This is a genomic window from Flavobacterium sp. CFBP9031 (assembly GCF_034044945.1).
Classification (GTDB): Bacteria; Bacteroidota; Bacteroidia; order Flavobacteriales; family Flavobacteriaceae; genus Flavobacterium.
The window spans coordinates 343,862-401,532 of sequence record NZ_JAXCWF010000002.1; the positions used below are offsets into that span (position 1 = coordinate 343,862).

The window sequence follows — 57,671 nt, forward strand, 5'->3', positions numbered from 1 at the left end:
AGTTTTTTGGCAACACAAACAATAGATAGAAAAGAGTGGGAAGAGCTTAAGGTCAATAAGCCAGAAGTTGCTGAACAGGAACTTGATGTTTTTTCAGATTTGATTTGGGAAGGTGTATTAGGTAGAGCAGAATATTTGGAACATTTTTCTAAAAGCCATATTTTTCTATTTCATTGTTTTGATACTTATATTAAGTCAATTGTTTTGAAAACTTTTTCTCCAGAGGTAGACTTTTTGACTAAAGAAGGGCTTCAATGGTTAAGCGATAATATGTTTACAGACAATATTGAAATGAAAGTTGGAAAGAAAGTGTTTACAGAGGAACGTAATTCTTCGATTTTTGAATTGATTAAACAAGGCGCTTTTTTAAGTGATGGACAGTTGTTTAATCAAATTAATACAATTATAGAATCTTAAAATAATTTTTATAAGGTTTTTGAATAAGGCAGACAGTTGTTAGCAATTGTCTGCTTTTTTTGTTTTTTAACTTTTGTTTAATCTTTTTAAAAGTTTTGACCCCGTATTTCTACTTGTTTTTTTTAAAGTCTTCATTTTTTTTGGATTTTTAGTTTTCGTGAAACAGTTTTGTGGCTATTGGTCTTTAATACGGATAGCTTTGTCGATAAAATTATTTAAAACGTAAGATTATTCTTTGTTAAATCGATTTAACATATTTTGTTTAATATTTTGTTTAATGTGAAATTTATAAGCTAATTATGTTAAAAGTAGCTGTTTTCTTGATGTTTTGATGTGTTTATAATTTTGAAATTAAAGTTTTATGAATAAATTATAAGAATTTTATGTTTGTTTTATGTTTTTGTTTTTCCTAATTTTAGGTAACAAAAGTTAAACAAAATTTTTCTTTTGGTTTTCAAGACATACTGGTTAGAAAATTATATGCCATGTTGTTAAGATTGAAAATTGAGAAATTATACCACAACCTAATAAGTCTGCGTATGGAATTGACAATTACTTTCTTTATCAAATTTACCTTAATCGTACATTTTGTTTTAGTTTTATTTTTTAACCTATTTCGCTTACTTCGTTTCAACGATAAATTTGATCGTTACCTAATACTTAATTTTTTTTCAAAAGGCTTACATTTTAGTTTGCTGTCTTTTAATTACCCCATTTGGCGGGCTAATGATAAGGGAGAATAATTTTATTGGATATAAATAGATTCGAACTAGTTTTTTACAGCTAGTTAATTTTAGAAAAGACTAATCAACTTTCTGAAAAAATGAATCAACATATATAAAGAACCCCAGTTCTACTTTCAACTAAAATTTTCATTATGAAAATTAGGCCTGCAACAAATCACTCCTCTTGGAAAATTGATTACAATCATTTTTCCTCTAAAAATGCAGAACTTATTTTGTCTCACAGAGATAGAATTTGTTCTACGGTATACTTTGATATACCGAATTCAACATAATTTTTTTATTAAAACAGAATTTAGCAGCTTTTTTTATAGGCTACTATTGTTTGTTTTAACTATTTGATTTTTAACTGATTGTTTAATTGCGTAGGTGCTTGCACTTACTGCAAGAGGTGTTTTATTGTCCATTTTCTAATCTTCCAAATTATGAAAAAAAAAATTACTTTTTGTAGTCTCAATCCTCAAATGAGATTATTAGGACTTTTAACGTTATTCTTTATATGCAGCAATGCATTCTCTCAGACTATTTGTAGACCTGTGTCTCAGACAAATAGTGCAGGAGGAGGGCTTTTGTGTTTAGGAGTAGATGTTAATAGTCCTGCCAATGCTTATGATAGCGCTGGCTTATCCACTTATGCAACCTTAACAAATGGTGTTGCAGTACTTGGATGTTTTGCAGAAGAAACATTGACCTTAAATCAAACGGCTCGAGCCGGTGACCAAGTTGCGATATACTTTGGTACAGGCAACGGATTGCTTGATTTAACCTTGTTATCAAATGCAACAGTTCAAGCTAAAAATTCTGGAGCCAATGTAGGTTCAAGTGTGGCTTTAAATAATCCGCTTTTAAATTTGAATTTGCTAAGCGGCAATACGGTTGCTGTTGCAAAATTCCCTATTACGGGTGACACCAACCAAATTCAAATTCAAGTTGGTGGAGGCCTTTTAAGTCTTTTGGTAAGCTTAAGAGTCTATGATGTTAGGTTAGAATTTGCACAACCAACTGTATCTGGAGGTTTATCCCAGACAGTTTGTGCGGGAGTTCCAACCACTCTTACAGCAACACCTGCAACGGGTACTTCGCTGGCATGGTATAGTTCTGAATTTTCTACAACAGCTTTGGCAGTAGGAAATACGTATACAACTCCTGCTTTAGCAGCAAATACAACATATTATATAGGAATAACTAGAGCGGCAGGCTGCGAAGGAAATGTTCGTGTACCTGTGGTCTTGAATGTTTCTAATCCATTGATTCCGGGAATTAGTAATGTTGGAACAACAGTTTGTTCTACAGGTGCAACTCAGCAAACAACTTTATCGGTTGTAAATGTGGCGCCAGGAACAACTTACAACTGGTACTCTTCGGCAACTGGTGGTCCTGTCTTAGCTAGTGGAACTACTTATTCGCCAACAGTACCATTAGGAACTACTCAATTTTTTGTGGAGGCTGCTATTGGCAGCTGTGTTAGTTCTCGTACGCCAGTTAGTGTTGTTTCTACAGCCGTTCCAATAACACCGACAGTTTTAACACAAAGTGTGACTATTCAATCTGGTCAGAACGCAACGTTAAATGCATCGACTACAGAGGTTGGAGCGCAATTAAACTGGTATGAAACTTCAACTGGAGGAACAGCTGTTGCAACAAATACAGCCACCTTTACAACACCAATTTTAACAGCTACTAAAACGTATTACGTTGAAGCGCAAAGCCCAAACGGAAATTGTGTCAGTGCAACGAGAGTACCGGTTACTGTAACGGTTCAGCCAGCAGCTTTAGGCGGATGTCTTGAAGCCAGCAGTCAGGTAACTTCTCAAGTTGGTGTATGTTTATTGTGTAATGCTACAAATCCGAATTTTTCTGTAGACGGAAATCCTGCAACAGCAACAAGACTTACTCTTCCTGCCAATGTATTAGGATCTATGCAGCAAACATTACAATTTACAAATCCAGGAAAAGCTGGTGATATTGTTGATGTTGACTTAGAATTGCCAGGAGGTTTGGCAGATGTTCAGTTGTTAAGTGCGATTAGTTTAGCAACTTATAATGGTGCGACTTATAATAATGATAGAGTTACGATTAATAATCCTCTTATTACTTTACAGTTATTAAGTGGTACTAGATATAGAGCAAGCGTTACGGCTGGTGCAAATTTTGACCGTGTTGAAGTTCGTTTAGGAGGTGTGCTTGGTCTTTTAACTAATTTGGATATTTACCAAGCGGCCTATAGATATAAAGCTCCAGTTGTTTCTGGAAATACTACAATTTGTAGTGGACAAACAGCAACTTTAAATGCTAATCTTGCTTTAGGCGAAACTATTAGATGGTATGATGCTTTAACTGGCGGAAATTTATTAAGCAGTACAGCTTCGTTTACAACTCCAGCCTTGACAGCTAATGCAACTTATTATGTTGAATTAACTCGTAATGGTTGCATTAATAGTGTAAGAAATCCTTTTACTGTTACAGTCGATAGTCCAGTGGCGCCAACGGCGATTTCTACTGTTCCTGCAAATTTATGTAGTGGAGAAACGACAACAATAACAATTCAATCTCCAGTTTCAGGCACAACGTATAATTGGTATGATGCTGCTACAGGAGGAACTTTGGTATTTACAGGAACTTCTTTTACAACTCCAAATCTAACTGTTCCAACTACTTATTATGTTGAAGCAGTAATTGGAACTTGTTTAAGTTCTCGTACAGCGGTAAATGTAAATGTAAATCCGAGACCAGCGACACCAGTCCCTGTATCTTCTAGCGTTATTATTCAGTCAGGTCAGAATGTACAGCTGTCTGTTGTAAGTAGCCCTGGAGTTTCTTATTTATGGTATGATGCGCCGACAGCAGGAAATCTTTTGCAAGGTTCTGGTAGTAATACTTATATACCTAATCCGGTTTTAACGGCAAATAAAACATTTTATGTTGAAGCTGTAAATACGGCATCAGATTGTAGAAGTACTTCAAGAGCTGCTATTAATGTGATCGTAACCAATACAGTTAGTACTTGTTTGCAACCAAGTACACAAGCCATAACGGTTGACCCTGGTTTATTATGTGTTCTATGTAATGGTGTGAACGGACCTAACGCTGTTGACGGAAATCCAAATACATTTTCTTCTTTGACAATAACTGCGGGAGTACTTAATTCATACATACAACAACAACTAAATTTTCTAACACCTGGTCAGGCGGGGGATATTATTGATGTTGAATTAGAATTACCAGGCGGTCTTGCTGATATTGCATTGCTGGGATCTGTAAGCATTGGAACTTCTTTAGCAGGAGTTGAAAACCCAGGCAGACTTGCAGTAAACAATAGTTTATTGAACTTACAGGTATTATCAGGAAACAAATTCAAAGTTAGTTACCCAACAACTGCTGCATTTGATAGAGTGGATATTAGATTGGGAGCATTGGTTGGTTTATTGACAACTGTAAACATTTATGGAGCTTCTTATAGATTTCCAAATGCCACAATAACTGGAGCAGCGGTACCAATTTGTGCTGGTCAAACAGCTAATTTATCTGCAACTTCAACAGGAGGAGAAACCTTTCAATGGTATGATTCTCCAACTTTAGGAAATGTTGTAAGCGTAGCTCCAACAGCTCCATTAACAACTACAACTACATACTACTTAGAAGCAACACGAGGAGGTTGTGTTAACAGCTTACGCCAAGCGGTTACTGTTAATGTTTTACCAATTCCGACTGCGGCAAATATTTTAATTACAAGTCCAGTTGAAGCTACTTGTTCTGGAGAGGCAGTTTTAACTCCATCTTCTGATATTGCTGGTGTTCAGTTTAAGTATTATAGAGATCAAAATAAAGTAACAGAAATTGTAGATGGAAGTGTAGATGGAAGCATAACATTTGCAAAAGATCCTATTACTGGTGTTCTTTCATTAACTGGTTTAACAACTTTAAATTCTCCTTACAATTTATATATATCTGCAGTTAATGGAGGTACTTGTGAGAATGTGAATGGAGATTTAAAACTAGTAACGGTTAATTTCCCTTCAACAACGCCTTTAACGGTTATCACTACTCCATTAGTAGCCTGTGGTAGCGCCAATTTGGCTAATGCAATCACTAATTTTGATTCAGCAGCTACTTATACTTTTTATGATCCTTTAAATAATGTAATGACCGCCGATGCTGCTGCAAATGTAACAGTAAGTGGTATTTATTCTATACAAGCACAGGGCGCGACAAGCACTTGCCCGTCAGCTAGACAATCTGTGACCGTAACAATTAATGCGGTACCAACTTTAGTGGTGACTAATCCGCAAGAATCTGTAAATGTTGGAGCTGATGTTGCGTTAAATGCTACTTCTACAGGAACTGTAACATGGTTTAATCCACAAGGTGTTGCGCTTGCAGGTCCTCCATTTACAACAGGTTCTTTAAATGTTCCGGGAGTTTACACCTACACGGCTGTTGCAACTTTAGGAACTTGTAGTGTTACTGCAACTAAGGTAATCAATGTGATAGATCTTACTAGCTGTCAAAACTTGACAGAACGAGTTTATGCATCAGGAGAAAGTGAAGGCTTTATACTTACTGGGAGTGTTTCAAACAATGCAAATGCAATTGATGGAAATCCTCAGACATTCTCAACAATTACTACAGGTTTAGGACTTTTAGGAATTGGCACAACATGGCAGAATTTAACTTGGTCAGCTCCTATTACTAAAGGTACTCCTGTTACAGTTAAATTAGGATCTGAATATAGTTTGTTGGCTGTTGGAGAGAACTTATCGGTAGTAGGAACTATTGGAGGTAATCTTATTGGAGCAATGCAGCCTGTGTCGGGATCGCTATTAAAACTAATTTCAGGAGACAATACTTATGAGTTTACTTTTGTTCCTTCAGATGCATCAGGTCCGCAAGATTATGATGGTATTCGTATTGTATCTTCTTCAATTTTAAGTCTTGCTCAAAATACAAAAGTATTTGAAGCTCATTATAATAAACCAGTTACTGCTGTAACTTGTACTCCAGGAGATATTCAGGATATTTTTTATGGCGCTACAGATATAAACCTTCCTATAGGCGCGGCAACTGCTTTAATAGGTGTAAGTGATGCTTGGAATGTTGCTGATAATGACGTAACAACTTTTGCTACAATGTATAGTGGAGTTGGAGTTGCGGCAGCAGCAGATTTAACGGTGCAATTTAAAACACCTTCTGTTCTTAGTGATACTTTAAGAATTGTGGTTTCAAAACCAGGCAGTCTTTTAAGCGTGAATCTGCTTACAGGATTCTCAATTCAGCGTTATTTAGGAAATGTGGCAGTTGGTGCTCCAATTCAAAATACAAGTACATTATTGAGTATAAAATTATTGCCAGGAAATTCTTTGGCAATGGTATTAGTGTCTTCTCCAACAGAAATTTATGATAGAGTTAGAATTCGTTTAGGAGGTGTTGCTGGAGTATTAGATTTCTTAAGAGTTCATACTGTAGAAAGAACAGCTAACACCACCGTTATTGGAGCAGATCCGCAGAATAAAATTACGGTCTGTCCGGGCAGCGAAATTGAACTCCAGATTCCTGAAGTCGCCTGTTCAACCTATCGATGGTATGATGCCGAGACAGGAGGAAACTTGGTGGCTAGCGGACCAACTTTTACATTGCCAGACAACTTAACTGCAGGTATTTACAAGTATTATGTACAACCAGTACGTTACGGTTGTGAAAGTTATGCAAGAGGAGAAGTTACTGTTGAAGTAAAAGCTTCTGCCCCAGTAAATGCTTTAACAGATATTACGTTAAACGGAGGAACAGCAACATCAATTTGTTCTGCTTCTGGAACTGTAATTTTAGCAACAGGTTTAAGCGGAACTCCTGTTTTAACAAATCCTGTATACCATTGGTATAGTTTTAATGGAACAACAAGTCAGTTAATTCCTGGTGAACTAACTGCACAGTTGATAGTAAACGGATTGGCTCCGGGAACTTATACTTATTTCGTTGGAGTGAGTTCAGATGAATTGTGTGAAACTGCAGCAGCAGATAGAAAACAAATCACATTCACAATTTTGCCTCCTTCAATAGGAAGTGATATTTTGGTTGATGATGTAACGGTTTGCCCAGGCTTATCAGCATCATTAACTCCGACTGCACCAGCATTAACTAGCTCAGTATTTACTTGGTATTTAGACGCTGCTAAAACGCAACCAATTACAAATGGCGCTGTAATAGCAGGGGTTACTTATGCAATAGATGGGGCTGGTATTTTAACTGCTACAGGTTTAACAAAAGCAGTAAGTCCGATAACCTATTATGTAGCGGTTTCAAGCACTAATACGTGTGAAAATTTAGCAGGAACATTACAAGATGCAGTAATTATAGTTAGCGATCCAAATACGCCAACAACTACAAACGATACTCAGAATTTCTGTTTATCTTCTGCGTCTACAGTTGCAAATATTCAAGTAAACGAGAGCAATGTTATTTGGTATGATGCAGCGATAGGTGGAAATGTAATTGCCTCAACAACTCCTTTAGTAAGCAGAATTTACTACGGAGCAGCTACAGATGCACTTACAGGCTGTGAAAGTTCAGTGAGATTGGAAGTAACAGTAAATGTAAACGATCCAGGAACACCTACATTAGTAACAGCAGGAGTACAAAATTTCTGTCAGGTAGATCAGCCTACATTTGCCAGCATTCAGACTAATGAAACTAATATTGTCTGGTATACGGCTTTAACAGGTGGAACATTGATTCCATCTACTACAGCTTTAACCACAGGACAGTATTTTGCAGCGATCTCAGATCCAGCAACAGGTTGCGAAAGCGCTTCAAGATTAACAGTCGATGTAATTGTAAGCGATCCAGGAACTCCAACGTTGGTGACAGCAGGAACACAAACTTTCTGTAAAGAAGATCTTCCTACATTTGCCAGCATTCAGACGAATGAAACTAACATTGTGTGGTATACAGCTATAACAGGCGGAACATTAATTCCATCTACTACGGCTCTAACTACAGGACAGTATTTTGCAGCAATCTCAGACCCAACAACAGGTTGTGAAAGCGCTACAAGATTAACAGTTGATGTAATTGTAAATGACCCAGGAACTCCAACATTAGTAACAGCAGGTACGCAAAACTTCTGTTTGGCAAATGCTCCTACGTTTGCAAGCATCCAGACGAATGAAACTAACATTGTTTGGTATACGGCTTTAACAGGCGGAACATTGATTCCAGCTACTACGGCTCTGACAACTGGCCAGTATTTTGCATCAATCTCAGATCCATTAACAGGCTGTGAAAGCGCTTCAAGATTAACAGTTGATGTAATTGTAAACGATCCAGGAACACCGATTTTAGTAACAGCAGGAACACAAAACTTCTGTTTGGCTAATGCGCCGACTTTTGCAAGTGTTCAGTTTAATCAAACAAATATCGTTTGGTATACAGCTTTAACAGGCGGAACATTGATTCCATCTACTACAGCTCTGACAACTGGCCAATATTTTGCGGCGATTAGCGATCCGACAACAGGATGTGAAAGTGCTGCAAGATTAACAGTTGATGTAATTGTAAGCGATCCAGGAACTCCAACGTTGGTAACAGTAGGAACACAAACTTTCTGTAAAGAAGACCTTCCAACATTTGCAAGCGTTCAGTTTAATCAAGCGAATATTGTTTGGTATACGGCTTTAACTGGCGGAACATTGATTCCATCAACAACAGCTTTAACAACAGGCCAGTATTTTGCAGCAATTTCAGATCCTGCAACAGGATGCGAAAGCGCTACAAGATTAACAGTTGATGTGATTGTAAACGATCCGGGGACACCGACATTAGTAACAGCAGGAACACAAAACTTCTGTTTGGCTAATTCTCCGACATTTGCAAGCATTCAGACAAACGAAACTAACATTGTTTGGTACACAGCTTTAACAGGCGGGACAGTAATTGCACCGACAACAGCTTTGACAACAGGACAATATTTTGCGTCAATTTCAGATCCAACAACAGGTTGCGAGAGTGCTACAAGATTAACAGTTGATGTAATTGTAAACGATCCAGGAACACCGACTTTAGTAACAGCAGGAACGCAAAACTTCTGTTTGGCTAATGCTCCGACATTTGCAAGCGTTCAGTTTAATCAAGCAAATATTGTTTGGTATACAGCTTTAACAGGCGGAACATTGATCGCTCCAACAACAGCTTTAACAACAGGCCAATATTTTGCTGCAATTTCAGACCCGACAACAGGCTGTGAAAGTGCTGCGAGATTAACAGTTGATGTGATTGTAAGTGATCCGGGAACTCCGACTTTAGTAACAGCAGGAACACAAACCTTCTGTTTGGCTAATGCTCCAACATTTGCAAGCATCCAAACTAATGAAACTAATATTGTCTGGTACACAGCTTTAATAGGCGGGACAGTAATTGCGTCTACAACAGCTTTAACAACAGGCCAATATTTTGCTGCAATTTCAGACCCAGCAACAGGCTGCGAAAGTGCTGCGAGATTAACAGTTGATGTGATTGTAAATGATCCGGGAACACCAACATTAGTAACAGCAGGCACGCAAAACTTCTGTTTGGTTAATGCTCCGACATTTGCAAGCATCCAAACTAATGAAACTAATATTGTTTGGTACACAGCTTTAACAGGTGGGACAGTAATTGCTCCAACTACAGCTTTAACAACAGGACAGTATTTTGCAGCGATCTTAGATCCAGCAACAGGTTGCGAAAGCGCTTCAAGATTAACAGTTGATGTAATTGTAAACGATCCAGGAACACCGACTTTAGTAACAGCAGGAACACAAAACTTCTGTTTGGTTAATGCACCGACTTTTGCAAGTGTTCAGTTTAATCAAACAAATATTGTTTGGTATACAGCTTTAACAGGCGGAACAATAATTCCATCAGCAACGGCTTTAACGACAGGCCAGTATTTTGCAGCAATTTTAGATCCTGTAACAGGATGCGAAAGCGCTTCAAGATTAACAGTTGATATAAATGTGACTGACCCTGCAACACCAACAACAACTGCTGCTACACAAACTTTCTGCACAGGTACAAATCCTACAGTTGCTAATATTCAAGTGAATGAGAGTAATGTAGTTTGGTACACAACTCAAACAGGAGGAACTGCTTTGGCTGCGACAACTGCGCTAACTACAACAACTTATTTCGGAGCAATTAAAGATCCAGTAACAGGTTGCGAAAGCAGTGTCAGATTGCAAGTGGCTGTAACAGTTGGTAATACATTGAATCCAACGACAAATAGTACAGCACAGACTTTCTGTTCTGCAAATGCTCCAACTATTGCCAATATTCAGGTAAACGAAAGCAATGTAACATGGTTTACAGCAGCGACAGGAGGAACAGTAATTCCAGCAGGAACAGCGCTTACTTCAGGAATTTATTTCGGAAATATAGTTGATCCATCAGGATGTGAAAGTTCAACTCGTCTTCAGGTGACTGTTACCTTAGTTAATCCAAGTCCAACACCTACTACAGCTAACACAACACAAAACTTCTGTACTTTAAATTCGCCAACAGTGGCAAATATTCAAGTAAACGAAGCAAATGTTGTTTGGTATAGCACAGCTACAGGTGGAACAGCAATTGCGCCAACAACAGCTCTTGTAACAGGTACATATTATGGTGCAGTTTCAAGTGCGATTGGATGCGAAAACCCAGCTAGATTAGCTGTTATGGTAAATGTTAATTCGCCAAGCGTAATTACAACACCAAGAACTACACAAACATTCTGTTTATCAGCTTTGCCAACATTGGCTAGTATTTTTGTAAACGAAACAAATGTAGTTTGGTACGCATCTGCAACTGGCGGAATAGCACTAGCAAATACAACTCCGCTTACAGCAACGACTTATTATGCAGGAGCATTGACCAACACATTTAACGGTTGTGATAACGGACCAAGATTAGGAGTTACAATTGCATTCGAAAATGATGCTGCCGTTCAGCTTGCTACTACAGATGATACTCCTTGTGTATTCAAAGGTGTAACGTATTCAATTGCAAATGGTAAATCTAATTATGTATGGACTATTAATGGAGGTACAATTGTTTCAGGCGGTGGTACAAACGATGGTTCTGTAACAGTTTCTTGGTCAGATATTGGTCCAGGAAAAGTAACTGTAGCTTATGTTAATAATTGCGACGAAAGAACAATTAAAACATTAGATGTTACTGTTGCAAGCTGTTCAGATTTAACTATTACGCATACTGTAGATAATCCAACACCGAACTTTGGAGATAAAGTAACGTTTACGATTACAGTAAATAATGTAGGTGAAGGCGATTTCATTAACACACTTGTTAGTGATTTACTTCCTAGTGGTTTACAATTAGTGAGTTCATCTGCTACATCAGGAACATATGATCCAGCAACACAGCTTTGGACAATACCAACGCTAAATGCAGGTCAGAGTGTAGTATTGACAATTGTTGCAGAAGTATTGCCAAATGGTAATTATACAAGTGTAGCAACTGTAGAAACTTCGACTCCTTTAGATGTTGATGCATCAAATAATTCAGCTTCGGTTACAATAGAGCCAATTTGTCTAACTGTTTACAATGAGTTTACTCCAAACAATGATGGTAAAAACGATTTGTTCAGAATTGACTGTATTGAGTCTTATCCAAACAACGAACTGAAAGTATTTAACAGATACGGAGCATTAGTGTATAGTAAAACACGTTATGAAAATGATTGGAACGGTACAGCAAATGTATCCGGTGTAGTTAATAGAGGAGATATGCTGCCAACAGGTACTTATTTTTATGTGATTACCATTGGAGATGGAACGGTTAAAAAAGGCTGGTTATCTATTATGAGATAATCCACTTCTATTAATCATCTAATTAATTAAACTAAATAAGTATCGTTATGAAACTATATATAAAATCATTAGAAACATATTTCATTTTAATATGTTCTTTTATTACGGTTTGCGCTTCGGCACAACAAGATCCCGAATATACCCAGTATATGTATAACACTATGGCGGTAAATCCAGCGTATGCTGGATCTACCGGAACCATAGAAGCAGCACTTTTGTATCGTTCTCAATGGGTCGGAATGCCTGGAGCTCCAGAAACACAATCTTTCTCTATTCATGCTCCTCTTAGAAATGAAAAATTGGGAGTAGGTCTAAGTATTGTAAATGATAAAATCGGACCTTCAAATGAGCTATATCTTGATGGGAACTTCTCTTATTCATTACCTCTCGGATATGAAAAAAGATTAGCTTTTGGTATAAAAGCCGGTACGAGAATGTTAAACATCGATTGGTCTAAAGGAAGATACTACGATGATGATGATGTTTTGTTAAATCAGAACATTAACAATCAGATGAAACTAGCTGTAGGAGCGGGTATTTACTACTATACAGAAAAATGGTATGTAGGATTCTCTATTCCAAGTTTTATTCAGAATGATTACTATGACGATGTAAAAGAATCTATAGACTATGATCGTTTGCACTACTATTTAATGGGGGGATATGTTTTTGATTTGAATCCAAATTTGAAATTTAAACCAGCATTTTTAGTAAAAGCAGTAAGTGGAGCACCGCTTACCGCAGATATATCAGCAAATTTCATGATTCAAGAAAAGTTTGTTATAGGAGGAGCGTATCGAACAGATGATTCGATAAGCATACTGGCAGGTTTTCAAATATCACCAAGTTTCTATCTTGGATATGCTTTTGATTATACTGTAAGCCAATTGAATAAATACAATGATGGCTCACACGAGATCATCTTGCGTTATCAATTTGTGAAAAACCAAAGCAAAATTAAATCTCCTCGATTCTTCTAAAACCAAAACTTATGAGAAAACTATATATCCTATGTTTAATTTTGAGCGTTACGTTTAGTTTCGCTCAAAAAACTAACTTAAAGAAAGCTGATGCTTTGTTTAAAAACTTCTCTTATTTGGATGCTTCCAAAGCTTACGAAGAATGTTTGCAAAACATAAAAGATCCGTCAGCACAGACTTTGAAGAACGCGGCAGATTCCTACTATTTTATTTCAGATTCTAGAAATGCTCTAAAATGGTATAGAAAATTGTATGAAGTGCAAGGAAATAATCTGACTGATATTTACTACCTGCGTTATATTCAATCTATGAAAGCAGTTATGGATTATGATGAGGCAGATAAAATCACAAAAGAATATCTAGATAAAAAAGGTGATAAAGCAGAGATTAATAAATATGTTGCCCAGAAAAAATATATGGACAGCGTTGCAAAAGCAAAACCGCTTTACACTATTAAAAATTTGGATATCAATACCAGCAAATCAGATTTTGGAGCCACATTTTTTAAAGATAATGTAGTATTTACGTCAGCTCGTGATACAACAAAGTTTAGTGAAAAATTGTATACCTGGAACAATCAGCCTTTTCTTAATTTGTACATTGCAGAAAGAAATCCGGCAGACGGAAGTTTATTCAACGAGACGGTTTTTCTTCCAAACGTAATGACCAAATATCATGAAGCTACGGCAAGTTTTGATAGTAAAGGAAGTACTATTTATTATTCGACCAATATTGTAAAGAAAAATAAATTGGTTGTTGATGAGGCCAGAGTAAACAATTTCCAGATTGTCAAAGGATCAATTGTCAATAATAAATTAGAAAATCCTCAGAAAGTATTTTTTGATAGCGACGATTATTCTGTTGGACATCCATCATTAAGCGAAGACGGACAATTGCTTTTCTTTGCTTCAGACATGCCTGGAGGTCAAGGCGAAACAGATTTGTACATGGTGAAAATTGCGGCCGACGGAACCATGAGTTCTCCTAAAAATCTAGGGCCAAATATTAATACGATTGGCAACGAAGTGTTTCCATTTTACCAAAACGGAGTTTTATATTTTTCGTCTGATGGACATTATGGCTGGGGTGATTTAGATGTCTATGAAAGTAAACTTTTACCCGATGGAACATTTTCTATCCCAAGAAATCTTGGAGCTCCTATCAATAGTAACAAAGATGATTTTTCTTTTATAATTGATAGAACAGATGCTTATGGCTATTTTTCTTCCAACAGAGCAGGAGGAAAGGGCGATGATGATATTTACTCTTTTGTAAAAGGAAAACCAGTTTGCAACCAAAGTATTTCTGGAATGGCTATCGATCATAAAACAAAAAAGCCTTTAACAGATGTTACGATAATGGCGTATAACTCTTTTAGTGAAGTTCTGGGCGAAACCAAAACAAACTTTGACGGAAAATATGCTATTGAAGTTCCTTGCAACAAAGTGGTAAAAATGATTGCCGCAAAACAAAATTACAGTAGTGATGATAAAACAGTAGAAACAACTGGTGAAAATGGTGGCGAAATAAAAGATGTAAATTTTGAATTGAGCAATTATGATGACTTAGTTGTTAAAAAACAAGGAGTTGAAAAAGTGGATGTAAATCCAATTTACTTCGATTATGACAAGTATGACATTACACCAAAAGCTGTAGAAGAATTGTCTAAAGTGGTCTTCATCATGCAGAAGTTTCCAAACATCAGAATCAAAATTGAATCGCATACCGATTCACGCGGAAAGGATTCGTACAACTTGAAACTTTCAGATAATAGAGCAAAATCAACTCGAGATTATATCCTTTCTCAAGGCATAGATGCTTCTAGAATTGAAAGTGCAATTGGTTACGGAGAAACCCGATTAATCAACAGATGTAAAAATGGTGTAAAATGTTCTGAAGAGGAGCATGTGCTAAATAGACGTTCAGATTTTATCATTATTCAAAAATAGTTCTATATTTGTACTGTAAAGTATTGATTTTCAGTTAAAAATATAAAACGTCGAAACCATTTGGAAGTTGGTTTTTTTAATTCTTTTTTAAGAATAATGGACAAGGAGGAAATCAGACTGCATGGATTTGCAGTCTGATTTTTGATTTTTTAAAACTTTTATTTTTTCTGCATTGGAACAAAAATAAATTCTAATTTTGATATTCAGTTTTACATTATTATAATCTGCAATATTTTACTATTTATGAGCATTCAAGAGACCATTCAAGCATTACGAAATGAACTTAATCAACACAACTATAATTACTATGTGTTAGACAATGCTACAATTTCAGATTATGATTTTGATATTAAGCTAAAAGAGCTTCAGGATTTAGAAAATAAACACCCAGAGTTTTTTGACGAAAATTCGCCAACTCAGCGAGTAGGAGGAACAGTAACCAAAAATTTCAAAACCATACCGCATCAATACAGAATGTATTCTTTGGATAATTCTTATTCTAAAGAAGATCTTTTAGATTGGGAAAACCGCATTCAGAAAGTTTTAGGAAACGTAAACTTGCAATATACCTGCGAATTAAAATACGATGGAGCCTCAATAAGTATTACGTACGAAAACGGAAAATTAGTTCAGGCCTTAACGCGTGGAGATGGTTTTCAAGGAGATGAGGTAACGAGCAACATAAAAACCATAAAATCAGTTCCGTTGCATTTAAAAGGAAATTATCCTGATAAGTTTGACATTCGTGGAGAAATTATTCTTCCGTTTGCTGGTTTTGAAAAAATGAATCAAGAATTAATAGAAATTGGCGAAACTCCATATTCAAACCCAAGAAATACCGCTTCGGGAAGTTTAAAATTACAAGACAGTGCTGAGGTAGCCAAACGCCCGCTAGAATGCTTGCTTTATTTTGTAACAGGAAACAATCTGCCTTTTAAAACACAATATGAAGGACTAGAATTAGCCAGAAGCTGGGGCTTTAAAGTTCCAAAAGAAGCAAAACTAGTTAATAGTATGCAAGAAGTTTTTGACTTCATTGATTATTGGGATGTTCACCGTCATAATTTGCCTTATGAAACAGATGGAGTTGTTGTAAAAGTCAACAGCATTCAGCATCAGGAAGAATTGGGGTATACAGCAAAATCGCCACGTTGGGCAATTGCTTACAAATTTAAATCAGAACAAGTTTCAACTAAATTAAAATCAATTTCGTATCAAGTTGGAAGAACTGGAGCTATTACACCAGTTGCTAATTTAGAACCTGTTCAGCTAGCTGGAACTATTGTAAAAAGAGCTTCTCTTCATAACGCCGATCAAATTGAAAAATTAGATATTAGAATAAATGATACTGTTTTTGTTGAAAAAGGAGGAGAAATTATCCCGAAAATCATTGCAGTAGATTTAGAGAAACGACCGGAAGATTCAGAAAAAACGCATTATATTACGCATTGCCCTGAATGTGAGACAGAATTGGTGAGAAATGAAGGAGAAGCAAATCATTATTGTCCTAATTTTTACGGATGTCCTCCGCAGATTATTGGAAGAATTCAGCATTACATTTCTAGAAAAGCAATGGATATTGAAGGACTTGGAGGAGAAACAGTGGCGCTGCTTTTCAAAAATAACCTAGTGCACAATTATGCCGATCTGTATGAATTGAAAGTTGAAGACATTCTGCATTTGGAAAGAATGGCTCAAAAATCTGCTGAAAATCTGGTTAACGGAGTTCAGAAATCAAAAGAAATTCCGTTCGAAAGCGTATTGTTTGCACTTGGAATTCGTTTTGTTGGAGAAACAGTTGCCAAAAAACTAGCCAAACATTACAAAAACATAGATGCTTTAGCACAGGCTTCTTTAATGGATTTAATTTTGGTTGATGAAATTGGAGAAAGAATTGCTAAAAGTGTTATCGAATTCTTCGAAAATGAAGAAAATAGAAAAATTATTGAACGATTAAAAAGTTATGGAATTCAATTTGAAATTGAAGAAAAAATAAACCCAAATGCTACTGATAAATTTGTTGGAAAAACTTTTGTGGTTTCTGGCGTCTTTAGTCAATTTTCTAGAGATGAATTAAAGAAGGCTATCGAAGATAACGGAGGAAAAGTAGGAAGCTCAATTTCTGCAAAAACAGATTTTGTAGTCGCGGGAGATAATATGGGACCAGCAAAACTAGAGAAAGCAACAAAGTTGAACATCACTATATTATCAGAAGAAGACTTTATAAACAAATTGAATGAAGCCTAATAAACCATCATTAATTTTGTTCTTTTTCGGCTTGTTTTGTACCATCATTTTTGATTGGAGAGAACAAGATGTTTTTGCGACATATGCAAAAGCCATTGTTCTCCCTGCTATTTTTATTTATTATTTAATTAGCAGTGAGTTTCAAATGGGGAAAACAGAAGGATTGATTTTTTTATTCTGTTTTGTTGGACAAGTTTATGATTTAATGGATGTTGAGAGCTCTGAATTAGGAGGAGTACTCAGTTTTCTAGTTGTTTATAGTTTAATCGTCACTATATTTATTCGACAGCACGAAAGAATCAGATTAACCAAACGCGATATTCTGCCAATTTCTATTGTAGTTGTTTTTATCGTCTATTTGTTAATCTCTGTTTTGAGCCTGCAGCTCGACAGTATGAGAAAATTTATTGTAATATACACCGTGTACGGAATAGTTCTGAGTATATTGAGCTATTTCTGTTTTGTAAGTTACATCACAAAAGGAACACATATAGCGCTACTGATGTCGCTCATGGCTATAAGTTACATTTTCTCAGATATTTTTTATATTTTTAATGAATATTTCTCGTATTCTATTGTTTTAGTTTTAATACGAGATACAACTCAAATTCTAGCTTATTTCTTTATGGTAGAATACTTTTTAGAAAAAGCTAGAATTCAAAAAAAGACTATACAATAATAGTTGCACTTTGGTTTGTATGCGCTTTGTTTTTATCAAAATAGAAATCGATACGGCCTAAATTAATTCCGTAACACCCAACTTGATTAACAAGAACCTCTTTTCCAGCCTTATTCTTTACAATTGTAGGTTTGTCTAAGAAAGTATGCGTATGTCCTCCAATAATTAAATCAATGTCTTGCGTTTGTTCTGCAAATGTCAAATCACTAATTTTTGTTGCATCATCTTTGTATTTATAACCCAAATGCGAAAGACAAATTACCAAATCGCATTTTTGTTCTTGCTTTAAAAGTTTTGTCATATCCTGAGCAACTTCAACTGGATTATTGTAAACCGTTTCAAGGTATAGTTTTTTGTCTACTAAACCTTGCAATTCAATTCCGACACCAAAAACACCAACCTTAATTCCATTTTTATTAAAGATTTTGTACGGTTTCACATGTCCGTCCATAACCGTATTTTTAAAATCGTAGTTAGAGTTGATAAAGTCAAAAGTTGCGTGCGGAAGCTGAGCATATAATCCGTCAAGACCATTATCAAAATCGTGATTTCCAATTGTAGAAGCATCATATTTCATCATACTCATCAATTTGAATTCTAATTCACCTCCGTAATAATTGAAATATGGCGTTCCTTGAAAAATATCACCAGCATCCAATAAAAGCACATTAGGGTTTTCTTTACGAATAGTTTCAATCAACGTTGCACGACGAGAAACACCACCTTTGTTAGGATTACGCGGATCATCAGCAGGAAAAGGGTCAATGTGGCTATGCACATCATTAGTATGTAGAATGGTTAAATGCTTAATCTCGTTACTTTCAAAACTGCTCAAAGACAATCCTAAACTTAGTAGGGCAGTACTCGCTGCTGTTTTTTCGATAAACTCTCTTCTTTTCATTTTATATATTTTTTGCAGAAATGCTTTGCTTGTTTTTTATAATTTTTATTCCTCTGTGATTCTGATATTTTTTGGAGCAACAACAGTGTCAACTTCTTTAAAATAATCAATCAATACATCTCTAAGCTTGTAGTTTAAGTCAAACTTTTGAGTGCTTTTTGCAAAGAAAGTCATGCTGTCTCCGCCATTTGCCAAGTAATCGTTTGTAGCAACATAGTACGTTTTGTTTAAATCAAGCGGTTTGCCTTGCACCATGATGTTTTTTGCCTTATTGTCTTTTGTAATTGTAAAAGTCATTCCAGACAATGGCTGAGGTTTTTTCTCCTTAATAATATAAGCAGCAATTTCTGAGATTTGCTCACCTTTTAAAGCGAGAACAACCAAGCTGTTTTCGAAAGGCATAATTTCAAAAGCCGATCTTGTCGTAACATTTCCTTTTGGAAGAATAGCACGAATACCGCCATGATTTAAAAGACATAAATCGATATCTTTCTTTTCGCGAGCGTTAAAAACAATGTTTCCTCTTAGTACACAAACATCTGCCATCAAGCTTCCAATGCCAGTTTGCCATTTTCCAGTGCTTTTGTCAAGAGTTTCTGGGCAATAAGCCAATACATTATCCAAATCTTTATTGATGTGATCGCGATAAGGCTTAATAAAGTTTTCAATTTCAGGAGTTTCTGCAGCTTTTTCAGTAACTGGGAGTTGTTTTCCTTCAATTTTAGTTAAATTGTAGTTATTCTTACTACAGGAAGAGATTAAAAAAAGTGTTAAGAATATAACAAAAAGTTTTAAAAATCCGTTATACTTTTTTAGTTTTACCATTTTAAATGCAACTTAAATAATTAATTTTGTAATCTAGTAAAAGTACTATGTTTTTGAATTATATAAAGGAATTTTTTGTAAAAAAATCATTAAATAATAATTTAAATAAAGAAAAAAGCGAAGTATTTACTAAAAACGTCCAATCGATTGGTTTATTGATAGATGAGAGCGATTTTGAATATTCGAAAGCACTAATAAAGGAGTTAACGCTACACGGAATTGCTTTAGAAAACATAAAAGTTCTGGCGTACAAAGGAAAATTTAAGGAAAAAGAAGCCTATCCTCGCCCAACTTTTGGTAAAAAACACATCAGTTGGAACGGAGAAATTACAGAAGGTTTCTTGAATGATTTTGTGAATTCAGAATTTGATCTTTTGTTGAGTTATTATAATGTCGAGAATAGTATTTTGATGTTAATCACGAGTAAGTCAAAAGCTAAATTTAAAGTCGGATTTTCTGCTGTAGACCAGAGGCTAAATCGTTGGATGATTAGTACAGAATTAGGAAGCTATAAACTATTCGTTTCAGAGTTGTTTAGGTATTTAAAAAATATAAAATAAATTAATAATAATATGCAATCATTGATAGGAACTGGTGTTGCGCTTGTGACGCCATTTAAAAAAGATTTTTCAGTTGACATTGAGGCTTTACAGCGAGTTGTAAACTTCTCTATAGATGGCGGAGTGGAGTATCTTGTTGTGATGGGAACAACAGCAGAAAATGCAACCCTTACAGCAGATGAGAAAGAGTTGGTTATAAAGACTGTAATCGATGTGAATAAGGGAAGATTGCCTCTAGTTTTAGGAGTTGGAGGAAATAATACTATGCAGATTGTTGAGGAGTTAAAAACAAGAGATTTTTCTGCTTTTGAAGCGATACTATCGGTTTCTCCATATTATAATAAACCAACTCAGGAAGGAATTTATCAGCATTTTAAAGCAATTGCTGAAGCTTCTCCAATTCCGGTAATCCTATATAATGTTCCGGGAAGAACGGCAAGTAACATGCTTCCTTCGACAGTTGTGCGTTTGGCTAACGATTTTAAAAATGTTGTAGCTATTAAAGAAGCGGCTGGAGATATGGCTCAAGCAATGCAGATTATTAAAAATGCTCCAAAAGATTTCTTAGTGATTTCTGGAGACGATATGTTGGCTTTGCCGATCGTTTTGGCGGGAGGAGCAGGTGTTATTTCTGTAATTGGACAAGGTTTTCCTAAAGAATTTTCAGAAATGATCCGTTTAGGACTAAATAAAAAAGCGGCTGACGCTTACAAAACACATTACTTTTTGTCAGACAGTATTGATATGATTTTTGAGCAGGGAAATCCAGCTGGAATCAAACAAATCTTCCAAGCCCTTGGAATTGCTGAGAATACTGTTCGTCTACCATTAGTTTCTGTTGATGAATCTCTAGCAACAAGACTAAATGACTTTGTGAAAAACAGCATTAAATAATTGTTAAAGTGTTAGTATTTTAAGATACTAAAAAATTATTTTGCAGTAGCTAAATTAATAACTAAATTTGCCACCGAAACTTCGGTGCGATTTCACTTTGGCATAATTAATTGTCTGAGAGATTGTAATAACAGTAAGAAAATGAAAAAAATAGTATCGCTATTAATTGTTGTAACTCTTTTTTATTCTTGTGGAGAATATCAAAAAGCGTTGAAAAATGATGATGTTGCAGCAAAATTTGAAGTGGCAACAAAAATGTATGATGCTGGTAAATACACAAAGGCGATTCGTCTTTTTGAGCAACTAGCCACTTCATACAGAGGAAAACCACAAGCAGAAAAACTGTTTTACATGTTTTCGCAATCATATTATAAAACAAAACAATATTATTTAGCTGGTTATCAGTTTGAAGCTTTTGTTTCGGGGTATCCAAGAAGTGAAAAAGTGCAGGAAGCTGCGTTTTTAGGAGCTTATAGTTATTCTAAGTTGTCGCCAGTTTATAGTTTAGATCAAGCAGATACGGTAAAGGCATTAGAGAAATTACAGACTTTTATTGAAAATTATCCAAATTCTGAATATATTCCTCAGGCAAATGAGACGGTACAGAAGCTAAATGGTAAATTGGAGAAAAAAGCTTACGAGAATGCTAAAGGATATAATACAATATCAGATTACAAATCGGCTTTAATAGCTTTTGATAACTTTATTGCTGATTTTCCTGGAACACCATTTAAAGAAGATGCGCTTTTCTATAAATACGATTCTGCATATAAATTGGCAATTAACAGTGTTCCTTCAAAAATGGAAGATCGTTTACATGTTGCACAAACATGTTATGCTAACTTATTGAAGTTTAAAAGCGATACGAAATATAAAAAAGAGGCAGAAGAAATGAATGCCAGAGTTGAAACAGATTTACAAAAATTTACTAAATAAAATAAAGTCATGGATTTAAAAAAGACGAATGCTCCTGTAAACACAATAACTTACAATAAAACAGTTATTGAAGAGCCAACAGGAAATGTGTATGAGGCAATTACCATTATGGCTAAAAGAGCAAATCAAATTAATTCAGAGATTAAAAAAGAATTGACTGAAAAATTAGAAGAGTTTGCTACTTACAATGATAGTCTAGAAGAAGTTTTTGAAAATAAAGAACAAATTGAAGTTTCTAAATTTTATGAAAAATTACCAAAACCACACGCTTTAGCTGTTCAAGAATGGCTAGACGGTAAAACTTACCACAGAAGTTCAAACAAATAATAGTACAATGTCAGTTTTAAACGGGAAAAAGATTTTACTGGGTGTTTCTGGTGGAATCGCAGCGTATAAAACAGCCACTTTAGTACGACTTTTTATAAAAGCAGGTGCACATGTCCAAGTGATCATGACACCTGCTTCTAAGGATTTTGTAACCCCACTTACATTATCTACATTATCAAAAAATCCAGTACATTCCAATTTCTTTAATCAGGATGATGAAGATGCGGTATGGAATAATCACGTAGAATTGGCTCTTTGGGCAGATTTGATGTTGATTGCGCCTGCTACTGCAAATACTTTGTCTAAAATGGCGACAGGAAATTGTGATAACCTTTTAATTGCGACCTACTTATCGGCAAAATGTCCAGTTTATTTTGCACCAGCAATGGACTTGGATATGTACAAGCACCCTTCGACTTTATCGAGCTTTGCAGCATTAAAACAGTACGGAAATAGTATGATTCCTGCTGAAAGTGGAGAATTGGCAAGTGGTTTGTCAGGCGAGGGCCGAATGGCTGAACCTGAGAACATTGTAGCTTTTCTAGAAGCTGATTTAGAAAGTAAATTGCCTTTAAAAGGAAAAAAAATACTAGTTACAGCAGGACCGACATACGAAGCGATAGACCCTGTACGTTTTATAGGGAATCATTCGTCAGGAAAAATGGGATTTGATATTGCTAATGAAGCGGCAAACTTAGGAGCAGAAGTGTTCTTGATTGCGGGACCAACTCATTTAAAAGCAAAAAATAGTCTGATAAAAGTGGTAGATGTTGTTTCGGCTCAAGAAATGTACGATGCTTGTCATTTGTATTTTAATGAAGTTGATGCGGCAATCGCTGCTGCTGCTGTTGCAGATTACAGACCTAAATTTGTTGCAGATCAAAAGATTAAAAAGAATACTGTAGAATTTTCGATAGATTTAGAGAAAACAAAAGATATCTTGTCTTCTTTAGGTGCTATCAAAAAAAATCAGTTTTTAATCGGGTTTGCATTAGAGACTGAAAATGAAATTGAAAATGCTAAGCTGAAAATTCAGAAAAAAAACTTAGATTTGATTGTTTTAAATTCCTTACAAGATAAAGGTGCCGGTTTTAAAAAAGAGACCAATAAAGTTACTTTTATTGATAAAAATTTTGAAATCGAACCTATGGAATTAAAATCAAAAGAATCTGTTGCGGCTGATATTTTGAATAAAGTTATTCTGCATTTTTCAAAATCATAAATTTAGAATATACGCCGAAAGCATAACTTGGAAACAACTTATGTTATAAAATTAAATATCTAGACGATTATGAAGAAGATAGTTACGCTATTAGTATTTTTAAGCTTTGGTTTTGTACAAGCTCAGCAGTTAAATTGTACAGTGACTATTAATACAGAACGATTAACAAACCCAAATAATCAGGTTTTTAAAACGCTTCAGACTTCTTTGGCTGAGTTTGTGAATAAAACAGACTGGACAGGTTCTGTTTTAAAACAAAATGAGAGAATAAACTGTTCAATGTATATTACTTTATCATCTAACAGTTCAGATCAATTCACGGGAACCATTCAAGTTCAGTCTTCGAGATTGATTTTTAATTCAACCTATTCTTCTCCAGTTTTAAATTACAACGATAAAGATTTTAATTTTAGATATACAGAGTATGAACCATTGTTGTTTAACCCAAGTACTTACGAGTCAAACTTGGTTTCTGTAATATCTTTCTACTGTTATGTGATTTTAGGAATGGATGCTGATACCTTTCAGATGGGAGCAGGAAATCCATATCTTCAAACCGCGCAAAATATTGCCAATGTTGCACAACAAGGAGGTTTTAAAGGATGGAACCAATCTGACGGACTTCAAAATCGATACTATTTAATTAATGATATGATTGCTCCAACCTATAGCGATTTGCGTCAGACTACTTATGCATATCATACAGGATTGGATGCAATGACATTGGATACAAAAGCTGCTAAGGAAAAAATCAAAAATGCATTAATGCTTATTGGTAAATTAAACTCTGTTAAACCAAATGCTTTTATAACCCGAGTTTTCTTTGATGCAAAATCAGATGAAATTGTTTCTATTTTTTCTGGAGGCCCAAGTATCACAATTACAGATTTAACCGATGTCTTAAATAGAGTTTCGCCGTTAAATTCTACAAAATGGTCACAGATTAAATACTAATCTCGTTTTTCATTTTTATCTTCGCTACTTTTTAACCTTATATTTTACAAATCGACCTATGATTACATCACTGTCAATTAAAAATTATGCTCTTATCGAAAAACTAGCTATAGATTTTTCTAAAGGTTTTTCTATAATTACAGGTGAGACAGGTGCGGGAAAGTCAATTATTTTAGGGGCTATTGGTCTTGTTTTGGGTAAAAGAGCAGATCTGACTTCATTAAAAAATAAAGAAGAAAAATGTGTTATTGAGGCACAATTTGAAATTGGAAAATATAATTTAAAGGAGTTTTTTGAAGCTAATGATTTGGATTATGAAGATGAAACGATCATTAGGAGGGAAATTTTACCTTCTGGAAAATCTCGTGCATTTATAAATGATAGTCCGGTAAATCTTCAAGAATTGCAAGATTTGAGTTTGTATTTGATTGATATTCATTCACAGCAGCAAACTCAAGAATTGTCAGATGAAAATGTTCAGTTTAAAATTATTGATGCCATTGCAAACAATAATGACATAATTGCTGAGTATCAGAAGTTGCTTAAATCTTATAAGTCAGATAAATCGAAGTTAAATGCTTTGCTTAAAAAACAAAGTGATGCTGGGAAAGAGCAGGAATATCATACATTTTTATTGAATGAACTGGTTGCGGCTCAATTGAAATCTGGAGAGCAGGAAGAGTTAGAAGCAGACTACGAAAAACTGAATAACGTCGAAATAATTAAAGAATCTCTAGATAAATCTTTGACAATTGCCAATGAAGAGCAATTTGGTGTTTTTCATAGTTTAAATGAAATGAAAAATGCCTTGCAAAAAGTGGCTCCTTTCTCTGTAGAATACCAAAATTTGTTTGAAAGAATAACAAGTTTGACTATAGAGTTTGATGATGTTTCTAAAGAATTGGAAAATTGCTCAGAAAAATTATTAAACGATCCTGCACAATTAGAATTGATCAACCAAAAATTGCAGTCGATTTATAATTTACAGAAAAAACATCAGGCAAATACTGTAGACGAATTATTGCAAATTCAGTCCGATTTAGGAAATTCTTTGCTTGAACTTGATAATATGGATGAAGAAATAGCTTCACTGACTAAAATTATCGAGGAAAAAGCAACAGAGCTTGATATTTACGCATCAAAAATACATCAAAATAGATTAGATGCAATTCCAACGCTATCAGCGCAATTGGTTTCAATCCTTGAGACTTTAGGAATGCCTAATGCACGTTTTAATATGGAATTACAGCCTTCTGAAACGTATTTTCAAAACGGAAAAGACGAATTGCAATTCTTGTTCTCAGCAAATAAAGGAACCGATTTTGGCTTGCTTAAAAAAGTAGCATCAGGTGGAGAGATGTCTCGTATTATGTTGGCTGTGAAAGCGATTTTAGCGAAATATTCAAAACTTCCAACTTTAATTTTTGATGAAATCGATACAGGAGTTTCTGGAGAAATTGCGATCAGAATGGGAGAAATCATGAAAGAAATGAGTGCCACAATGCAGATATTTGCCATTACGCATTTACCTCAAATTGCGGCAAAAGGAGATTCTCATTTTAAAGTTTCTAAGTCTACAGTTGGCGACGACACACAATCGGAATTGAAACTTTTATCGCAAGAAGACCGAATTATAGAAATAGCTCAAATGTTATCAGGAGCAAACATCTCTGACTCAGCATTAAATCACGCAAAAGAATTATTGAATTAAAATAAGGAATGGAAAGTTTGAGTTTTTACGAAAATCAATTTATTAAGGCAGACGCTTTAATTTCTGAAGGAAATTCAGCAGATGCAAAAGAGCTGCTGGAAGAAATTTTATCTCAGTATCCTGATTTTGGTAAAGCTCACAATCATTTGGGATGGATTTATTATAATAAATTAAGTGACTTCGAAAGAGGGATCTATCATTATAAATTGGCCATGAAGTTTGACTCTAAATATCCAGCTCCATATTTAAATTATACCTATCTGCTCATTGATATAGGGAGATATGCAGAAGCAAAAGAGCATATTAATTTTACATTGGCTAATTTAGAAAATGCAGATAACTCTACGTATAACAGTGAATTAGGGAGAATGGCGGAGTATGAAAGCCAATATACTAAAGCATTTAATTTTTATAAAGAAGCAAAGAGGAATGCATTAAACCCAAATTTTATTGACAATATGAAGGCTAATATGAAAAGGGTTAAGGATAAAATGTCTATTTTTGAAAAATTAAAACTGAAATTGAAATAATACAAAAAAAATAATTGCAAGATGATTATAGAACCTAGAATGAGAGGATTTATTTGTTTGACTGCCCACCCAACGGGAGCTGAACAAAATGTAAAAAATCAAATCGAATACGTAAAATCTAAAGGAGAAATCGCTGGTGCTAAAAAAGTTTTAGTAATCGGTGCTTCTACAGGTTTCGGATTGGCTTCAAGAATTACTAGTGCTTTTGGTTCTGGTGCATCAACAATTGGAGTGTTTTTTGAAAAACCACCAGTTGAAGGAAAAACAGCTTCTCCAGGATGGTATAATTCTGCAGCATTCGAAAAAGAAGCTCATAAAGCAGGTTTGTATGCAAAAAGTATCAATGGTGATGCGTTTTCAAACGAAATCAAAAGAGAAACTTTAGATTTGATTAAAGCAGATTTAGGACAAGTAGATCTTATAATTTATAGTTTAGCGTCTCCAGTACGTACAAATCCAAATACAGGAGTTACGCATCGTTCAGTTTTAAAACCAATAGGACAAACTTTTACGAATAAAACTGTTGATTTTCACACAGGAAAAGTTTCAGATGTTTCTATTAATCCTGCAAATGAGGAAGATATTGAAAATACTGTAGCGGTAATGGGAGGTGAAGATTGGGCAATGTGGATTGATGCTTTGAAAGCTGAAAATTTATTAGCTGAAGGAGCTACAACAGTTGCTTATTCTTATATCGGGCCAGCTTTAACTGAAGCGGTTTACAGAAAAGGAACAATAGGTCGTGCAAAAGATCACTTAGAGGCTACGGCATTTACTATCGAAGATTCTTTAAAATCTATTGGAGGAAGAGCGTATGTTTCTGTAAATAAAGCTTTAGTTACTCAAGCAAGTTCTGCAATTCCAGTAATTCCATTGTATATTTCTCTTTTGTATAAAATCATGAAAGAAGAAGGGATTCACGAAGGTTGTATTGAGCAAATTCAACGTTTATTCCAAGACAGATTGTATAATGGTTCTGAAGTTCCTGTTGATGAAAAAGGAAGAATCAGAATTGATGACTGGGAAATGCGTGAAGATGTTCAGGAAAAAGTGGCTAAACTTTGGTTGGAAGCAACAACTGAAACATTACCAGAAATTGGTGATTTAGCTGGTTACAGAAGTGATTTCTTAAATTTATTCGGATTCGAGGTTCCTGGTGTTGATTACAACGCAGACACTAACGAAGTTGTTGAGATTGAAAGTATCAAATAATATATTTTTACTTAGTAAAACGAAAAACCATCAGCCAAAAGTTGATGGTTTTTTTGTGAATATACCATATCTTTGTTAAAATTTTACAACAATAAAAATATACCCTTTAATAACGCACATTCTGCTATGATTTTTTCTTTAATTATACCCGTGTATAATCGTCCTGATGAAGTTGATGAGCTTTTGGAAAGTCTCTCAAAATCTGATTATAATGAAGCTTTTGAAATTGTTCTTGTCGAAGATGGATCTTCTATTCCATGTCGGGATGTAGTGATGAATTATCAAGGAAAATTAAATATATCATACTATTTTAAAGAAAACTCTGGTCCTGGAGATTCTAGAAATTTTGGGATGCAGAGAGCTAGAGGTGATTATTTTATCATTTTTGATTCAGATTGCATTATTCCATCACAATATTTAACTGAAGTTCGTAAAGAATTAGATGCAAATTATGTAGACTGTTTTGGAGGGCCAGATAAAGCATTAGATAGTTTTTCTGATATTCAAAAAGCCATCAATTTTGCTATGACTTCTTTTTTGACCACAGGCGGAATTAGAGGTGGTTCGGAGAAGATAAACAAGTTTCAGCCACGCAGTTTTAATATGGGGATTTCTAAGAAGGCTTTTGAGGCATCAAAAGGATTTGGAAACATTCATCCGGGTGAAGATCCAGATTTATCAATTCGTTTATGGAATTTAGGCTTCGAGACAAGGCTTTTCAAAGAGGCTTATGTGTATCATAAAAGAAGAATCGATTGGGAAAAATTCTCAATTCAGGTAAATAAATTTGGTATTGCTCGACCGATTTTAAATAGCTGGTATCCAGAACATAATAAGTTAGCTTTTTTCTTTCCGACTTTCTTTATACTCGGATTATTATTAGCTTTTTTATTGTTAATTTTCAATATCGATATTTTATTACAATTATATTTCGTATATTTCGTTGTAATTTTTCTTACAGCTAGTATTCAAAATAAAAGTGTCAAAATTGGATATCTGTCTGTAATTGCAGTATGGAAACAGTTTTTTGGTTACGGAACAGGATTTTTAAAATCCTACATTAAAGTAATTTTATTAAAGAAAAAACCACAAGAGGCTTTTCCGCGTATGTTTTTTAAATTATAAGAATGACAAAAGTTATTGGTCTTACAGGAGGAATTGGCAGTGGGAAAACGACTGTTGCAAACTATTTTCAAGAAATGGGCGTTCCTGTTTATATTGCCGATGACGGTGCTAAAAGAGTAATGCAGTCAAAAAACATTCTGGCAGAAGTAAAAGCTGCATTTGGTGGCAATATTTTTGATAATGATATTTTAAATCGTGCTAAACTAGCTCAAATTGTTTTTAATGATAAAGAACAATTGGCAAAATTAAATGCGATTGTGCATCCAGCGGTAAAACTAGATTTTGATGATTGGGTAAAAGAGCACACAAATAATGATTATGTAATGTACGAAGCTGCTATTTTGTTTGAAAGCGGCCGATATAAAGATTGCGACGTAATTATAACCGTAACAGCTCCCGAAGAAGTGAGGATTGACAGGGTTATAAAACGAGATAAAACAACCCGCGAAGAAGTTTTAAGTAGAATGAAAATGCAGTGGAATGATGAAAAACGAATTTCTAAGAGCAATTTCGTGATTAATAACAATAATCTTAAAAATGCTAAAGAAGAAGTTGTTAAAATTCTTAATATTTTAAATATAAAACAAAAACAGTCTTAAATGTTAATATTTGGTTAATGTATTATTTAGTATATTGTTAAAATATTAATTTTGTTTCGATGAATAAATTATTTTTTAGAATACTTGTTTTATTGATGAGTTTGTCCTTGATAGGGATAATTCTGGTGCAAGTGTTTTGGTTCAATTCTTCGTTCAAAAATAATGAAGAGCAATTTAAATACCACGTTACTCAAGTAATTGGAAATGTTGCAGATAAGCTGGAACAACAAGAAGAGTACAGTTTCTACGACAAATACAACCGTATTAAAGACAGTACGGGTAAAATTCCAAAAAAAGAAGATTTACTAGAAGTACTTTATGTACAAAGAAACACAAAAACGAATAAAACAATCGTTTATTCAAGCACATTGACATCGGAAGATTACGATATTAATGGCTCAGTTTTTAACAAAAAATTCAGTAGCGAACGTTTTAAAAATTTTAGTTCAAAAAGAGTAACAGAAGTTTATAATAACAACAGCGGAATTGATAATAATGGTTTAGGACAAAGTATTATACCTGATCTTAAAATTGAAAAATCGGGAAGTTTAGATATTTTAAATAAAGTTCAGCAGCAGATTCAATACAAAGATATAGCATCTTTGACTCCAATTGAAGGAAGAATATCAAAGGAGAAGCTTTATAAATTATTAAAAAAAGAGCTTGAAGAATATGGCGTAAAAACCAAATTTGAATTCGGAATATATAGTAGTGGTGTTCCAACAAAGATTAAATCCGATGGATTTCATTTTGATAAAGAATCTACATACGATATTCCAATTTATACAGATAATGAAGGGAATAGCAAATATGAGTTATCAGTTACTTTTCCCCACAAAAAGAAATTCTTATTATCTGAATTATTAAGTATTACTATTTTATCGATAGTTTTTACATTAATTATAATAGTTGCATATACAAGTGCGTTAAATCAATTATTGCGTCAGAAGCATATTTCTGAAATCAAGACAGATTTTATTAATAACATGACGCATGAGTTTAAAACTCCAATTGCAACTATAAATCTAGCATTAGATGCTATTAGAAGTCCGAAAGTTATTGAAGATAAAGAAAAAGTGTATCGTTATCTTCAAATGATTCGAGATGAAAACAAAAGAATGCACGCTCAAGTTGAGAATGTTCTTCGTATTTCAAAATTAGAAAAAAGAGAACTTGACATAACGAAAGAGCCAACTGTAGTTACAGATATAATTGACGATGCTATTGAGCATGTGAATCTTATTTTAGAAGACAGAAACGGTTCTGTAGTAAAGCATTATAACGCAGCAAGAACAACTTGTTTGATAAACGAAGTTCACTTTACAAACGTGCTGGTTAATATTTTGGAAAACGCCATTAAATATTCTCCAGATGCACCAGAGATCGAAATCTTTACTGAAAATATTAAAGATATGATTTTGATAAAAGTGAGAGATCATGGGTTGGGAATGAGTAAGATAGCTCAAAAGCGAGTGTTTGAGAAATTTTACAGAGAACACACTGGAGATCTTCATAATGTAAAAGGACACGGTTTAGGACTTGCTTACGTGAAAAGAATAGTAGAGGATCACAATGGTCAAGTATATGTAGAAAGCGAAAAAGGAAAAGGTAGCACCTTTATAATAAAAATACCATTAATAAATTAAAATATGGAAAATACTAACAAAAGAATACTTTTAGTAGAAGATGACCTAAATTTTGGGGCGGTTCTTAAAGATTATCTAATGTTAAATGACTTTGAAGTTACTTTAGCTAAAAACGGTATGGAAGGTTTCGAGAAGTTCAAGAAAGATGTGTACGATTTATGTATTCTTGACGTAATGATGCCTTATAAAGATGGTTATACTTTGGCCAAAGAAATTAGAGAGAAGAACAGTGAAGTGCCAATTATCTTTTTAACAGCAAAATCTATGAAAGAAGATGTGTTAAAAGGTTATAAAGCTGGTGCAGACGACTATTTAAATAAACCTTTTGATTCAGAAGTGCTTTTGATGAAGATTAAAGCAATCATTCAGAGAAAATCAGCTGATACAAAAGCAGAACAAGTACAGTTTGAGTTTAATATTGGAAAATTCCACTTAAATTCAAAACTAAGATTCTTGACTTTCCAAGATGAAGAGCCAATTAAATTGTCTCCAAAAGAAAATGAATTGTTAAAAATGCTTATTCTTCATGAAAATGATTTAATGCCAAGAGAATTAGCTTTAACAAAAATCTGGAGAGATGATAACTACTTTACATCAAGAAGTATGGACGTTTACATCGCTAAATTGAGAAAATATCTAAAAGCAGATGAGGATGTTGAAATCTTAAACATTCACGGTGAAGGTTTCAGATTGGTAATAAAAAGCAAAGTTTCTGAATAATCATTCAGCAAAAAAAAATAGATAAGCTCTGAGAAATCAGGGCTTTTTTTATGCATTAAATTAAAATATTTTGATTTATTTTTTGTGATATAGATTTGCTTTTAATTGTTTGATTCTAAAAACAATAGTGTTGGTTTTAAAAGCTCAAAATATATTGGTGAAATTTATTTTGAAGAATTTTCTTTAAATAAATTTGGAAAATCAAAAAAGTATTATGAATATTTGCACAAGAAAAAAATAATAACCCTTTAAAAACGAAGAAAAAATGTTTGTACTTACATTGACATCTCAGAGCTTTACACCAAACGTATTTGGTGAAGCAATTCTTCGTGGCTTATTTCAATCCTAGAAATATATTTTTAGATATATAAAAAAGCCCGAAGACAATAAGTTTCGGGCTTTTTTTTATTCTAGACTCTTCAAAATTTTCCCGAAAATCGATTTTTAGAATTTATCCGTCAGGATAAATAGTTTGGCCTTTTGGGGCTATTAATTTAATGCACGATAATTTTTTTATGGAAAATTATACGGTAGACGAGTATTCATTATGTACTCGTTTTAAAAGTAAAAGAAAAAAGAAAAGATTAGTAAAAGAAGATTTTGAAAAACAATTAATCCAGTTAAGAAAACTTGAAATCGACCTTTGGAAAAAGCGTAAAGACTTACCATTGGTTCCTTTGGAAATTCCGTATCAAAAAGGCTGGCAACGTAATTTTAAATTAAGAGATGATATTGCTAGATCAAGTGAAGCTCCGTTTTACAGAGAATTATTGGAAAAAATAAACACATGGCAGTTTTCTTCTGAAAAATCTTTTAAAAGAAAGAAAAAGAGAAAAAGAAAACATCTGTATGTTGAAAAACTCCAGACTGTAAAAGAATTTTCGGAATGGGAATGGAGAAGTTCAAAATTAGAATTGACCGAAAAAGAAAAAGCACATTTTTATAAAAGGGAACGTTGGTGCAGCAATTTTAAACGATACAGAATTCATTATGTATTTAACGAACCTTGGCGATATGTTCTTCGCGTAAGCCCTTATATGATAACACATACTAAGATGGTCGATTCGGATTTGGAAAGTGAAATTCAGCTTCTTGACAATTATATTGTTAATCATAATCTGAGAGATAAAATAAATAGATTAATACACGGCAGTTCTCATAAATGGAGTTACTATGAAAAGGAGAATCCAAAAGAGATAAGCCCAATTAAAAATAAAAGTCTGCATGCTTTATATCAGCAATATGCAGATGAAATGATAGAAAATCATGGGAAATAAATTATCTGGAAAAGACCTGATTAAATTAGGTTTTCCAAAAAACAATTCAATAAATATCGCCTTAGGGCAGATAAACAGATATAGAAAAAGAGAAAAAAAGGAATCTATTCTAACAGAAGCAAAAGATGTATTGTTAAATCCTGAAAAATATGAAGGAAATGGAACTTGGGGTAAAGTAGCCGAAGGTTTAATCAAACCTGTTCAGGTAAGAATGCATCAACTTAAAAATACAAGAGCGCCTTTTAAAATTTTTGGTGAGAATGAAATAGACGAACAGGCTAAATTTCAATTGTACGATTCGCTGAAACTCCCAGTATCAGTTGCTGGAGCTTTAATGCCAGATGCGCATTCAGGCTACGGATTGCCAATTGGAGGCGTTTTAGCAACGGACAATGCTGTGATTCCGTACGGAGTTGGTGTTGATATTGGATGCAGAATGAGTCTTTCCATTTTTGATTTGCCAGCTTCTCATTTCAAAGGAAAAGAACATCAATTAGAAGCTATTTTGAAAGACAATACAAAGTTTGGAATGTACGAGACGCATGCTTCAAGAGTAGATCATGAAGTATTTTATAAAAGTGAATTCAAGGATATTCCGTTGTTAAAGAATCTTTTACCAAAAGCTTACAAACAATTGGGAACTTCAGGCGGAGGAAATCATTTTGTAGAATTTGGAATTGTAAAAATCGATAATCCAAAAAATGAATGGAAATTGGAAAAAGGAGAATATTTTGCTGTTTTATCACACAGTGGTTCCCGCGGATTAGGTGCTAATATTGCGAAACATTACACTTATTTGGCCACAAAACAATGTCCGTTGCCTAAAAATGTGCAACATTTAGCTTGGCTAGACTTGAATACACATGATGGTCAGGAATATTGGCTGGCTATGAATTTAGCTGGAGAATATGCAAAGGCTTGTCATGATGATATTCATAGAAGAATTGCCAAAGCGATTGGAAAAAGAGTAGTGGTAACAATAGAAAATCACCACAATTTTGCTTGGAAAGAAATGGTAAATGGTCAGGAATGTATTGTACATAGAAAAGGAGCTACACCTGCAGGTGAAGGACAATTGGGAATTATTCCAGGTTCTATGACAGCGCCAGGTTTTATTGTAAAAGGAAAAGGAAATGCTGAAAGTTTAAACTCTGCTTCGCATGGTGCTGGACGTTTGTTTTCGAGAGCCAAATGCAAAAGTACTTTTACGCAAAGTGAAATAAAAAAGGTTTTGAAAGCCAACGATGTAACCTTAATTGGCGGTAATATTGACGAAGCTCCAATGGCATATAAAGACATTACAAAAGTGATGGCTAACCAAACAGAATTAGTTGAAGTTTTAGGAACATTTACGCCTAAAATTGTTAGGATGGATCGCTAAAAATTAAAAATTATGGAAAGATTTCAAGACGAAAATAAATGGTTGGGAAATTTTTATAACGAGATTTTCGTAAGATGCCCCAAATGTGAATCTAAAGGAGTTTTAAAAGAAGTGCCTGAAAATTGTGAATGTGGAAAATGCACTACAATGGCTTTCGGATGCAAAACGTGTTTTTATAAGATTGATGAACCTGTTTATCAATACAAAGCATATGGAAAGCATTATTGTGGTAATTGCTTTGAAAAATTCGATTACGAATCTCAGATTTTTAAAGAGATTCCAGCAACCTATCAGGTTAAATGCCCGCATTGCAGTTTTCAGGAAGGAATAAAGCCAGGAGTTTCTAGAATTAGAAAAGAAGCTAAAAAAGACGGTTTAGTAAGAGAGCCATGGCATAATTTGCTTCTTTGGTTTCAAAAAGAAATAAAAGGAAATATTTTTTGGGTTTACAATTATGAACATTTAATGTACTTGGAAAAATATATTAAAGCCGACTTAAGAGAAAGAAATAATAATGGAAGTAGTAATGGAACAATGGTTTCAAGACTTCCAAAATTTATTAAAGAAGCAAAAAACAGAGAAAAGCTTCTTAAGATATTAGAAAAATGGAAAGAATAATTCAGATAACAGCGGGTCGCGGACCTGCAGAATGCACTTGGGTAGTTGCCCAAGTGCTTAAAAAAGTACTTGAAGAAGCACAAGAACAGCAATTGGAAACTGTTTTGCTCCAAAGAGAAGCAGGAACTGAAAACGGAACTGTAGAAACAGCTTCAATCGCTATAAAAGGAAAGAACACTGATCAGTTTGTGAATTCTTGGATAGGAACAGTTCAATGGATTGGCCAAAGTCAGTTTAGGAAAATGCACAAACGCAAAAACTGGTTTATTGGAATCTTTGAAATTGAACAAGAGAAAAACAGCTTATTTTCTGAAAATGATATTCAATATCAGGCCATGAGAAGTTCTGGTGCGGGTGGTCAGCACGTAAATAAAGTTAGTTCGGCAATCAGAGCGACGCATATTCCAACCGGAATTGCAGTGGTTTCTATGGACAGCCGTTCGCAGCACCAAAATAAAAAATTGGCAACAGAAAGGTTACGTAAAAAACTAGAAGACGAGAAACTGATTCAGCTTAAAAATCATGTGGGACAACAATGGGAAAATCAGCTTAATGTACAACGAGGAAATCCAGTGAGAGTTTTTACCGGAAGTGATTTTAAAAAGAATAAAGTGGAGAAAAGTTACAAAGGGACTCGTCAGAAATTAAAAAACGATTTACGAAATGAGCATAATTAAAAACTTGGTCGCAGAAATGAATGGTGATATGCAAATTGTATGTGACCAAAAAAAAACAATAAATAGACACATAAAATGAAAACAATTGATAAATACCTTTTTCAAGCGTTGGATAATTATCCTTATTCGCTTGAAGAAACTATAGAATCTTTGGATTATGCTTTTTCTTATGATTCAAAGAATACAATGGTTTTGTGTTTATACGGAAGAATTCAGGCAGAACAATTAATGAATTATGAAGAGGCGAAATCTTATTTTCAGCAAGCTTTATCTATTAATATTCATGCGCTTGAAGTATATCCGTATTATTTGCAAACCTTGATTGTGAATGAAGATTATGAAGAAGCTCAAAAGCTAATTGATTTTGCTTTAACTGTAAAAGGAATAAACAAGTCTGAAATTTACATCAAAAAAACAATTCTGTTAGAAGTACAACATAAATTTGAAGAAGCTTTAAAAGAAATAAAGCAAGCAAAATTATATTCTATTCAGCATGATTATGACTCTGGAATTAGTGAAGTTGAGAAAAGAATTAAAGGTAAAGTTGATTTGTTGAAAAAGAAGAAAGAGAAGAAAGAGGATAAATCTAAGAAAGGCTCTAAAAAGAAATCAAAGTAATTTTTAAACAAAAAACGATGCAATTTAGCATCGTTTTTTTTGTGTTCTATGAAGAATATTTAGATAAAGTTTGTCATTTCGACGAAGGAGAAATCTCCGCGAGTAACTCCGCAACGAATGTCCAATCTTTGTAGAGCTTCTTGTGGAGATTTGCTTCGCCTATTCGCTATCGCTCGGGTCTCCTTCGTCGAAATTGTAAAGGTTAGATAATTCGGTAACAAAATTTAACTTTAATAAATTTTGTTGCGATGAGAAATAATAGTCAGGATTCGACACTAGAGCGGAACTATTTAGAGAAATATCGTTTTCTAATAAAAGAATATGAACAGGTAAAAAGCAAAACTCATCCGCTTTATAAAAAAGCAATGGATTTTTATACAGCCAATGACACCTGCAGAAAAAGTTTTTTAAAGTATTACAATCGCTATAAGCAGAGCGGAAAGTCAATAGATTTACTGCCCCAAAAACGAGGTCCAAGATATAAAACCAGACGCCCTTTGCCTTTTATAGAACAAAAAGTAATTGAATTAAGAGAAAAAGGAAACAACAGATATGAAATTGTTAGTATATTGAATCCCAAATTAGGAAAGCATACACCTTCCTATTCAGGAGTTTATAATATTTTAAAACGGCATAAAATAAACAGATTAACTCCGAAGATTAAAAAGAATCATCAGAAAATAATCAAGGAAAGAATGGGACAGCTGGGTCATATTGATTGCCATTATTTAAGCAAAAGCATAATTCGAGGAGAAAGTAAAAAACTCTATTTAGTGTGTGTAATTGATGATTACAGCCGGATTGCCTGGGCTGAATTAGTGCCAGATATAACAAGTTTAACAGTCATGTTTGCCTCATTAAAATGCTTAAACATTTTAAGCAGCCATTATGAAATAAAGTTTGAAGAGATATTATCTGATAATGGAGCTGAATTTGGCCCTAAAACAAGCAAAGTAAAAAATAATCATCCTTTTGAAAGAATGTTAATGGAGTTAGGAATAGTACATAGATACACCAGACCTTACCGCCCACAAACAAACGGCAAGGTAGAGAGGTTTTGGAGAACTCTGGAAGAGGATTTATTAAGAGATACAGATTTTGATTCTCAAGAAGAACTAAAAGAAGAATTGCTCCAATATTTATATTATTACAATCATGAAAGACCACATCAGGGAATTGATGGAAAAAAGCCAATCGAAATGATAAATCCGTTACCGAAATAAGTAACTTTTACAGAAATGACAATATTGCGGGAAAACAGGAAAGAAAACTTATTTATAAAATTCTTTTACTTCCAGTGCAGCTCCAAAGCAAAACAGGTTTTTTCCTCTTTTGTTATACTGAATGTTGCTGTGGTATGATTATCGTCTTCGCTTTCATGAATTACAACATTATCGTTTAATGAAAGTTCTTTCATAAAATTCATTTCGAAGCTTTTTACTTCTTGTTTTATAATTCTTTTTGGATCGACATGATCTAGACACCATTCTAAATATTTTACGTTATTGACGTGGTTTACAATGTCTAAATCTGATAAATAAACTGTTTTTTCGAAAACAGCTTCTTTTTCGTGGTTGATATTTATTTTAGAAAAGCCTTCTGTTGTTGCTCTTTTTTCTGGGAACAATTCGAAATGTTCATAAGGCAAAGCTAAGGCTTCTGGACGACGTGCTTTGGTATTAAAAACGGCCCAATAGGTTTCGCTTCCAACAATCTTTTTCCCATTTACATACATCTCAAGTGCACGAACCGAACGTGAATTTTCAAGACTATTAATCCAAGTTTTTACTGTTACAACATCTTGCCATTTTGGTAACGCAGTTACTTCTACACGCATTCTGCTTAAAACCCAAGCCTGATCAAATTCCTGCATATCTGTAAAGCTGATTCCGCCAACTTCTGAATGTGCAGCGGCCGTAAGCTGTAAAAGATTGCATAAATCGGTGTATTTTAAGTAGCCATTTGGCGTACATTGTGTAAAATTAATTTCCCAGTCTTTACTTAAAACTGATGTGAAATTTGGTGATATAGGCATTGCTAATTTTAGATTTTAGATTTTAGATTTTCTTCGATGTAATGAATAATCTCATTTCTATTAGTCGAATAATCAAACCATTTCGTGTTTTCATTTCGTTTGAACCACGTTAATTGTCTTTTAGAAAATCGACGTGTGTTCTTTTTTATTTCTTCAATTGCGAATGGCAAAGTGAAATCTCCGTCAAAATAACTAAATAATTCTCTATAACCGACCGTTTGTAAAGCATTTAACTCTTTGTTAGGATAAAGTGATTTGGCTTCTTCCAATAATCCCATATCCATCATAATATCGACACGTTGGTTTATTCTGCTATAGATGATTTCTCTGTCGGCATCTAAGCCAATTAAAATAGGAGTGAAGTTTCTGTTGTTTTTCTTCAAATTTAGAAATGAAGAATAGGGTTTTTGCGATCCAATGCAAACTTCTACAAAACGCATCATTCGTTGCGGATTTTGTAAGGTCTGCGGATTTTGGATTGTTATTTTTTGATAATAATCTGGATCTAAATTTTGTAATTGTTCTTGAAGATATTCGATTCCTAATTTTTCATAGTTTGAATTTACTTCGGTACGAATTTCTGGAGCAATTTCTGGAAATTCGTCAAAACCTTTTAAAACGGCATCGACGTATAAACCTGATCCGCCAATTAAAATTGCAAAATCATTATTTTGATATAATTCTTCTAGTTTTGAAAGTGCTTCTTTTTCGTAATCGCCAACGGTATAATTTTCGAAAATGGATTTGTTTTGAATAAAATGGTGTTTTGCAGCACTTAATTCTTCCTGACTGGGAACAGCGGTTCCAATTGTCATTTCTTTAAAAAATTGACGGCTGTCGCAAGAAACAATTTCGCATTTAAAATGCTGTGCCAAAGCAATGCTCAGGGCTGTTTTCCCGATAGCTGTTGGTCCGACAATGGTAATTAGATATTTCATATTTTTTAGCCCAGATGGAAATGGAAACCCCGGACTTATATTTGTTGCATTTTTTTGGTGTAAAAGAGCGACCAACGGAAGCTCCTTTTATGCCTTAAAAATTACAAATATAAGGAGGAGTTGCAATGTACAGCTGGATTAGCTTCTAAATTAATTATTTGGCAATTCTGTTCCGCATTCGTAACAATATTTTGCATTGTCAAAATGAACTTGCGACTGACATTTTCGGCATGTTTTTTTTCCGCTTACTGAATTGCTTCTTAGGCTGCTTTTTGCAAATTCGGCTGTAACAATTCCGGTTGGAACAGCAATTATTCCGTAACCTAAAATCATTACAAATGCCGCAATAAATTGTCCTAAAGGAGTTTGAGGAGAAATGTCGCCATAACCAACGGTTGTTAAAGTAACAATTGTCCAATAAATTCCCATGGGGATACTTGTAAATCCTGATTCTCTGCCTTCAACCAAATACATGACTGTACCGATTATAACAGTGCTGATTAAGACAAAATAAATGAAAACTAGAATTTTTTCTTTGCTAGCTTCTATAGCTTCTTTTAATTGTAAAGATTGATGATTAATTTGCGGAATATGCAAAATCTTGAACAATCGAAGAAAACGGAGTGCTCTTACAATGGATAGAATACTCGCACCAGGAAAAAAGATCGATAAATACATGGGTAATACGGCAAGCAAATCGATGATTCCGTAAAAGCTGAAAACGTATTTAACTGGTTTTTGAATAGAAATAATTCTCAGTATATATTCGATGGTGAAAAAAACTGTAATTATCCATTCGCATATCAATAATTGTTCATGATATTTAGAACTGACTCCTTCAACAGTATCGAGCATTATTAGGAGAACACTCAGCAGGATTAAACCCAGCAATACTAAATCGAACATTCGTCCTAAAATGGTATTGGTACCATATAGAATAATTTTGACTTTTTCCCTGAAGATTTCGTATTGTGATTTTTTATTTTTCATATCATTAAAGATAATGAAAGTTTTGTTTTGTTAAAAATGAAGTATTTTTAGTGATTTGCTTTTTCGGATGTAATTCTGAATGATATTTTTCACATCACGATTGTGCGGCATTGGAATAAGAATGTTTTTGAGGATATCAATATTGGTGATTTGATGATTCAAATCGTAATAAGCATAACCTTGATAGGTTCCGTTTTCTATTAAAATCGCACTTCTTTCGTTTACATTTCGGCCTCTGTCTATTAAGATCATGCTTTTATTTTCGAAACTGTTTTCTGAGATAAACTGCTGTACTCTTAAATTGTAAACTTCAGGTGTAACTTCGCCAACGCAAGCGCCATCGCATTCTTTGATTTTATATTGAAAACACTCTTTTTTGGTTTGATATAAACCGGTTAGTTTTTGGCACAAATGATATTTTGCTGTAAACCTAAAAAGTGCATTTTTACCTTCTTGCAAAGAAGCAAAAGAGGTTATTTCTTTTTTACGTCCGTCTGCTTTTTCAAGTTTTAAATTGATGTATCCGTTTTCATCTTTTTCGGCATATAAGGCGAAAGGAAAAACAGTTTTCTTTTGCGAACGATTGTATCTCGGACGATTTATTTTTACTTCTTGACTTTCTTTTAAAAGAGCGATTAATTCGCTTCCAGTTTCATCGTAAGTTATGGTAAAGACTTCAGCCTGAATTCTTTTGCTTTTGGTTGTAACTCCAGTAAAATGCTGATTGACTCTTTTTTTGATATTTTGACTTTTGCCAATATAAATCAAAGTTCCCCCTTCGTTATAAATATAATAAACGCCGGTTTTGGCTGGCATTTGATTTAAGATATCTAAGAGTTTTGGAGAAATTCCTTTTTCGACTTCGAGTTTTATAAAATCTTTTACGATTGTTTTCTCAGTGTCTTTTTCCAAAAGCATTTTAAACAGCTTTGTCGTTGCCATAGCATCTCCACTTGCACGATGCCTGTCTGCCATAGGAATTCCGAGCGCGCGCACTAGTTTTCCTAAACTGTATGAAGGTTGTTCTGGAATTAGTTTTTTGGCTAATTCTACTGTACAAAGTGTTCTGGCTTCGAAATCGTAGCCTAAACGGCGAAATTCTGTTCTAAGGATTCTATAATCAAAAGAAGCATTGTGAGCCACAATTACAGAGTCTGAAGTAATTTCGATAATGCGTTTGGCGATTTCGTAAAACTTTGGAGCAGAACGCAACATCGCATTATTGATTCCAGTCAATTTCACTACAAAGGGCTGAATCGGAATTTCAGGATTGACAAGACTGATGAATTGGTCTACTACTTCATGCCCATCAAATTTATAGATGGCGATTTCAGTAATTCCCTCTTCATTAAATTGTCCTCCTGTAGTTTCTATGTCTAGTATTGCGTACAAATTCAGTAATCAGTGTTCAGTTTTTAGTATTCAGTTTGCTGTGTAGGCGTATCGCTGCACACTTACAGTCTTGGTTTTGAAATTATCTCTCTCCAAAAATGCTGCTTCCAATGCGAACCATTGTGCTTCCGCATTCTATTGCCAATTGATAATCTCCAGACATTCCCATCGATATCGTGTTCAAACTGCAGTTTTCAGTTTTTAGATCTTTTATCGAATCAAAAATGGATTTTAAATGGGTAAATTCTTTTTTAATCTGGTTTTGATTGTCTGTGAAAGTTGCCATTCCCATTAAACCTAAGATACGAATATTTTTTAATTCTTTAAACTCTGGAGAAGTTAAAAGTTCATTTAATTCGTTTTCATCCAAACCAAATTTAGATTCTTCTTCTGCAATGTAAATTTGAAGAAGGCAATCTATAATTCTTTTATTTTTTAAAGCTTGTTTATTGATTTCCTGTAATAATTTTAAACTGTCAACACCATGAATTAAAGTCACATAAGGCGCCATAAATTTGACTTTATTGGACTGAACATGACCAATCATATGCCATTGAATGTCTTTTGGCATTTGTTCCCATTTCTCGGTCATTTCCTGAATTTTGTTTTCTCCAAAAATGCGTTGGCCTGCTTCGTACGCTTGCATTAAGTCTGAAACAGGTTTTGTTTTAGAAACGGCAACAAGAGTTACCTGTTCAGGTAAAGTTGCTTTGATTGTATGTAAGTTTGATGCTATTGACATTTTATTTATTTTTTTGAAAGCTGAATGTGTAAGCTTTCATTTCTTTCTGATGGAATGTAAAAATCGATCTTTTTATTTTCCATTTTTAATTTAGTATCGAATCCAGGCCCTTTTGCATCATCCTCTAAAGGAGTATAAAAAGAACCCATATCACTTTGAAAAAGAGTGCCAAATACTTTGTCATAGCACTTATCAGAACCACAAAAATAGCCTACTACTTTATCATCAAGATTTACAACGATTATTTCAAAGTCTGATTTTATTTTTAAATCTCTTAAATATAAAATTAAAAAATTGTGTTTTCGCTTTTTATCAAAACTCTCGGTACTTTTAAAGACACAATTGTCATACCTTTTGTTGTTGATATCTAGTTGATATCCATTTTCTTGCTGTAAAGTTCTAGTTATTCCAAATAAATAATCAATAGTCACTGGTTTGTAATAATAAAGAGTAATTAAACTAAAAATTATTAGAATGACTAGAAAGATTATTTTTTTCATTGAACAAATCAGATTTTACAAAAATTGCTTGGAGATTTTCTCTGCTTTTTTACTTTCGCTGTAATCGTAAAAACCTTCTCCAGATTTTACTCCAAGTTTACCAGCTCTCACCATGTTTACTAATAATGGACAAGGAGCATATTTTGGATTTTTGAATCCGTCGTACATTACATTTAAGATTGCTAGACAAACGTCAAGACCAATAAAATCAGCTAATTGAAGAGGTCCCATTGGGTGTCCCATTCCTAATTTCATTACGGTATCAATTTCGTAAACTCCTGCGACTTTGTTGTATAACGTTTCTATTGCTTCATTTAGCATTGGCATTAAGATTCTGTTTGCTACAAAACCTGGATAATCATTTACTTCAACAGGAACTTTACCTAATTTTTCAGATAAAGTCATGATGATTTTAGTTACTTCATCGCTTGTATTGTATCCGCGGATGATTTCGACTAATTTCATAATCGGCACCGGATTCATAAAGTGCATTCCGATAACACGTTCAGGATGTGCTACAACAGCTCCAATCTGTGTAATTGAAATAGAAGAAGTATTGGTTGCTAAAATGGTATTGTGCGAGCAATATTCGTTTAATTGTTTGAAGATATTTAGTTTTAATTCAACGTTTTCAGTTGCTGCTTCAACTACTAAATCCACACCAACAACACCGTCCTTTATATCTGTGTAAGTAATAATATTGGTGATAGTTTTAGCAACATCTTCTTGAGTAATTGTTCCTTTAGAAAGCATACGATCTAGGTTAGCAGCAATGGTTGCCATTCCTTTATCTAATGATTTTTCAGAAACGTCGATTAATTTTACAGTAAATCCGCTTTGCGCAAAAGTATGTGCAATTCCGTTACCCATTGTTCCTGCTCCAATTACAGCTATTGTTTTCATATTACCTTTAGTATATTATATTTTACGATTTAGCCACGAATTCGCAACTTGATCGCGAATTTCGTGGCTAATTTATTTTTAAAATTATTTTAATTATTTATCGAAACAAGCAATAATTTGATAAGCCACGCGCAAAGCATCTGTAGCTTGCTCCAATGTTACAACTGGTGTAGTATCTGTATTGATTGCATTTGCAAAAGATTCTAATTCGTCCAGAATTGCATTGTTTTGCTCCACATCTGGATTGGTGAAATAGATTTGTTTTTTTACACCTTCAGCGTTTTGAAGAATCATGTCAAAATCTCCAGGAACTTCTGGCGCATCTTTCATACGTACTACTTCGCATTTCTTTTCTAAGAAGTCAACAGAAATGTAAGCATCTTTTTGGAAGAAACGTGACTTACGCATGTTTTTTAATGAGATTCTGCTTGCTGTTAAGTTGGCTACACAACCATTTTCGAATTCAATTCTGGCATTGGCAATATCTGGAGTATCGCTAATTACAGATACTCCACTGGCGTGAATATCTTTTACTTTTGAATTTACTACACTTAAAATGGCATCAATATCATGAATCATTAAATCTAAAACCACAGGAACGTCTGTACCGCGCGGATTAAATTCGGCCAAACGATGCGTTTCAATAAACATCGGGGTTTCGATCATGTTTTTTGTAGCGATAAAAGCGGGATTAAAACGCTCTACGTGACCAACTTGCCCTTTTACATTGTACTCTTTTGCCAAAGCAATAATTTCTTCGGCTTCTTCAACTGTATTAGCGATTGGTTTTTCAATAAAGATATGTTTTCCTGATTTGATGGCAACTTTTGCACATTTATAGTGTGAAAGTGTTGGAGTTACAATGTCAATCACGTCGACAGCGTGAATAAGTTTTGCAATTGTGCTGAAGTTTTTATAGCCAAACTCTTTAGAGATTCTTTCGGCATTTTCTTGATTTTCGTCGTAAAATCCAACTAATTCGTATTTGTCAGATTGTTGTAATAAGCGTAAATGTATTTTACCAAGATGACCAGCACCTAAAACTCCTACTTTTAACATGAGAATGTATTTTAAACAAAAATATAATTTATTTGTTTAACCTGAAAATGAATTTATCGAATTGTGAAATGTGAAATGTAAATATGAGTTATGACTTTCGGTATTTAACGGTCGACATTTTACGTTTTACGGTTTATATTTCGCAATTCACATTTCAACTTTTAGCTTTATTAATTTAATATTTAAAAATCAATATTTGAAATCCTGTTTTGTTTCTTATTTTTGCGAAAATAAAACCTACCCATTTTGAAAGATACTGCCAAACATCAAGGACTTCGCAATCAATTAGTAACCACCTTAGAACAAAAAGGAATTACTGATAGAGCGGTTTTGGATGCCATTAAAAAAATCCCAAGACACCTTTTTTTAAATTCAAGTTTTGAAGATTTCGCTTATCAAGACAAGGCATTTCCTATTGGTGCAGGGCAAACCATTTCTCAACCTTATACGGTGGCTTTTCAGTCGCAATTGCTTGAAGTTAAGAAAGATCATAAAGTTTTGGAAATAGGAACGGGTTCTGGTTATCAGACTGCCGTTTTATTTATGTTAGGCGCTAAAGTATTTACTGTTGAAAGACAAAGTGAATTGTTTAAAGCAACTTCTAACTTATTTCCAAAATTAAACATTCGTCCAAAGCATGTTTCTTTTGGAGATGGATATAAAGGATTGCCAAATTTTGCTCCGTTTGATAGTATTATAGTTACAGCAGGTGCGCCTTTTATTCCGCAGCCTTTAATGGCTCAGTTGAAAATAGGGGGAAGGCTTGTTATTCCTTTAGGAGAAGATGTTCAGATTATGACTTTATTAATTAGAAAGAATGAAACTCAATTTGAAAAACATGAGTTTGGAGAGTTTAGATTTGTTCCTTTATTAGAAGATAAAAATTAATACGAAGCCCAGTTTTAGCTGGGCTTTTTTATTTTTCGATTAGTTGTATCGCTCTTTTTAGATTTTCTTTTTCGATTCTAATTATATAATTAATAAAAATTGATTTATCATTCTGAATCTGACTTTCCTCCAAAACAGAAAAATACTCATCTATACTCTTTTGATTTTCATCAATTGTGACATATGTATAATTATGTTGGATTAAAATCCAATTTAATGCTAGATTTGCCATTTGAAGATTTCCATTTTCAAAAGGCTTAATTTCAGCTATTTTTAGATGAGCTTCAGATGCGAGAATTAAGGGATGGAGATTGTTTTTTTGCGATTCGTACCAATTAAAAAATAAATTCATTTCGCGTGTAATAAGTTTATCATTGATATATTTTCCGGAAATTTCAGATTCCAACCCTTTAAAAATAAAAGTATGAAGCAAAAGAAAATCTTTTTCATTGAATGCTGTTTTCTTTTGAGTTAGATCTTTAATGTAAAATGTTGCTTCTTGAAAATTAATGGCTTCAAGATGATTTTGCATACTTTTTCCAGAAACGGTCAATCCTTCATTTAAGACTAGTTTAGTTTCTTCCAAGGTTAGTGGATTCTTGTTTAAATAAATGCTTTTAAAAATAAATTCTATTTCTAAAGTTTTTGAAATTTGACGGTACTCAAAATGATTAAAAGAATGAATTTTATTTTTTAAGAGTTCAATTTCATCCAAGATATTTTGAATAGAAGATAGTATTGCTGAGTTGATTTCTTTTTTATTGTTTTGAATTTCTTGTTCGGCTAAAATTAAGGCTTTCAATGCAAATTCTTCATTACCAATTTCATAAAGAATTTTCTCTTTAAGCCAAGCAACCATTAAAGTTTCATAATCAATCTCCAAAAGCTGAGACAATTTAGAAATTTGATCTTTAGTTGGTTTTCTCGTTCCCGATTCAAATTTACTGATCAAAGCTTGATCTATATCAGCAAGCTGAGCTAACTCACGAGTTTTTAAACCTTTCTGCTCTCTAGCGTTTTTTAAAAGTGATTTCATTCTATGAAAGATTTAGTCTTGACAAAACTAGTCAATTTTTCAAGCAAAAGAAAAGCAGCATTTTTGAAATACTGCTCTTGATGTTTTATTTGGGAGGAAGTGATCCGTCTTTTCTCATTTCTTTTACAACAGCTTGCATTATCGCATCAACGGTTTGTCCTAAATCGGTAACATATTGCGATTCTGTAGTTCCTGTCCAGATTAATTTGTTTTGTTTTAGTGAAAACACATTGGTTTCTACCATGTAAGATGTGGTTTCTTGGTAATATCCAGGATCGTAAAAATTTGGAGAATACATTCCGTACCAGTTTCCAAAACCATAACCGTACATTCCTGTATACATTCCGTCAAAACCGCCATAGTACATTCCTGTATCAGTGCCAGGAACATAATTAACTTCTTTTTCTTTGCGGACTAATCGCATACTGATTACTCCGTCAAAATTTTCGTCTTGTAAAACCTTTAGTTTTTGTTCTTGTGATAATTGTGAAGTTGCATTTAAGTATTGATACGAAGTTTTAAATACTGGATTGCTTGCCGCAATTCTGTTTTCTGTAATTCGTCTCGAAGCTTCATCTTTGACTAAAGCGACAACCAAAACTTTTTTAAATTGTTCCTGAGCAATCGTTACATCAGGATCTCTCCAGCTGTTTACAATAGAAGTATTACTGCCACAACTTGAAAACGCTGCAATAGCGAAAAACAAAACTAAGTACTTTTTCATATTTTACAGTTAAATTGGTTATAAGTAAAAATAACTATAAAATGTTAATTATAAGTGTTTTGTGTAAAAATAAAAAAGCTTACTAGTTGTAAGCTTTTTTAATACGGTCTAAATCTCGTTTAGTATCTTGCTCTTTTAGAGATTCACGTTTGTCATAGTTCTTCTTTCCTTTGCAAAGACCGATCTGTAATTTGGCTAAACCTTTTTCATTTGTAAATAATTTCAAAGGGATAATAGTAAGTCCTTTTGCCTGAACACTTTTATGTAGCGTTTTTAACTCCTTTTTGTTTAAAAGTAATTTTCGCTCACTTCTAGATTTATGATTGAATTGATTTCCAAAAGAATATTCTTCAATATAAGTATTGATGGCAAAAAGTTCCATACCACTAAATTCACAAAAACTTTCTGTAATGTTTGCTTTCCCTAAACGTATAGATTTAATTTCTGTTCCTGCCAAAACAATTCCAGCAGTGTACGTATCGATTATTTCGTAATCGAATCGGGCTCTTTTGTTAAGTATATTGACTGATTTTATCATGGTTGCAAATGTAAGACAAAATTGAAAAAAAATGTGCAGTTAAATATAATTAAAGTTTTTTTTTAATCTATGATTTTAATCATCTAGGACAAAAACGCTTCCTTTTAAGTTTGTCTCATAATTTCTAAAACAAATTTAATAATGAAAAAAATTGTAACGCTAGTCGGCGTTGTAATTATGGGTTTAACCGCTAAAGCCCAGGATTCAACTCAAGGACTAAAAGGAGCATGGTTTGCAACCTCTCAATTCGGTTATCGACAAACTAAAACGGCAGATGAAAAAAATACTACATTATCTGTGCTGCCAATTGTTGGAACGTTTGTAACACCATCTGTTGCGGTAGGTGCAGGAGTTGGTTTTATCAACATTAAAGCAGATTCTGATGCTGGAACTGCAGCAAAAACAAATTTATTTGTAGCGCAGCCTTTAGTTAGAAAATACTGGAATGTTGCTGGTTCACTTTATTTCTTCGGACAATTGGCAGTGCCTATTATTACTGGTAAAGAAAAAGAAAGTGAGTTAAAAGTAAATCAAGTTGGGTTGTCTCTATCAGGCGGATTTGATTATTTCGTGACTAAGAATTTCTCTGTGGAGTTTTCTTATGATTTAGCAAACTTTACATCAACAACACTTGATCCTAAAACTGGAGACAAAACTACAGTTACCAATTTTGGTTTAGCACATGTTGCCAATGTAGATCCGTTTTACAATACAGCTTTAGCAGGAAGTAACCCAAATTTGACCTCTCCTGTTTCTGTCGGATTTAAATTCGTATTCTAATTTATTCTTTATTTGATTATCGTAAAATTCTATTTTAGTAATTTTGCAAAAAGAAAAGACCGTACTTTTCCTAGTACGGTCTTTTTGATTTATTATCTAAAAAGTATAAAATGCAAAATCAATCTAAAGATCCCCTTCACGGAATCACGCTTCAAAAAATTGTCGAAACTTTAGTCAATCATTATGGATTTGATACTTTAGGAGAATTAATTCCAGTAAAATGCTTTAATTCAAATCCGAGTGTAAAATCGAGTCTTACATTCTTGAGAAAAACAGATTGGGCTCGTAAAAAAGTAGAAGAGCTTTATGTAAAAACGCTTCCTAAGTTAAGCTGATTTTATAATTTATATGAAATCATAACACCTCCACGGTACGGAAGCCATTCACCACTTTTATTATAATTCGGAGCTTTTTCATACCTTCCTGGAGTTCCATCATTATAATATCCTTTATAAAAACCTTGGTGCCATCCACCGCCTACAAAAAAGTCAAGTAAAAACTTATCACTTAGTTTTAGGTTGTAACCAACTGTAGCGCCAAGTCTGTAGCCAAAACCGTCTTCATAGTGATTACTGTTCCAATAGTTCCATTTTTGCAATTCGTATTTGTCAGCTCCAATATGTCCTCCTACATAAAAACCGTTATATTTTTCTTTAAAATGGTAACGTACTTCTGGAGTAATAGTAATAAATTTCATTGGATTATGGCCGTTAAACGATTCCCAGAAAGAAGCCATTACATCGGCACTAAATGTGGTTTTCTCTCCAATGCTAGTTTCTATTCCAATATTAGGAACTAAAAACAAAGCAGTTGCACCGTTAAATTTTACAAATGTCTGACTTTGTAATTGCATACAAAATAAAAGAACAAGTAGGGCAGGTATTTTTTTCATAAAAATGTTTTGGATTCAAAAACAGCTTTTTTTGCTGATTTCGAGCGCAAATATAACGTATAATGCTAGAGAACAATTGCCTATAAGATTATTTTAACAAGAATAAAAATCTACTTTTCTAATAATGAATAAATTACCTTATCAAGAAATTTTCCTTCCCAAAATTCTGATTCTTTTAAATGCGCTTCTTTAACAAATCCACATTTTTGCAATACTTTTTCTGAGGCATGATTTCCTGGATCAATTACAGCTTCTATTGAGTGAAGTTTTAAATCTTCAAAACCAAATTTAATTAGTCGGTTTACAGCCTCTGGAATGATTCCTTTTCCATGATAATCAGCTGAAAGCATATAACCTATTTCTGCTCGGTAATTTTCAGGTTGCAATCTGTAAAAACCAATAATTCCAAGCAACTTAGGGTTGCCTTTTAGTCTGATACTCCAATTTATTCCAGTGTTATCGTCAATTTTATCATTGATTATTTTGATGTGTTCCAAAGCGTCTTCATGATTTTTTGTTAAAGGTCTTGGAATAAATTTCATGATTTCAGGATTAGAACGTAGTTCAAATACTTCCTGTACGTCTTTGTGATTAAGTCTGTCTAGAATTATGCGTTCTGTTTCTATTACAGGAAATGGAGTAAAGTTAAAATCTAACATTTTCTTTATTATAATGTTGTTATAGTAAATTTTGCACTGCAATCTTTGTTTGCTTCCAATGTCAAAATTCCTTCTTTTTGGTATAAATCTCCTGTGTTTTCATCAGTATCAGAATATCCAAGCCACGGTTCAATACAGATAAAAGGAGCGTTTTCTTTTGTCCAGATTCCTAAACTTGGAAAATCTTTATAATCAACTTTTATATAAGGTTTTGAATTGTTTAAAATGATTAAAGATTTTGATTCTAATGTTTTAAAGATTAAAGCATCGTTCTTAAAAAGCTCGTAATTTAAAGGAACTAAATTGTTTTTTGTTTCTAGAATTTTAGTTTTAGACGAAATCAAATCGTTTTCAAGAAGGTAGTATTTTAAACTTTCTTCTTTTTCAAATTGAAGGACATAATTTTCAAAATGATCAGGAAGAGCAATTGCTGGGTGCGCTCCAATAGAAAAAGGCATTTTTTCTTTTCCTTTATTAATGACTTTGTATTCAAGCTCCAATGCGTTTTCATTAAGCGTATAAATAAGCTGCAATTCAAATTCAAAAGGATATTTCTGTAATGTTTCTTCAGAAGATTGAAGAGAGAAAACAGCTTTGTTTTCCGTTTTTTCAATCAATTCAAAGTCCATGTCACGAGCAAAACCATGGCGTGGCAGATGGTATTCTTTTTCGTTGATTGTGTAAGTGTTATTTTTTAAAGTTCCTACAATTGGAAAAAGTACGGGAGAATGTTTGCCCCAAAAATCTGGATTGCCTTCCCAGATATATTCATTTTCTTGATTGTCTTTTAATGAAAATAATTCAGCTCCAGCATGTTTAATGGAAGCTTTTAATATTGAATTTGAAATAGTTGTAGTCACAATGTTGAATATAAAATGAATATTTTTTATAGAGATGTAAATATATTTTATAAAATTTAGTTTTTTAAGAAAAAGGCTTAAATTATTTTATTGATAAAATTTTGCTAAAATTGAATTTATGTTTTAAAGTTTCTCTGTAAATAGCTTTTTTTTTCATTAATTTGCTACATAAACAGCTAAAAAATATGAAAAAGCAATCTGCAAAAGCCATTTTAACCGCGGCTTTATTTTTTGGGATTTCTTCAGTATGGGCGCAGCAAACCCCGTCAGCGACAGCAGCAAATCCGGTAAACAATTACAATTATCATGATGCCTTTGGACCTCATTTTTACACCAAAAATGCTACATCAACTCGTACTGCAAGTGGTGAGCCAGGAGTTGAGTATTGGCAGAATAGAGCCGATTATCAGATTACGGCAAAATTAAACGGAACTACAAATGAGATTGTAGGGACAGATGAAATTACTTATACTAATAATAGCCCTAATAAATTATCATTTCTTTGGCTGAATTTAGATCAGAACTTATTTAAAGAAGATTCTAGAGGAAACGCTATCGTGCCTTTGACAGGAAGCCGTAACGGAGCCCAAGGACAAGTTTTTGATGGTGGAAATAAAATTAAATCTGTAAAAGTAATTACTGGTGGAAAAACTAAAACAGAAACAGTTGCTAAATATATAGTTACAGACACAAGAATGCAGATTTTCCTTCCACAAGAATTAGCTGCAAAAGGAGGCTCTGTAAAAGTTAAAATCGAATTTTCTTTCATCGCGCCTTTCGAGGGGTCTGATAGAATGGGAGTTTTGGAAACTAAAAACGGAAAAATCTTCACAATTGCACAATGGTACCCACGTATGTGTGTGTATGATGATGTTAGAGGATGGAATACAGCTCCTTATTTAGGTGCGTCTGAGTTTTACTTAGAATATGGAGATTTTGATGTGAAACTTACAGTTCCAGGAAATCACTACGTTGTAGCTTCAGGAGAATTGCTAAACGGTCAGGAAGTATTTTCTGCTGAGCAATTAAAAAGATATAAAGACGCTTCAAACAGTGATAAAACAGTTATGATCCGTACTGCTGATGAAGTTAACGCAACAGCAAATAGCAATTCAGGAACTGAAAAAACATGGCATTATAAAATCAAAAATGCACGTGATTTTTCTTGGGCATCTTCTCCGGCTTTTATCTTAGACGGCGCTAAAATTAACCTTCCAAGCGGTAAAAAATCATTAGCATTGTCTGCTTATCCAGTTGAAAGTGATGGGCAAGGTGCTTATGGACGTTCTACAGAATATGTGAAAGCTTCAATCGAACATTATTCTAAACAATGGTTCGAATATCCTTATCCAGCAGCTACAAACGTTGCAGGTAATGAAGGAGGAATGGAATATCCTGGAATTGTTTTCTGCGGATGGAAATCTAAAGGAGCAGATTTATGGGGAGTTACAGATCACGAATTTGGACATATTTGGTTTCCAATGATTGTTGGTTCTAATGAAAGATTGTTTGCTTGGATGGATGAAGGATTTAACACTTTTATTAACTCGTTAAGCACTGCTGCATTTAATAATGGAGAGTACAAAGAACAGCCAACAGATTTGCACGAACAAGCAGAACCGTTTACTAGACCCGACTTAGAAACGATTATGAGTTCTCCTGATAACATGAAGGAAGCTAATATTGGTATGTTATGCTACTTTAAACCAAGCGCAGGTTTAGTGATTTTAAGAGAACAGATTTTAGGAAAAGAGCGTTTTGATACTGCTTTTAGAACCTATATTCAGCGTTGGGCATATAAACATCCACAACCAGATGATTTCTTTAGATCTATGGAAAATGTGGCTGGTGAAGACTTAAGCTGGTTCTGGAGAAGCTGGTACGTAAATAATTGGCGTTTTGATCAAGGTGTTAATTCTGTAAAATATGTGAAAAACGATCCTGCTAAAGGTGCCATAATCACAGTTGAAAATTTTGATAAAATGCCAATGCCAATTGTTTTAGATGTGAAAACAAAAGGCGGAAAAGTGACTAGAGTTAATCTTCCGGTAGAAGTATGGCAGCGTAATAAAAGCTGGTCTTTCAAACACAATTCTACAGAAGAAATTGAAAGTATTACGTTAGATCCTGATCATGTTTTTCCAGATAATAACGACTCAAATAATGTTTGGACAGCAGCAAAAGGTAAATTGGAAAAAGATATTATTTTAGATGGATATTTAGGTAAATATGCTACAGCAAAATCTCCTTTAACTATTGAACTGACAGAAAAAAATAGTGCTTTAGTTGCCGAACTTCCAAATTATCCTAAGTTTACATTAGAACCTGTACCAGGCGAAAAAGACACATTTGAATCGAAAAGAGCGGGATTAAAATTTAAATTTAATGAAGCTAAAAATGCGTTTGACATGACAATTTTAGATAATGGACAAATAATGCAGTTTACTAAGAAGTAAAAATTATAGAGATATAACCTATTTAAAACCCGATAATTAGAAATAATTATCGGGTTTTTATTTTTGCATATATTAACAAAACCTAAAAAAAATGTTAGAATTTTAATTTTTTGTTTTGTAAATAAAAAAATAATGTACTTTTGCACCGATGAATAAAATAAGTTTACATATAACTTCTTTGTCACGGACAAACTCACCGATTACTTCTCCCGAAGTACGGACACTATCTCTATAGTGTTCACTGAGTTTTATAGCCGTATATTTATTCATATCCATTTTTCATTTTGAAATCACATAATTTGTCCATTGGACAAACGCATCCTAAAAGTATTTATTATTTTGTAAATTTTCTTAATCAATGTTTTGGTTTTGAGGAAGTTACTTCTTTTATGCTTAATTTTATTGGATTCAATTCTGGATTTCAAGCGAATCAATATGCTTTAATTTTTAACTCTAACTTCAATAATTGAAATGAAGATCTCTATTGTTGTAACTCAAGAAGAACACTTTAAGTATGCGCAGGAAATCTGCGATACGATAGAATCGTCTGCCTTATTAAGAGGTACGGGGATTGCTAAAAGGACTCCTGAGTACATTCAGAAAAAAATGGCAAATGGTGATGCGATGATTGCTTTGGCAGACGGAAAATTTGCAGGTTTTTGCTATATAGAAAGCTGGCAGCACGGAAAATTCGTTGCTCATTCAGGATTAATTGTACATCCAGATTATAGAAGTCATGGTTTGGCAAAAAAAATAAAATCCAAAGTTTTTGATTATTCTTTGAAAAGATTTCCAGATGCTAAGATATTTGGAATTACTACAGGTTTAGCTGTTATGAAAATTAACTCTGAATTAGGCTATAAACCAGTTCCTTTCTCAGAATTGACAACCGATCCAAGTTTCTGGGCGGGTTGTAAAACCTGTACTAACTTCCCAATTTTACAAAGCAAAGAAAACAAAATGTGTCTTTGTACTGGAATGTTATACGATCCAAAAGAAAAACAAAAAACACCGCCAAGACATCCTTTTAATGAGGCTGTTTTAAGCAGACTTAAGAAAATCAAACAGGCTCTATTTTTAAACAAAATATTGTCATTTGTTTTTTTATTTAAAATTTAATTAAAAAGAAATCTCAAACTGCTATATACGAAAGTATTAGCCTAAATTATAAAAAATGAAAAAAGTAGTATTAGCTTATAGCGGAGGATTAGATACCTCGTATTGTTTGAAATATTTAAAGAACGAAAAAGGTTATGAGGTTCATACCGTTCTTGTTGATACAGGAGGATTTAGCGCAGAAGAATTATCAGCAATAGAAAAAAGAGCTTACGAATTAGGAAGTGCACAACATGCCAACTTAACAATTTTAGATAAATATTACGATAAAGCTATAAAATACTTGATTTTTGGAAACGTATTAAAAAACAATACATACCCATTATCAGTAAGTGCTGAGCGTGTTTTTCAGGCAATTGAAGCTATAAAATATGCGAAAAAAGTAGGAGCAACTGCAATCGCTCACGGAAGTACTGGTGCAGGAAACGACCAAATTCGTTTTGATTTGATTTTTCAGACTATTGCTCCAGAAATCGAAATCATTACGCCAATTAGAGATTTAAAATTGTCAAGACAAGAAGAAGTGGATTATCTAGCTCAAAACGGAGTTCACTATTCTTGGGAAAAAGCACAATATTCTATCAATAAAGGACTTTGGGGAACAAGTGTTGGAGGAAAAGAAACTTTAACTTCAGGACAACCGTTGCCAAGTGAAGCGTATCCTTCTCAATTGCAAAAAGAAGGAGAAGAGAAAGTAACGCTTCATTTTGAGCAAGGAGAATTAGTTGGTTTAAACGGAAAAACGGACAAACCATCAAATAATATTGTAGCTCTAGAAAAACTGGCAAGTGCTTACGCAATTGGTAGAGATATTCACGTTGGAGATACGATTATTGGAATTAAAGGAAGAGTTGGTTTTGAAGCTGCAGCTCCGTTAATTATCATCAAAGCGCACCATTTATTAGAGAAACATACTCTTGGAAAATGGCAGCAATACTGGAAAGAACAATTAGGAAACTGGTACGGAATGTTATTCCACGAAGGTCAGTTCTTAGATCCAGTGATGAGAAACATTGAAACGTTCTTGCAAGACACGCAAAAAACAGTAAACGGAACGGTAACAGTTTCTTTAAAACCATATCATTTCTCACTTGATGGAATTGAATCTGAAAATGATTTAATGAACACAGGTTTCGGTCAATATGGCGAAATGAACAATGCTTGGACATCTGACGATGCAAAAGGATTTATTAAGATTTTAGGAAATGCACAAAATATTTTCTCATCTGTAAACAAATTAGATCATGATTAATGTCGGAATTATTGGTGGTTCGGGCTACACGGCCGGAGAACTCATCAGAATTTTAATGTATCACCCCAAAGTAAACATCGATTTTGTTTACAGCACAACAAACGCTGGAAAGCCGCTTTCTGTGGCGCACCAAGATTTGATGGGCGATATCGAAATGAATTTCACGAATGAAATCAATCCAAATGTGAACGTTGTTTTCTTGTGTTTAGGTCACGGAAAATCGATTTCATTTTTGAAAGAAAATCAGTTTGCAAGCCATACCAAAATCATCGATTTAGGAAATGATTTCAGATTAAATAAAGACGCTCATTTTGAAGGAAAAGATTTTGTTTACGGATTGCCTGAAATCAATAAAGCCGAAATCAAAAAAGCAAATTATATCGCAAATCCAGGTTGTTTCGCAACTGCTATTCAATTGGCTTTATTACCTTTAGCAGAACATAATTTATTGAATAATGATGTTCATATTAATGCCACAACCGGAAGTACTGGAGCAGGAGTAAGTCTTTCAGAAACTTCTCATTTCAGTTGGAGAAACAATAATATGTCACATTATAAAGCTTTTGAACACCAGCATTTAGGTGAGATTTCAGAAAGTTTGGTTCAGTTGCAAGATGATTTTGACAGCGAATTGCTTTTTATTCCGAACAGAGGAGATTTTCCAAGAGGAATTTTTGCAACTTTATATACATTATGCGACGATAGTTTGGAACAATTGGTGGCTAAATACGAAGAATTCTATAAAAATGAGCCTTTCGTAACCGTTACCACAACAAACATCAACATGAAACAAGTGGTGCAAACGAATAAATGTATCATCAGTTTATTGAAAAAAGGAAACCGGGTTCTCATAACATCAATTATCGATAACTTAACCAAAGGTGCTTCAGGACAAGCAATTCAAAACATGAATTTAATGTTCGGATTAGAAGAAACCACAGGTTTACATTTGAAACCAAGCGGATTTTAATAATAGTTTCAAGTTTCATGTTTCAAGTTTCACGTTCTGTAGACAACTTGAAACATGAAACCTGAAACAAAATAAACAAAACAAAAATGAACTTATTCAACGTTTACCCATTATACGACATAACTCCAGTAAAAGCAGTAGATTGTACAATTATTGACGACAAAGGAGTAGAATATTTAGATTTATACAGCGGACATGGTGTGATTTCTATCGGACACACACAGCCTGATTATGTAGAAAAATTGAAGAATCAATTAGATCATTTAGGATTTTATTCGAATGCGATTCAGAACCCTTTACAGGTGGAATTGGCTCAGAAATTAGGAAAACTTTCTGGTCTTGAAGATTACGAATT

General features: G+C 33.8%; 50 protein-coding genes (2 of these 50 running past the window's edge). 33 read left to right on the plus strand and 17 right to left on the minus strand.

Translation table 11 applies throughout. From position 1 onward, the window contains the following. The 6 genes from SOM12_RS05040 to SOM12_RS05065 all read left to right on the plus strand — a co-directional run. Positions 1-417, plus strand: partial view of a DUF6495 family protein gene (locus SOM12_RS05040; RefSeq protein ID WP_095927712.1) — the 3' portion only. It extends 57 nt beyond the left edge of the window; only the last 417 of its 474 coding nucleotides appear in the window; the start codon falls outside the window, past its left edge; it ends in the stop codon at positions 415-417. 1,168 nt (positions 418-1,585) lie between these two features. Further along, on the plus strand, positions 1,586-11,998 hold the full coding sequence (locus SOM12_RS05045) for a gliding motility-associated C-terminal domain-containing protein (protein WP_320492629.1): 10,413 nt from the start codon (positions 1,586-1,588) through the stop codon (positions 11,996-11,998). A 47-nt stretch (positions 11,999-12,045) separates the two neighbouring features. Further along, positions 12,046-12,978, plus strand: a complete 933-nt coding sequence (locus tag SOM12_RS05050) for a PorP/SprF family type IX secretion system membrane protein (RefSeq protein ID WP_095927710.1) — start codon at positions 12,046-12,048, stop codon at positions 12,976-12,978. Between the two features lie 11 nt (positions 12,979-12,989). Beyond that, positions 12,990-14,927 (plus strand): OmpA family protein, encoded by a 1,938-nt coding sequence (locus SOM12_RS05055; RefSeq protein ID WP_320492630.1) that lies wholly within the window; start codon positions 12,990-12,992, stop codon positions 14,925-14,927. 243 nt (positions 14,928-15,170) lie between these two features. Continuing rightward, the gene (gene ligA, locus SOM12_RS05060) at positions 15,171-17,174 is read left to right on the plus strand and encodes an NAD-dependent DNA ligase LigA (protein WP_320492631.1); all 2,004 of its coding nucleotides are present in this window, start codon (positions 15,171-15,173) and stop codon (positions 17,172-17,174) included. Next, a complete protein-coding gene (locus SOM12_RS05065; protein ID WP_320492632.1) occupies positions 17,164-17,853 on the plus strand; it encodes a hypothetical protein in 690 nt (229 codons plus the stop codon). The genes ligA and SOM12_RS05065 overlap by 11 nt, the downstream gene beginning before the upstream one ends. Here SOM12_RS05065 and SOM12_RS05070 read toward each other — a convergent pair. After that, complete coding sequence (locus SOM12_RS05070) at positions 17,843-18,754, minus strand: bifunctional metallophosphatase/5'-nucleotidase (protein WP_095927706.1); 912 nt, start codon at positions 18,752-18,754, stop codon at positions 17,843-17,845. The genes SOM12_RS05065 and SOM12_RS05070 overlap by 11 nt on opposite strands. Positions 18,755-18,799: 45 nt before the next feature. After that, the gene (locus SOM12_RS05075; RefSeq protein ID WP_250835674.1) at positions 18,800-19,579 is read right to left on the minus strand and encodes a 5'-nucleotidase C-terminal domain-containing protein; all 780 of its coding nucleotides are present in this window, start codon (positions 19,577-19,579) and stop codon (positions 18,800-18,802) included. Between the two features lie 47 nt (positions 19,580-19,626). On the opposite strand from SOM12_RS05075, the gene SOM12_RS05080 reads away from it, so the two are divergent. From SOM12_RS05080 to SOM12_RS05170, 19 genes are all read left to right on the plus strand, one after another. Further along, complete coding sequence (locus SOM12_RS05080; protein WP_320492633.1) at positions 19,627-20,139, plus strand: DUF6913 domain-containing protein; 513 nt, start codon at positions 19,627-19,629, stop codon at positions 20,137-20,139. 12 nt (positions 20,140-20,151) lie between these two features. Further along, positions 20,152-21,033: a 4-hydroxy-tetrahydrodipicolinate synthase gene (gene dapA / locus SOM12_RS05085; protein WP_320492634.1), complete on the plus strand. Its 882-nt coding sequence runs from the start codon at positions 20,152-20,154 to the stop codon at positions 21,031-21,033. Between the two features lie 141 nt (positions 21,034-21,174). After that, positions 21,175-21,969, plus strand: coding sequence for an outer membrane protein assembly factor BamD (locus SOM12_RS05090; protein WP_095927702.1), 795 nt, complete (start codon positions 21,175-21,177; stop codon positions 21,967-21,969). Positions 21,970-21,978: 9 nt separating this feature from the next. After that, positions 21,979-22,296 (plus strand): DNA-directed RNA polymerase subunit omega, encoded by a 318-nt coding sequence (locus SOM12_RS05095; protein ID WP_008463064.1) that lies wholly within the window; start codon positions 21,979-21,981, stop codon positions 22,294-22,296. A gap of 7 nt (positions 22,297-22,303) precedes the next feature. Next, complete coding sequence (gene coaBC, locus SOM12_RS05100; protein WP_320492635.1) at positions 22,304-23,518, plus strand: bifunctional phosphopantothenoylcysteine decarboxylase/phosphopantothenate--cysteine ligase CoaBC; 1,215 nt, start codon at positions 22,304-22,306, stop codon at positions 23,516-23,518. 69 nt (positions 23,519-23,587) lie between these two features. Then, complete coding sequence (locus tag SOM12_RS05105) at positions 23,588-24,472, plus strand: DUF4835 family protein (RefSeq protein WP_320492636.1); 885 nt, start codon at positions 23,588-23,590, stop codon at positions 24,470-24,472. Between the two features lie 58 nt (positions 24,473-24,530). Continuing rightward, positions 24,531-26,183 (plus strand): DNA repair protein RecN, encoded by a 1,653-nt coding sequence (gene recN, locus SOM12_RS05110; protein ID WP_320492637.1) that lies wholly within the window; start codon positions 24,531-24,533, stop codon positions 26,181-26,183. Between the two features lie 8 nt (positions 26,184-26,191). Continuing rightward, positions 26,192-26,713 carry a tetratricopeptide repeat protein gene (locus tag SOM12_RS05115; protein WP_095927698.1) on the plus strand — a complete coding sequence of 174 codons (522 nt, stop codon included), beginning with the start codon at positions 26,192-26,194 and terminating at the stop codon, positions 26,711-26,713. Between the two features lie 21 nt (positions 26,714-26,734). After that, on the plus strand, positions 26,735-27,925 hold the full coding sequence (fabV, locus tag SOM12_RS05120; RefSeq protein WP_095927697.1) for an enoyl-ACP reductase FabV: 1,191 nt from the start codon (positions 26,735-26,737) through the stop codon (positions 27,923-27,925). 126 nt (positions 27,926-28,051) lie between these two features. Beyond that, on the plus strand, positions 28,052-29,050 hold the full coding sequence (locus SOM12_RS05125; RefSeq protein WP_320492638.1) for a glycosyltransferase: 999 nt from the start codon (positions 28,052-28,054) through the stop codon (positions 29,048-29,050). A gap of 2 nt (positions 29,051-29,052) precedes the next feature. Next, complete coding sequence (gene coaE / locus SOM12_RS05130) at positions 29,053-29,649, plus strand: dephospho-CoA kinase (RefSeq protein WP_320492639.1); 597 nt, start codon at positions 29,053-29,055, stop codon at positions 29,647-29,649. 59 nt (positions 29,650-29,708) lie between these two features. Then, entirely contained in the window at positions 29,709-31,295 is a 1,587-nt protein-coding gene (locus tag SOM12_RS05135; RefSeq protein WP_095927694.1) for a sensor histidine kinase, read from the plus strand. A 3-nt stretch (positions 31,296-31,298) separates the two neighbouring features. Then, positions 31,299-32,015, plus strand: a complete 717-nt coding sequence (locus tag SOM12_RS05140; protein ID WP_095927693.1) for a response regulator transcription factor — start codon at positions 31,299-31,301, stop codon at positions 32,013-32,015. Positions 32,016-32,530: 515 nt separating this feature from the next. Then, positions 32,531-33,292 (plus strand): hypothetical protein, encoded by a 762-nt coding sequence (locus SOM12_RS05145; protein WP_141248102.1) that lies wholly within the window; start codon positions 32,531-32,533, stop codon positions 33,290-33,292. After that, on the plus strand, positions 33,282-34,673 hold the full coding sequence (locus SOM12_RS05150) for an RtcB family protein (protein ID WP_320492640.1): 1,392 nt from the start codon (positions 33,282-33,284) through the stop codon (positions 34,671-34,673). Before SOM12_RS05145 ends, SOM12_RS05150 begins: the two co-directional genes overlap by 11 nt. A 12-nt stretch (positions 34,674-34,685) precedes the next feature. Then, positions 34,686-35,291, plus strand: coding sequence for a hypothetical protein (locus SOM12_RS05155; RefSeq protein ID WP_320492641.1), 606 nt, complete (start codon positions 34,686-34,688; stop codon positions 35,289-35,291). Beyond that, a complete protein-coding gene (prfH, locus tag SOM12_RS05160; RefSeq protein WP_320492642.1) occupies positions 35,279-35,968 on the plus strand; it encodes a peptide chain release factor H in 690 nt (229 codons plus the stop codon). The genes SOM12_RS05155 and prfH overlap by 13 nt, the downstream gene beginning before the upstream one ends. 75 nt (positions 35,969-36,043) lie before the next feature. Continuing rightward, entirely contained in the window at positions 36,044-36,586 is a 543-nt protein-coding gene (locus SOM12_RS05165; protein WP_320492643.1) for a hypothetical protein, read from the plus strand. A gap of 248 nt (positions 36,587-36,834) precedes the next feature. Next, the gene (locus SOM12_RS05170) at positions 36,835-37,809 is read left to right on the plus strand and encodes an integrase core domain-containing protein (RefSeq protein ID WP_320492644.1); all 975 of its coding nucleotides are present in this window, start codon (positions 36,835-36,837) and stop codon (positions 37,807-37,809) included. A gap of 65 nt (positions 37,810-37,874) precedes the next feature. Here the strand turns inward: SOM12_RS05170 and SOM12_RS05175 are convergent, their stop codons facing one another. The 8 genes from SOM12_RS05175 to SOM12_RS05210 all read right to left on the minus strand — a co-directional run bounded on the left by SOM12_RS05175 (position 37,875) and on the right by SOM12_RS05210 (position 45,145). Further along, positions 37,875-38,621: an acyl-[acyl-carrier-protein] thioesterase gene (locus SOM12_RS05175; protein WP_320492645.1), complete on the minus strand. Its 747-nt coding sequence runs from the start codon at positions 38,619-38,621 to the stop codon at positions 37,875-37,877. A gap of 8 nt (positions 38,622-38,629) precedes the next feature. Then, positions 38,630-39,559 (minus strand): tRNA (adenosine(37)-N6)-dimethylallyltransferase MiaA, encoded by a 930-nt coding sequence (miaA, locus tag SOM12_RS05180; RefSeq protein ID WP_320492646.1) that lies wholly within the window; start codon positions 39,557-39,559, stop codon positions 38,630-38,632. 150 nt (positions 39,560-39,709) lie between these two features. Then, on the minus strand, positions 39,710-40,549 hold the full coding sequence (locus SOM12_RS05185; RefSeq protein WP_095927685.1) for an ion transporter: 840 nt from the start codon (positions 40,547-40,549) through the stop codon (positions 39,710-39,712). Between the two features lie 30 nt (positions 40,550-40,579). After that, entirely contained in the window at positions 40,580-41,941 is a 1,362-nt protein-coding gene (locus SOM12_RS05190) for an exonuclease domain-containing protein (protein WP_095927684.1), read from the minus strand. Between the two features lie 82 nt (positions 41,942-42,023). Next, positions 42,024-42,683, minus strand: a complete 660-nt coding sequence (locus tag SOM12_RS05195) for a YggS family pyridoxal phosphate-dependent enzyme (protein ID WP_320492647.1) — start codon at positions 42,681-42,683, stop codon at positions 42,024-42,026. Between the two features lie 5 nt (positions 42,684-42,688). Then, positions 42,689-43,183 (minus strand): hypothetical protein, encoded by a 495-nt coding sequence (locus SOM12_RS05200; RefSeq protein ID WP_320492648.1) that lies wholly within the window; start codon positions 43,181-43,183, stop codon positions 42,689-42,691. Between the two features lie 15 nt (positions 43,184-43,198). After that, on the minus strand, positions 43,199-44,086 hold the full coding sequence (locus SOM12_RS05205; protein ID WP_095927681.1) for a 3-hydroxyacyl-CoA dehydrogenase family protein: 888 nt from the start codon (positions 44,084-44,086) through the stop codon (positions 43,199-43,201). A gap of 93 nt (positions 44,087-44,179) precedes the next feature. Beyond that, positions 44,180-45,145, minus strand: coding sequence for a Gfo/Idh/MocA family oxidoreductase (locus tag SOM12_RS05210; RefSeq protein WP_320492649.1), 966 nt, complete (start codon positions 45,143-45,145; stop codon positions 44,180-44,182). Positions 45,146-45,391: 246 nt separating this feature from the next. On the opposite strand from SOM12_RS05210, the gene SOM12_RS05215 reads away from it, so the two are divergent. Next, a complete protein-coding gene (locus SOM12_RS05215; protein WP_095927679.1) occupies positions 45,392-46,033 on the plus strand; it encodes a protein-L-isoaspartate(D-aspartate) O-methyltransferase in 642 nt (213 codons plus the stop codon). 28 nt (positions 46,034-46,061) lie between these two features. On the opposite strand, the gene SOM12_RS05220 is transcribed toward SOM12_RS05215, so the two are convergent. From SOM12_RS05220 to smpB, 3 genes are all read right to left on the minus strand, one after another. Then, on the minus strand, positions 46,062-47,069 hold the full coding sequence (locus SOM12_RS05220; protein ID WP_320492650.1) for a helix-turn-helix domain-containing protein: 1,008 nt from the start codon (positions 47,067-47,069) through the stop codon (positions 46,062-46,064). 85 nt (positions 47,070-47,154) lie between these two features. Beyond that, a complete protein-coding gene (locus SOM12_RS05225) occupies positions 47,155-47,793 on the minus strand; it encodes a hypothetical protein (RefSeq protein ID WP_320492651.1) in 639 nt (212 codons plus the stop codon). Positions 47,794-47,875: 82 nt separating this feature from the next. After that, positions 47,876-48,331 carry an SsrA-binding protein SmpB gene (gene smpB, locus SOM12_RS05230; RefSeq protein ID WP_095927676.1) on the minus strand — a complete coding sequence of 152 codons (456 nt, stop codon included), beginning with the start codon at positions 48,329-48,331 and terminating at the stop codon, positions 47,876-47,878. A 141-nt stretch (positions 48,332-48,472) separates the two neighbouring features. On the opposite strand from smpB, the gene SOM12_RS05235 reads away from it, so the two are divergent. Together SOM12_RS05235 and SOM12_RS05240 are read left to right on the plus strand one after the other, a co-directional pair. Continuing rightward, a complete protein-coding gene (locus SOM12_RS05235; RefSeq protein WP_320492652.1) occupies positions 48,473-49,111 on the plus strand; it encodes a hypothetical protein in 639 nt (212 codons plus the stop codon). A gap of 110 nt (positions 49,112-49,221) precedes the next feature. Further along, a complete protein-coding gene (locus SOM12_RS05240; RefSeq protein ID WP_320492653.1) occupies positions 49,222-49,446 on the plus strand; it encodes a VF530 family protein in 225 nt (74 codons plus the stop codon). A 2-nt stretch (positions 49,447-49,448) separates the two neighbouring features. Here SOM12_RS05240 and SOM12_RS05245 read toward each other — a convergent pair whose 3' ends face one another. From SOM12_RS05245 to SOM12_RS05255, 3 genes are all read right to left on the minus strand, one after another. Next, the gene (locus SOM12_RS05245) at positions 49,449-50,003 is read right to left on the minus strand and encodes a DUF3575 domain-containing protein (protein WP_320492654.1); all 555 of its coding nucleotides are present in this window, start codon (positions 50,001-50,003) and stop codon (positions 49,449-49,451) included. A 110-nt stretch (positions 50,004-50,113) separates the two neighbouring features. After that, on the minus strand, positions 50,114-50,662 hold the full coding sequence (locus SOM12_RS05250) for a GNAT family N-acetyltransferase (RefSeq protein ID WP_320492655.1): 549 nt from the start codon (positions 50,660-50,662) through the stop codon (positions 50,114-50,116). 8 nt (positions 50,663-50,670) lie between these two features. Next, positions 50,671-51,522: an aldose 1-epimerase family protein gene (locus SOM12_RS05255; RefSeq protein WP_320492656.1), complete on the minus strand. Its 852-nt coding sequence runs from the start codon at positions 51,520-51,522 to the stop codon at positions 50,671-50,673. A gap of 185 nt (positions 51,523-51,707) precedes the next feature. On the opposite strand from SOM12_RS05255, the gene SOM12_RS05260 reads away from it, so the two are divergent. Further along, positions 51,708-53,978, plus strand: a complete 2,271-nt coding sequence (locus tag SOM12_RS05260) for a M1 family metallopeptidase (protein WP_320492657.1) — start codon at positions 51,708-51,710, stop codon at positions 53,976-53,978. 102 nt (positions 53,979-54,080) lie between these two features. Here SOM12_RS05260 and SOM12_RS05265 read toward each other — a convergent pair whose 3' ends face one another. Further along, complete coding sequence (locus SOM12_RS05265; RefSeq protein ID WP_162615021.1) at positions 54,081-54,248, minus strand: hypothetical protein; 168 nt, start codon at positions 54,246-54,248, stop codon at positions 54,081-54,083. A 201-nt stretch (positions 54,249-54,449) separates the two neighbouring features. Between SOM12_RS05265 and SOM12_RS05270 the strand changes: the two genes are divergently transcribed. From SOM12_RS05270 to SOM12_RS05285, 4 genes are all read left to right on the plus strand, one after another. After that, on the plus strand, positions 54,450-55,097 hold the full coding sequence (locus tag SOM12_RS05270) for a GNAT family N-acetyltransferase (RefSeq protein WP_095927669.1): 648 nt from the start codon (positions 54,450-54,452) through the stop codon (positions 55,095-55,097). Between the two features lie 55 nt (positions 55,098-55,152). Continuing rightward, positions 55,153-56,346 carry an argininosuccinate synthase gene (locus SOM12_RS05275; protein ID WP_095927668.1) on the plus strand — a complete coding sequence of 398 codons (1,194 nt, stop codon included), beginning with the start codon at positions 55,153-55,155 and terminating at the stop codon, positions 56,344-56,346. Further along, positions 56,339-57,316, plus strand: coding sequence for an N-acetyl-gamma-glutamyl-phosphate reductase (gene argC, locus SOM12_RS05280; RefSeq protein WP_095927667.1), 978 nt, complete (start codon positions 56,339-56,341; stop codon positions 57,314-57,316). The genes SOM12_RS05275 and argC overlap by 8 nt, the downstream gene beginning before the upstream one ends. A gap of 86 nt (positions 57,317-57,402) precedes the next feature. Then, a protein-coding gene (locus SOM12_RS05285; RefSeq protein ID WP_320492659.1) for an aspartate aminotransferase family protein crosses the window boundary here: on the plus strand, positions 57,403-57,671 show its beginning. It continues 871 nt past the right edge of the window; only the first 269 of its 1,140 coding nucleotides appear in the window; the start codon lies at positions 57,403-57,405; the stop codon falls past the right edge of the window.

Bases quoted from the DNA above. Each gene is read 5' to 3' on its own strand.
- SOM12_RS05220 (WP_320492650.1), bottom strand. From the start codon at position 47,069: ATGAAATCACTTTTAAAAAACGCTAGAGAGCAGAAAGGTTTAAAAACT.
- SOM12_RS05115 (WP_095927698.1), top strand. From the start codon at position 26,192: ATGGAAAGTTTGAGTTTTTACGAAAATCAATTTATTAAGGCAGACGCT.
- SOM12_RS05075 (WP_250835674.1), bottom strand. From the start codon at position 19,579: ATGGTAAAACTAAAAAAGTATAACGGATTTTTAAAACTTTTTGTTATA.
- SOM12_RS05210 (WP_320492649.1), bottom strand. From the start codon at position 45,145: ATGTTAAAAGTAGGAGTTTTAGGTGCTGGTCATCTTGGTAAAATACAT.
- SOM12_RS05090 (WP_095927702.1), top strand. From the start codon at position 21,175: ATGAAAAAAATAGTATCGCTATTAATTGTTGTAACTCTTTTTTATTCT.
- SOM12_RS05170 (WP_320492644.1), top strand. From the start codon at position 36,835: ATGAGAAATAATAGTCAGGATTCGACACTAGAGCGGAACTATTTAGAG.
- SOM12_RS05155 (WP_320492641.1), top strand. From the start codon at position 34,686: ATGGAAAGATTTCAAGACGAAAATAAATGGTTGGGAAATTTTTATAAC.
- ligA (WP_320492631.1), top strand. From the start codon at position 15,171: ATGAGCATTCAAGAGACCATTCAAGCATTACGAAATGAACTTAATCAA.
- SOM12_RS05145 (WP_141248102.1), top strand. From the start codon at position 32,531: ATGGAAAATTATACGGTAGACGAGTATTCATTATGTACTCGTTTTAAA.
- SOM12_RS05275 (WP_095927668.1), top strand. From the start codon at position 55,153: ATGAAAAAAGTAGTATTAGCTTATAGCGGAGGATTAGATACCTCGTAT.
- recN (WP_320492637.1), top strand. From the start codon at position 24,531: ATGATTACATCACTGTCAATTAAAAATTATGCTCTTATCGAAAAACTA.
- SOM12_RS05150 (WP_320492640.1), top strand. From the start codon at position 33,282: ATGGGAAATAAATTATCTGGAAAAGACCTGATTAAATTAGGTTTTCCA.
- SOM12_RS05265 (WP_162615021.1), bottom strand. From the start codon at position 54,248: ATGAATAAATATACGGCTATAAAACTCAGTGAACACTATAGAGATAGT.
- SOM12_RS05095 (WP_008463064.1), top strand. From the start codon at position 21,979: ATGGATTTAAAAAAGACGAATGCTCCTGTAAACACAATAACTTACAAT.
- SOM12_RS05070 (WP_095927706.1), bottom strand. From the start codon at position 18,754: ATGAAAAGAAGAGAGTTTATCGAAAAAACAGCAGCGAGTACTGCCCTA.
- smpB (WP_095927676.1), bottom strand. From the start codon at position 48,331: ATGATAAAATCAGTCAATATACTTAACAAAAGAGCCCGATTCGATTAC.
- argC (WP_095927667.1), top strand. From the start codon at position 56,339: ATGATTAATGTCGGAATTATTGGTGGTTCGGGCTACACGGCCGGAGAA.
- dapA (WP_320492634.1), top strand. From the start codon at position 20,152: ATGCAATCATTGATAGGAACTGGTGTTGCGCTTGTGACGCCATTTAAA.
- SOM12_RS05225 (WP_320492651.1), bottom strand. From the start codon at position 47,793: ATGAAAAAGTACTTAGTTTTGTTTTTCGCTATTGCAGCGTTTTCAAGT.
- SOM12_RS05080 (WP_320492633.1), top strand. From the start codon at position 19,627: ATGTTTTTGAATTATATAAAGGAATTTTTTGTAAAAAAATCATTAAAT.
- SOM12_RS05250 (WP_320492655.1), bottom strand. From the start codon at position 50,662: ATGTTAGATTTTAACTTTACTCCATTTCCTGTAATAGAAACAGAACGC.
- SOM12_RS05165 (WP_320492643.1), top strand. From the start codon at position 36,044: ATGAAAACAATTGATAAATACCTTTTTCAAGCGTTGGATAATTATCCT.
- SOM12_RS05260 (WP_320492657.1), top strand. From the start codon at position 51,708: ATGAAAAAGCAATCTGCAAAAGCCATTTTAACCGCGGCTTTATTTTTT.
- fabV (WP_095927697.1), top strand. From the start codon at position 26,735: ATGATTATAGAACCTAGAATGAGAGGATTTATTTGTTTGACTGCCCAC.
- SOM12_RS05185 (WP_095927685.1), bottom strand. From the start codon at position 40,549: ATGAAAAATAAAAAATCACAATACGAAATCTTCAGGGAAAAAGTCAAA.
- SOM12_RS05140 (WP_095927693.1), top strand. From the start codon at position 31,299: ATGGAAAATACTAACAAAAGAATACTTTTAGTAGAAGATGACCTAAAT.
- SOM12_RS05050 (WP_095927710.1), top strand. From the start codon at position 12,046: ATGAAACTATATATAAAATCATTAGAAACATATTTCATTTTAATATGT.
- SOM12_RS05195 (WP_320492647.1), bottom strand. From the start codon at position 42,683: ATGTCAATAGCATCAAACTTACATACAATCAAAGCAACTTTACCTGAA.
- coaE (WP_320492639.1), top strand. From the start codon at position 29,053: ATGACAAAAGTTATTGGTCTTACAGGAGGAATTGGCAGTGGGAAAACG.
- SOM12_RS05245 (WP_320492654.1), bottom strand. From the start codon at position 50,003: ATGAAAAAAATACCTGCCCTACTTGTTCTTTTATTTTGTATGCAATTA.
- SOM12_RS05175 (WP_320492645.1), bottom strand. From the start codon at position 38,621: ATGCCTATATCACCAAATTTCACATCAGTTTTAAGTAAAGACTGGGAA.
- SOM12_RS05205 (WP_095927681.1), bottom strand. From the start codon at position 44,086: ATGAAAACAATAGCTGTAATTGGAGCAGGAACAATGGGTAACGGAATT.
- coaBC (WP_320492635.1), top strand. From the start codon at position 22,304: ATGTCAGTTTTAAACGGGAAAAAGATTTTACTGGGTGTTTCTGGTGGA.
- SOM12_RS05105 (WP_320492636.1), top strand. From the start codon at position 23,588: ATGAAGAAGATAGTTACGCTATTAGTATTTTTAAGCTTTGGTTTTGTA.
- miaA (WP_320492646.1), bottom strand. From the start codon at position 39,559: ATGAAATATCTAATTACCATTGTCGGACCAACAGCTATCGGGAAAACA.
- SOM12_RS05055 (WP_320492630.1), top strand. From the start codon at position 12,990: ATGAGAAAACTATATATCCTATGTTTAATTTTGAGCGTTACGTTTAGT.
- SOM12_RS05125 (WP_320492638.1), top strand. From the start codon at position 28,052: ATGATTTTTTCTTTAATTATACCCGTGTATAATCGTCCTGATGAAGTT.
- SOM12_RS05200 (WP_320492648.1), bottom strand. From the start codon at position 43,183: ATGAAAAAAATAATCTTTCTAGTCATTCTAATAATTTTTAGTTTAATT.
- prfH (WP_320492642.1), top strand. From the start codon at position 35,279: ATGGAAAGAATAATTCAGATAACAGCGGGTCGCGGACCTGCAGAATGC.
- SOM12_RS05045 (WP_320492629.1), top strand. From the start codon at position 1,586: ATGAAAAAAAAAATTACTTTTTGTAGTCTCAATCCTCAAATGAGATTA.
- SOM12_RS05235 (WP_320492652.1), top strand. From the start codon at position 48,473: ATGAAAAAAATTGTAACGCTAGTCGGCGTTGTAATTATGGGTTTAACC.
- SOM12_RS05065 (WP_320492632.1), top strand. From the start codon at position 17,164: ATGAAGCCTAATAAACCATCATTAATTTTGTTCTTTTTCGGCTTGTTT.
- SOM12_RS05270 (WP_095927669.1), top strand. From the start codon at position 54,450: ATGAAGATCTCTATTGTTGTAACTCAAGAAGAACACTTTAAGTATGCG.
- SOM12_RS05135 (WP_095927694.1), top strand. From the start codon at position 29,709: ATGAATAAATTATTTTTTAGAATACTTGTTTTATTGATGAGTTTGTCC.
- SOM12_RS05240 (WP_320492653.1), top strand. From the start codon at position 49,222: ATGCAAAATCAATCTAAAGATCCCCTTCACGGAATCACGCTTCAAAAA.